Origin of the sequence: Pseudoalteromonas sp. XMcav11-Q, assembly GCF_040104525.1 — a bacterium.
In the GTDB taxonomy this organism is placed as follows: domain Bacteria; phylum Pseudomonadota; class Gammaproteobacteria; order Enterobacterales; family Alteromonadaceae; genus Pseudoalteromonas.
Window position 1 is genome coordinate 230687 of the sequence record NZ_JBECOX010000005.1, and the last position, 57671, is coordinate 288357.

Genomic DNA, 57671 nt, shown 5'->3' on the forward strand with positions numbered 1-57671 from the left:
ACAAGACCATTGATAGTGTCGGCCAAGCGCTTTGCGGTAGTAAAATCCGGTCTATTCAAGTTAAAGGTAATGTAATCACCCTGAGTAAACGGACTTGGTACCGCTCGCTCCACTGTCGCGCCATTTGCCACACGCCCTACTGTCGGGGTGTTGATCACAACTCGACTCCCGTCGGCACCATCAGCGCCCAAACCACCGACAATCAAGCTACCTTGCGCAATTGCATATACGTTACCATCAACCCCTTTTAGAAAGGTCTGAAGTAAAGTACCGCCTCGTAAACTACCAGCACTACCAATAGATGAAACGGTAACGTCAATGGTTTGGCCGGGCTTAACAAAAGGTGGCAGATCTGCGTGAACCGCAACAGCCGCAACATTTTTAATTTTTGGCTTTAAGCTTGCGGGCATCGTGATCCCAAAGCTATTCAACATCGCTTTAAAGCTTTGCTCGGTAAATCTGGTTTGCTCACCGGTACCAGGCAAGCCTACAACTAGGCCGTAGCCAACCAGTTGGTTTGAACGAACACCTTCAACCATACTGACGTCTTTAACTCGCTCAGCAGAAGCCAAAGAAGAAAAACCAACCAACGTAATGGCCGCACCGATAAGCAAAATATTCTTAAGCATATTGTTCATTTTCAGCACCTTAAAACGGCATCAGCGCGCTCATAAAGAAACTCGTTAACCAACCTGCACTTTGCACTTCTTGTTGGTCACCTTTACCTGAATATTGAATTCTGGCATTTGCCACTCGATTAGACTCAACAGTGTTATCTGCGGTCACATCCTGAGGTCTTACCAACCCTTCTAAGCGAATAAATTCCTCACCAGTATTGAGGGTTAACCACTTTTCACCGCGGATCACTAAATTACCGTTAGGCAATACTCGGGTTACATTGACCGATATATTCCCGAATAAGCTATTTGACTGATTAGACTTCGAATCACCAGAGAAAGAAGAACTGGATTTAGCACCAAACTGTATTGCTTCTTTTCCGATATTAATGGCATTGCCACCAAGACCAATCACAGGGTCTAAGCTCGAATCACTGGATTTATCCAGCTCAGAATTTGCAGCTTTGGTCGCCTGAGTCGTTTCTCTGAGTACGATGGTAATAATATCGCCGACTCTTAACGCTTTTTTGTCAGCATAAAGATCATTGGAAAACTGCGTATTAAATAATGACCCTGTTGCCACCATTTGGGCTTGATTATCCTCGGGATAGATAGGCGCATAATACGGATCGTCACGCACCACATTTTTATTTTGTGTTGTACTACATCCAGATAATGCAGCGACCGTTACGATGGCTAAATATAATGCACGCATAATACCCCCTACCCAATTACAGCTGTTGATTAATGTAGCTCAGCATCTGATCTACCGTTGAAATCACTTTTGAGTTCATCTCATACACGCGTTGTGTCTCAATTAGATTTACAAGCTCTTCGGTCACATTAACGTTTGACGTTTCAAGTGCGCCTTGCACAATCTTACCTAGCCCTTCAACGCTTGGATTACCTTGTACTGGTGCACCACTTACCGCAGTTTCTGTGTACAAGTTTTGTCCAATCGGTTCAAGACCTGATGGATTAATAAAGTCACTGATCGTCAACTGTCCGATAACAACGTTTTCAGCTTGTCCTGCAACGCGCACCGATACTTCACCATCTTGAGAAATAGTAATTGACTGCGCATCGTCGGGTACGTTCATCTCAGGTAACACAGGAAAACCCGCACCTGAGGTAACAATTCGACCTTCTTCATCCGTCGTGAACTGACCGTTTCTTGAATACGCAGTTGTGCCATCTGGCATCTGAATCTCAAAGAAGCCCGGGCCTTGGATCATCCAATCCAAAGAGTTTTCGGTACTTAACATATTACCTTGAGAAAAGTTCTTTTGGTTGGCGACTACTTTGGCACCTGCACCAAGCATCAAACCAGACGGTAATTCTGTATCTTGAGAGCTGCGGCCACCTGGCTGATTGATGTTTTGATATAATAAGTCTTCGAATATCGCCCGACTCTTTTTGTAGCCGACGGTACTGGCGTTCGCCAAGTTGTTCGAAATAACTGAAATATCAGTTTGCTGAGCATCTAAGCCTGTTTTACTTATCCACAATGCCGGATTCATGATCTCTACCTCACTCTTAAACTATGCGTAGGAGCGAAGTGTGTCGCTCATCTATTTCTTCAGCTGTTTTCATCAGCTTAATTTGCATTTCAAATTGTCTTTGATGGTTGATCATATCCACCATCTCATGAACGGGATTGACGTTGGACATCTCTAAGAAGCCACTCATCACTTTTGCGGTTGGTGATATTTCACAAAAGCCACAGATCCCATCTTCTAGCTTATCTTCTTTTGGTCTATAAAGGCCGTCATTGCCTTTTTGCAGCTTATTATTATCTGCTTCAATAATTTTCAGCCGATCAACCACTTCAAGAAAGTTAGCAGGAGCGCCTTGTGGACGCACTTGAATAGAGCCATCGTCACTAAACACCACTTTATCAACGGGGATAGGTAAGACAATAGGTCCACCTTCGCCAATAAGTTGACGCCCATGAGCTGTGACCAACGCACCGTCATTACGAATATTGAGCGTGCCGACTTTGGTGTAAGCTTCTTCACCCGAGGCATCAACAACACTGATCCATGATTTATCATCTACTGCAATATCTAGCTCACGGCCAGTTTCAACGATTGCGCCACCGGTCATATTGGTCCCTGGGCGTTCTTGCATAGCAAAAACCCGTGTAGGTAGCCCTTCACCAAACGCCTGCATTGAGCGCGCTTGAGCAAAATCTGCTTTGAAGCCAGTCGTATTGGCATTAGCAAGGTTATTCGCCTTAAGTGCCACACCACGTAAGCTTTGCTTAGCGCCTGACATTGCGATATACACCATTTTATCCATGACGATGACCTATAAAATTCAAACTTAGTCTAGTTAATGCAAGCACAGTGCCAAAGTGACGAGATGTTTTTGACGGACATAAAAAAGGCTGCCTTTGTAGCAGCCTTTGGAGGGCATAATATATTATCGGATCTGTAATATATTTTGTTGTAATGTTGAGTTAACCTCAAGCGCTCGAGAGTTCGCTTGGAAGTTACGTTGGGCGCTGATAAGGTCAACTAACTCGTTTGTGAGGTTGACGTTCGATTGCTCTAACGCAGATGAACTAATACCACCGAGAGTACCTGTGTTTGGCTCGCCTGCAAGTGGTTCACCAGAAGATAGGCTCTTCTTCCACTCAGTATTACCAATCGCCTGAAGGCCTTGAGAATTCGGGAAGCGTACTAGCGCGACTTGCCCTAAGAACGTTGAGTCGCCGTTAGTATATGAAGCCACAACTTTACCATCAGTACCAATATCAATACCTGCTAAACGGCCAACGGTCGCACCGTCTTGCTCCAATGCTTTTACTTCAAATCGACCCGATGAATATTGCGTTGGTAGCTTTTGAGCAGTATTTGCTTCATCACGCCAGTTAACAACAATATCATTCGGAAAAGTTGCACCGTTATCAAGCAAGTTTGACATACCGATAGTTGGGTCAACTGCATCTTGAGGTCCAGCAAGACTTAAGGGGTTAAATGTCGAGCCAGTATTGTTGTTAAAAACAAGCGGCGTAGCTGAAGGATCGGCAGCCGTCTGTGATGGAATACCGCTAGCATCGAAACGGAACACACTAACTGGCGTATAAGGAACAGGTGGTGTTGCTGCTGGATCAATTTGCTGCGCATTATGGTTAAAAGGTTTATCGTCCATTGTTGCGTAAGTAGACCACTCATTATCCGCTGTTTTTCTGAAGAATAACTGCAATGTATGTGATTCACCCAACGAGTCATATACCGTTATTGCTGTTCTTGAATTATATGAGGCACGTTGCTCAGGATCAAAAGCAATTGTAGGTGGTTGCGCAGTCGCATCTAGGTTAAACGAGGTATAGATTTGCGATGTTGCACGAGGAGAACCTGATGCATCTGGAATTTGAACGGGTGATGTTGTGCTTAAACTCAAAGACGTGGTATCACCTGTAGATGGATCGACTGGAAAGCCTTGCAAGTAATCACCCTTAGCATTCACGATGAAGTTGTCTTTGTTGAGCTTAAATGCACCCGCTCGAGAATAGGTGAAATCTTGTGACTGGAGCGAGTTTGACATGGCAAAATAGCCTTCGCCCTCAATCGCCAAGTCTAGCGAGTTTTGCGTAAACTTTAATGATCCTTGGTGAAACTGCTGTGCAACCATGGTAGTTTGTACACCATCGCCATTTTTCGTTTTGCCAGAGCTAAAAACCGAAGACGCGTAAACATCAGCAAATTCTGCGCGAGACTCTTTAAAACCCGTCGTGTTCACGTTAGCAATGTTATTTGCTGTTACGTCCAAGTCTTTTTGCGCGGCGGCAATACCTGTCAGTGCTATATTGAAACTCATACTCTCACCTCTAAGTTCTTAAGGTTAATTCTTTAAAACTACTATGCTATTTCAGCAATATCAGTTAAGCGCACCGCGCCTTCTTTGGTATTAATGACGATGCCGTTAGCACCATTAACATTAACACTGTCTATATTTCTAAATGTGGCCGACGGTAAAGTTTGATATTCACCTTCAATCATACCCTCCGCTTTTATGGTGTATTCACCTGGAGGCATCATCTCACCGTCTTTATTTTTACCATCCCAATCGAATCGCACAGCGCCCACACTTTGTTCGCCAAATTCAAGCGTCTTTACAAGCGCTCCAGATTCATCATAGATACCCACTGATAGATTCTGAACTGGTTCCTGTACAATCACAGAACCTTTTGTAAGTGCATCGTCACCATGTTCTAACGTCGTTGATTCGAGTAATGCTTTCTTACCAATCAGCGTTGATGCTTGAAGCGCCGAGTTAGAAGTCATCGATGCAGCTAACGAGTCAAAGTTCTCATTTAACTTTGAGATCCCCTCGGCCATGGTAAAACTTGTCATCTGCGCGATCATTTGATCGTTGTCCGCAGGCTTACTTGGATCTTGGAAAGAGAGCTGTTGAGTAAGCAGCGAGAAGAAATCTTCTTGCGATAGCTCATCTCTGGGCTTTTTCTCCTCGGCCTGTTTCTGCCTGTCCCAGTAGAGTGAATCTACACCCGTTGAAGAAGTGGCATTTACATTATTACTCATCAGCTGTTACTCCCAATTTAGCGCTGGCCTAGTTGCAATGTTTTACTAAGCATTTGCTTTGCAGCATCTGCAACTTGAACATTGGTTTGGTAAGAGCGAGAAGCAGAAATCATGTTTGCCATCTCCTCTACCACATTCACATTCGGTTTATAAATGTAGCCATTTGCGTCAGCACTTGGGTGGTTTGGGTTATATTCAACTTGAAGCGGCTTATCGCTCTCAACCACACCTAATACTTTTACTCCAACTGACGATCCCGCGACATTGCTCTGGGAAGCTGAAGCTTTGGAAAGTTCAGCGGCAAATACAGGGTGTCTAGCGCGATAAACATTATCTTGACTAGAACTCACTGAGTTTGCGTTCGAGATATTACTTGCGGTGGTATTTAGTCGCACATTCTGTGCACTCATCCCTGAACCCGCAATATCGAAAACATTATATAAACTCATAATTATGCCCCTTGTCCGCCGAGTGCCTTCTTAAGGCCACTGAACTTACCACCAAGAAATTGCAAACTGGCTTGGTACTCTAATGCATTCTGTACATACAAATTTCGTTCCACTTGTATATCTACTGAGTTACCATCACCTGTATCTGCTTGATTTGGCGAACGATATAGTTCAGATGAGTTACTCATTTTAGTACCACCACTGAGGTGTTTTGCATCTGTTCTAACCATATCATTGCCGCTTCTTTGCATTGTCTTTGCCGCTTTCAAAGCACTAGCAAAGTCGATATCTTTAGCTTTGTATCCTGGAGTGTCTGCGTTTGCGATATTGCTTGCTAGAATTTCAGCGCGTTGTGAGCGAAGCAGCATAGTATGCTGATGTATACCCAACGCTTTATCGAAACTAATTGCCATTATCTGACTCCAAAAAATTGACTCAGGTATGACAAAGCAATCTTTAGGCCAGTTTTAAGGTTAAATTTATCCCTTAAATTTCATACAATTAAACTATATTTTTGGAATAATTAAACTTGAATCAGTGTTGAGTCGGTAACGTAAATAAGAGCAAATATTCGAATAATTGACAACTTGGCTGAAGCAATTTGAGGCTAAAAGGTAGGAGATAGTTATTAGAATTACGTTACAAATTGCAAATACTAGCTATAGCGACTATCCCTGCCGCTATATGTGAGTATTAAGTCTTTTTCTGATAGATAATCCCAGGATTACAACGGATCATATTAAAGTCGTCACTCAACCCCGCCATCGATTCCGACGCCCCTAAAAACAAATAGCCATTCGGGTTTAACGACTGAGCAAATTGCGAAATGATTTTGGCTTTCACTTCAGGTGAAAAATAGATCAGGACGTTACGGCAGAAAATAACATCAAACTTACCCATCAACGCGTAAGAATCTAGCAAGTTTAAATGTCTAAAGCTGACCATTTTACGGATAGGTTCAACTACCTTAGCCATTCCATTACCGCTATCCATAAAAAACTTCTTTCTGCGCTCAGGCGACAACCCTCTCGCCAACGCCAACGCGTCATATTCAGCATTCTTACACATATCAAGCATCGTGTTAGAAATGTCTGTACCAACGATCTGAACACCCATTTTCAGCGCGCCTGAGCTTTTACTCACATATTCACTCGCAGACATCGCAATTGAATATGGCTCTTGTCCTGATGAACTTGCCGCCGACCAAATCTTAACTGGACGTCTCAAGTCTTTAAACTCTGGTAAGATTTTCGATTTAATTAGCTCGAACGGATAAGTATCCCTAAACCAAAGTGTTTCATTCGTTGTCATCGCATCCACCACAGCGGCACGCAATTGCCGCTCATGGGGACTGAGTGTTTTAGCTACTAAAGACGATAGTGTTTCCACACCAAAGCGAGCCATCAGAGGAGCGAGTCGGCTTTTGACCAAGTACAATTTATTGTCACCCAGTACAATACCGCACTGTTGCTCCAAAAAGGTTCTAAATTGGTCGTACTCTTTTTGCTCTAAATGCTTATTTTCCAAGTGCTACCACCAGCTTTAATCACAATGAACCCATTTTTTAACCGCTGAAGCTAATTCATCTGGGTTAAACTTAGCAATAAAATCATCAGCGCCAACCTTCTCAATCATGGCCTGATTAAATACACCACTCAGTGAAGTATGGAGTATCACATGCAATGGCGCTAATTTTGGATCAGCTTTTATTTCAGCCGTTAGCGTATAACCATCCATTTCTGGCATTTCAACGTCAGAAATCAATAGCCCAACTCGCTCGGTGACATTATTTTGACAGTCCATTTCGGCAATTTCACGAAGCCTGATAAGTGCTTCTTTACCATTCTTTGCCAGCTCAGTCTGAACACCTAATGGCTCCAATGCACGTTTGACCTGATTACGAGCAACCGCAGAGTCATCAGCGATAAAGACAATACGTTCGCCTAAATCTTTTTGCATTTCACCATCAGAGACAATGTCAGCACTGACTTCCGTGTTGATCGGGCAAATTTCATTGAGGATCTTTTCTACGTCTAATATTTCAACTAGCTCGTTTTCAATTTCTGTAACCGCTGTCAAATAGGAATAACGGCCTGCCCCAGATGGCGGGGGCATTATTTTTTCCCAGTTCATATTCACAATGCGTTCTACCGCACTGACTAAAAAGCCTTGAACTGAACGGTTGTATTCCGCAATTACAATAAAACAATTGCGAATATCTTGAATAGGAGGCCCACCAACCGCAAGTGACATGTCAATTACGGATATTGTTTGGCCTCGAATATGAGCAACCCCTCGAATCAAAGGGTTTGACTTGGGCATGCTTGTCAATGCTGGACATTGAAGCACTTCTCGGACTTTGAAAACGTTAATGCCGAAGCGCTGTCGACCTTGAAGTCGAAAAAGTAATAGCTCGAGACGGTTTTGTCCAACCAGCTGTGTACGTTGGTTAACCGAGTCTAAAATACCTGCCATTTCAATCTCCTACTGTATAAACCGCTAATCGGAACGATCTTTGCTTCGACTCTGATATGGTTTACCACCCTTGATTAGGTGCAGTTATTAAAGCAGAATCTTTATACCTTGTTTCACCCCATAAGCATAGTCGAAACATCATGAGTTTGTTAAAAAAAACCCATTACATTCAGTTTTTTTGTTTGTTCGCTTATTTTATAGGCGTTGACTATGGTTATTGTCAGCAATATGACAACAAAACTTTAGAACAAAGCGCAATAGAATTTGTTGAACCAAATGTAGAGCAAGATCCCGACAGCCAGCTATCACTAACTGCTATACCACTTGATTCAAGAATTCCAGCAAGGGATTGTCAATCGCCGTTGCAATATAGTACAGCAATGACTCCGCCTTTTGACACTCAAGTGACAGTACAAATTAGATGCAACGATACCCTCAGCTGGACTCAATACGTCCACGTGCGTATCGATCACCTCTTCCCTATTTTAGTTAGCGCGACCATGTTAGAAAAAGGCCGTGTTATTCAGGATGACGATGTAAAAATAGAGTATCAGCCGAAACGTTTTCGTAGGGTTTCCTATATAGAAGATAAGTCGATACTAATAGGCAGTAGAAGCAAACGTAATATCAGAGAAGGTCAAGCCTTTACTCAGGCTCATATTTGTATGGTCTGCAAAGGCGATACGGTGACGATTATTGCTAAATCAGGTGGGCTTGTGATCAAAACTCAAGGAGAAGCGCAGCAAGATGGCAACCGTGGTGAACTTATTAATATTAAAAACGCTCGCTCTGGCAAAACCTTACGTGCTAGAGTAATAGAAGTGGAAACAGTAGAGGTGAATTTATAAAAAATTTGCTAAAGTAATACTATTAAACGCCGATAACAAGGCTGAGAGTATAATTTTATTGGGTCTACAATCATGGTTAATCAAGTTAACGGTCAGAATCAGTCTACATCCGTTGCTAATAATGTTAAGCAACAGAAGGCTGAATTGCAAAGAAATGATGCTAATAGTGCGTCAGTTAAATCACCAGCTACACCGAAAGCAGCTGCGGATTCAGTGAGCCTGACTCCACAAGCGCAACAGCTGAAAACGGTCAACGAAAAAGCGCAGCAGTCATCAGGCTTTGACGACAAGAAAGTCGAAGAACTGAAAAAAGCGATTGCAGAAGGCAAGTATCAAGTTGACGCGGAAAAACTAGCCAAAAACATAGCTGCATTTGAGTTCGAAATATATGGATGATTTGGTTCGGCTCTGCCACCACAAACTTTCAGAACAAATCTCGACGCTAGAAGCGATGACCCAGCTTCTGGCTCGTGAGCTTGACGAGCTCGCGTCTCGGCGTGGCGACAACTTAAAAGAAATCGCTCGTGAAAAGCTAACTCTCATTTCAAAACTGCAAAAGCTCGACAATGAATTGTCAAAAACTGAGTCTCACGTCTTTGAAAGCAGTGAAGTAGCCCCGCTCGTTGCTAAAGTGCGAGCACTACTCAGTGAGTGCCAAACCAAAAATGAAATCAATGCTAAAACGGCTCATCAGGCTAATGTAAGCACACGTGAACTAAAAGGGATCTTAATTGGCGCACCAACTTCGATTACATATGGTCAAGATGGCAGCGTGAAAAGTAGCGATAGTGAATTGGTACGTAACCTAAAGGCGTAGCCACGCCTGTCGTATTTTAGTATTGAGGAACAATCGAAGTGAAGCGCATTAAGTAAGCAATATGTGATGAGTGCTTACTTAAAGCTATAAGATATCTTCTTAATTTTCTGCGGCTTGACTTGAGTAATATACAAATCATAAACGCGTTTCATATCAAGCTCTAACTCCGTCGCGTAAGTATCACCAACTGCGTAACTTTTCAGCACCTTAGCCCCACGAACAAGTCCATTTACTTGGCTCTTAAGACCGTCGTTTTGCGCAACCGCTCCTTTTACCGTAATAGTGGATGTCAAATTCTGGCCATACAGTTGCTCAGCCAATTCACGATAGGCTTCTAATTTTGAGACTTTAATGGCCATTAGCTGCTTCTCACCCGCAGTTTTACCCGGCTGAGCACTCAAAGGAGCGTACCCCACTGCCCGTAAAACAGGAAAAGTTTCCGGTTGCACTGTTTCATATTCAATATGCTTATCAACGAGGCTTGAACAGCCGCTGAGCCCTGCTAGCGAACAAACCATAACAACTGAACTGATAGAATTAGTGATACGCATTTCACCACACTCCGCTACAATATATACCAATCAAAATTAAGCACTTCCCCAACATCTTGGTCTCGCAAGGGTTGTCGTGGTTTCATTGAGTATTGGCAAGAAATAAAATTAACTTTCATAATGTATGATTATGCACGAACCTTGCCAAAATTTGGCACAGGTATTGCTGAGTTGAAGAGTAGTTTTTGATCTGGGCATTTAAACATGAAAAAGCAATTCGCGACCAGTCTATCACTGTTGTGTATCACCTTGGTTCATCCAGCTTATGCTGAATGGTTTGAAGTTACCGGCATAGCTGACGTTAAAAATGGCGACCATCAAAAAGCCAAAAGAAAGGCGGTAAATGACGCCATCACACAAGCTTTGCTGTTTTCTGGCGCTTCGGTGAGTAGTGTGCAAACCGTCACCGATGGTGTACTCACCCAAGATCAACTTAAGATCCGCTCAAATGCTGAAATCCAAAGTGCCAACGTAATTGCTGAAGCAAAAGTTGGTGACTCATGGCAGGTGACATTACATATCGATATTACCCCACAGAGTGCTCAGTGCCCTACTAGTGCTTACGACAAACAGGTTGCAGTCACACAAAGTCAGTTAAAAAATAAACACCAAGCAACACTAGGTCAAATTTTTGACATAAATAAAGCGGTGAGCGAGCGCCTATACCAGACAATGTCTGAACAAAAGTTGAGCTTAGAACCTGTTCCTTATTTCGCACAGACCATAGACGTTAACCGCTTTTTCAGCCAGCGGTTTGATTATAATGAACAGCTAATCGAGACCATTACGGCAAATACGAACAGCCAATTTGTATTACTGAGTCAAATTACTGATATTGCAGGTGTCGATAAACTTAATAGCGACTTCGCATTTTGGCAAAGTGATAAATATTTAAGAAGCTTCAAGGTAGACTTTGCGCTGTTTGATGCACTTTCTCATGAAAGGGTGTGGCAAAAGCAATATGCCACTCAAGGCGTGTGGCCGTTTAAGAAGACCAAATTAATTGATGTGTACAGTGAGCGCTTTTGGCAGACAGATTATGCTGATGAGATCCAAACCACGCTGACACAAATCGCAACTGATTTAAACGCAGCGGTGGCCTGCTTACCAACCAACGGCAAAATCCTACATATCGATGATGAACAAGTCGTTATTAATTTGGGCCGCATGCATGGCTTAGAGAATGGCCAGATCCTTAACGTAGCGCATAGTAATCCGCTGACTAATGTCGATGGTAAAATATTTATGCATCAAATTAAAACCATTAATAAACTGCAAGTGATCCAGGTGAATGCGCAAAACGCCATTGCGGTAAATATCAGTAATCGCCCACTTCACAATGTGCAAATTAATGATTTGGTTGAAATTCAAATAGAAAATGAAAATGAGTTTGAACTGTAAGGTTAAGACTACCTATGACGCAGACAAGATTTTCGACGACTTTACACACTCTACATCATGCTTCCGCCGCCCATTTACTTTGGTAATTCCACGCAAAAGTGATACCAATGGCGTCCCCAGTAGGAATCGAACCTACATCTAAGCCTTAGGAGGGCCTTGTTTTATCCATTAAACTATGGGGACAATCTCTAAAGTCAGATAACGATCGCTTTTTTTGACCTTCACTAGCGGGATCTGCATTACTTAATACCCATGAAAGTCTGGAGTTGTCGATTCTCTGTTGTACTGCATCTCAGTGACTTCACTTTAGTATACTGATCTTAATGAACTTTTAAAGATTAATAGTCAATTTATTCGCGGTAATAAATGAGCTGGTTCAGTAGGTGAATACGCAGCAGTTAAGACCCACTACTGCGCTATCAGTTACTTCACTTGAGGTGTGAATAAGAAGTAGGATAGTTCTTCGTTTAATAAAACCTAAACGGTATTTTCTTCTAAAAACCGCTATTTGAAGTACTACCTTGCAGCGGTTGCCTGATCATCAAGGATAAAATACGGGATGGTCACCACCGTGCTTGCTATCACTAAGTTGGTGTTAAACTCTAACAATCTTGCATTTACCTCCACGCCTCGTGGACGGTAAACCATAGTGCCTGTGAGCAAATGACTGGGAGATTGCGTGTTTTTCAAGCGGCTTGCTTTACGCGAAAAAGTCAAGTCGCCACTGGATGTCACTTCAATTTTCCCCAATGCTTTAAAGTCTAACGCTTGATAACCCAGCTTTTGCATTTGATGCATTAAGGACTCAGCCAATTGGTTTCCTAGCTGGTTTGTATCCCTTAATGATTCATTAAAGTTGACAAAACTGGCTACCGCTATCGACTCAGGCTTTTGCCCTAATACAGTATCTGACAGTTCCAACGCAATTTGATTGGCGTAGTTAGCAATTTCTTTGCGATGACGATAGCTAACGAAGCCAATATCTTGCAATACCGCGGCTTGTGAATCTTCATTACGCTCTTGCTCTTCCATCATGGCATATAATATTTCCATGTCGGATTGCTGCGTTTCTGTAGGTTCGGAAGCCGTTTGTTTTGTCATTTCGCAGCCACCGAGTAATGCAAGTGTCGTCGCAAATAGCACTACATTTTTCATCATCGCCTCCGAATTAGTTCGCACGCTCTATACGAATGCCATCGTATGCCGCACCATCTTGTAGGGCGTTAACTACGTTTTGCGGTAAAAAGCCTTGAGCAGAACCCACGACACTTTTACTTCTAAGCCCAACCACTCTGGCATTAACCATAACCCCGCCCTGATGATTCACCAAAGTACCACCTAGCACATACAAAAAAGGATGGTCGTCAGATAGCTCTAAAAAGTCACGGCTAAAAATGAAATCGCCTTCAGGTGTCACCCGGATATAGTCTGTTGTTTTAAAGTCCACAACAGGGATCCCAAACGCATGAAGCTCATGGATAAAGCTTTCAGCCAACTGGTTACCCAACAAGGAACCTTTATCAAATTCTTTATCTAAAAATACAAAGCTTGTCACTGCTACCGGCGTTTTCTCATTCACGTGTTTCAAGTTTGCTACCATGTCTTGCATAATGCTTTGAACATAGTGAGTGACATTCTTACCAGCCATTTGCTGAGAAACAGAGAATTGTTTCATACCGTTTGGATTACTTTGATACATCGAAGATTTTTCAAAGCCATTACGCACGGGCTCAGCCTGAGCATTATCCACCGCAAAAAAGCTACTCTGAGCACAGCCAACCATCAATGAAAGCGGCAAAACCAAACTTAATACTTTTTTCATTACTTTCATCTCCACTAATATTGGCTTCGTATAATCTGACCGTCACGATTTGTGACACGCTCCGTACCCCACATAACAGCTTTTGGAATGCTGATTGATGCGGCTGAGACGGCTCGATTATGTAACGTATCAACCAGCCGCGCATTGACCAAATAGGTATCACGACTTTCTACGATTGTCCCGACCACCACGAGGTCAATTTTCTGGCGCTGATTCAGCACATTCAATTCTCGACTTAACATACTATCGGCAGAACTTTGTAAAGATAAAGCGTTTCTGAGTCGATATTCCACGACATCTGCCCCCATTTGACTTAAATGGGTCATGAGGGATTCTTGCAAGGCCACGCTCAAGCCTGAACCTTGCCCAGCAACGGTATCATCCAGCTGATTAGCCTTAAAAAAACTCGTCACAGCAACCGTTGAGTTCGGCTTGAACGGCCGTACATACTGCCCGAGTTCCGCGGCTAACTGAGCGCCAACCCCATCTAAGTCAGGTAAGATTTCTTGCTGCTGGGTCGCTTCTCTTTTGCCGACCTGTTGGCTGTTTGTACACCCTGCCAACAACATAATCACTATGAGTGCTAGATATTTCATTTCACCAAGCCCACGATAAACTTATTGGATAAAATGCAAAATACGCACCAAGTTTTAAAGTCGATGACTGGTGTAATGGCTAACCAAACAGCTTAAACCTGCACGCTTAAGTTGCTGGCAACCTTTGTATGCAGAGGCCTTATCTGCAAATGCACCTAATTTGAGCCGATAATATTTCGTATTTTGAATATCTATTTGCTCGATATTCACTTCGCTTGTTGCAAAGTCTTGCGGTAACTTATCCTTGAGTTGCTCGTAGGTTTGCCTAAGCTTGGTATATTCCGTTGTAGAGGCCAATTGAATTGCGAATTCAGCTATCTCGACAGGCTGTTTTTGTTTCTCGGTGGGCTTTGTTTTTTGCTCTATCACTTGCTCGGGTTGCTCTGCTAAAAGCTCAGCATGCTTTTGCTTTGCAAGCGAATTTGATAGCTGCATTGCAATAACATCTAAATCTTCCTGCACTTCTTCAAACCTAGCAACCTGCTGTTTTAGCGCTCTGAGCTGTTCTACTTCTTGTTGTAAGGTGCTTACCTGCTGTTCCAATAAAGATATCTGCTTCTTCATTTGTAATGAGTCAAGTTGACTCTTGCTCGCAGTTGCTTGGCAACCACTTAACGCAACGAAACTGAGCATAATGAGATGCCACTTAATTGATTGCATTGTTTTCTCTTTCATAAATAGTTAAGGCTTCCACCGTGCAAGAAACTTTGAAGGGAAGTAGATTTTGGCAAATATTTGCCGCATTTTGTGTGGCGTCATCTCTTAATATAAGTAAATAAGTGGCGTCGCCTTCTTGTTGCGCATACCCAAAACCACCGCTTAATAACGCGGGATAACGCTTAGCCAAAATCGCCGCATACACTTTTAATATCGTTAATGTCTTGAAGCGTCCAACTACAGCAAACTCTCGCGTGGTTGCGCGCTGTTGTTGTAATTCGTGATTTACATCAAGCAGCAAGTCTCCCCCTGCACTTAACTCCACTTCTATCTGTTGAGTACTGGCTACCGCGAGCCTTTTCGCATCACTTATTGCTGTACGGTAAGTCCCAGGCTTCAAACCAGTAAATACATAGTAGCCGTCATATGCCGTCTGAGTGCGCGCGACTTCGTTACCCGTTTCATCAAGTAAACTCACGGTAGTGAATCCTGCAGGTCGGCGCTCAGTACCCTCATTGATTTCAACAATACCTTCAACTTCCGACGAGTTTACAAATGGTATTTCAACATATTCAATATGACCGGGTCTTGGAGTGAATGAAAAGCCATCATTAGCGGGAATTAAAAAGGGTTCAGGGATCGTTTCTTTGTCAACAATAATATCTGTTCGTTTGTAATTAACCATTGCGGGTAATAGAGCCACACCGTCGTCGTCAGTTTTACCTTGTGCAAAGTTTTGCAATGCTTTTATAGTTACCCCCTTCAGCGGTAACTCCCCATCGTCAAGATAGCCGTTATTATTTTGGTCGATAAAAGCACGAATCATCAAAGAGCCAAACTGCGACAAGCGTTTGCCAGTTAAAAAAACCTGATCTACGGTTTCGCCCGCTCCAATACTTACTTGTCCAGAGAGGCCTAGTTGCCAGTTATCATCGTTATCGTATTGCAAGTCTGTTAACAACCGAAACTTATCATGGTTCCAGCTCAATCCAAGTTCGGTTTTATAGTATTCCGCAGCAAAGTCTTTGTATAAGGTAATGCCAAGATCAAGCTCCGGACTTAGCGCTTTGCTCAACTCTAGCTCAGCAGCTGTAATTTCATTAGCAGGTTCTATGTCATACCAAGTAGTAAAACGACTATATATCCCAAAAATCCTTCGCTGCCAGCGCAAGTAGCCACTCACATCGCTGGCTTGATCTGTCTGCGCTTGCCACACAAATTGGTTACTGAAAGTGCCCCAATAATTCCCCGTGCTAAACAGCAGCGACGCTTGCTCGGTGGTGTCTATATTAGCTCTATTAAGCTGAAAGTATTCAGCACGATAGTAAATTTTAGCGGCATCAAAAAGAGACCAATCTCCCGCCGCCGTTAATTTTATCTCGGTCGCATTTTCATCCCGTTCTAAATCTTCCTTTAGCTCAAATTTAGCACCTACCTGCTGGCCAAATAGACGGGTTCGAGTATTTGCAGAGAGACGTTGGTTCGCTTCGCTCTTACTATAGTCAACATCCAGTAATAGTCGTTTATTAATATTGGTGTTAAATCCTGTAGAAAAGTATTGTTCTGAGGCGCTATTTTTTACACCTTGACGATGCTGCAAGCCTGCATACACCGCAAAATTTTTAGTAAGGCCGTAGTCAAATCGACCATTTACTTGCCAGCTTGATGCTCCTGATACCGCAGTCTTGTCGCCCAGTATACTTTTGCCCGTCTCAGTAATTGATACGGCAAAAAAGCCTTCATCTTCGTTTACGATGCTCTGTTCAACATAATAGGTCTGCACTTCTTTTGATACTTGACCTTGCCCTCCATACATCACCAGTTCAAAGGTATTTTCACCAAATAGTAAATCAATATTTTCAAACTCATAGCGCCCAGATTGAACATTATTTTCTTGCCCTATTAGCAATCCATTTCGATAAAGCTCTACGTCCCACCCTACCTGAACAGGACCTGAGATGACAATACGCTGACGGTTAGTGCGGCTATCTAACGGCGCGTTACTGAAGTTCACTCCTCGCCCTTCTTCATTTAGCGCATCAACTCCAACTTGAACACTCTGTACATCACCGAGCGATACCTTGGTAAAGTTGCCAAACGGTAAAACATCGGCTTTTTTAGAAGCACGGTTTAGGGATAATCGTGAGCGATTAATCACATCTCCCTCTCTACCAGCAATAAAATACTGAGCTTGCCAATAGGCGATGTCTTGCGAACCAATAAGGGAATAAGACGTCTGACTAATGTCTTCAGTCACCTGCGCATTTATCTGAGCATCCAGCACTGGTTTACCGATGCTTTGATAAGGACTTGGTCGCCACGGTAATGTTGCGCTGGCATTGCGGTCAAACCTGACAACTTCTCTTCCTAATCGCTGTTGCTGCGCTTCTATTGGCAGAATTTGCCTACTTTTAACCGTAAGAGATAAATCCTGTATATCGGTAAACAGGCTCACATCGAATAAGGTCGCAACGATATAATCGGCGAGAAATACCTCACCATTGATAACCTGAACTTCCTTATCACTCAATTGCGTTCGCTGCCCTTTGCTCTCAACTAAATGCGCTTTGGCATTAAGACTAAAGGTGTTTTCAGGTGTGAAGAACCAGCCATCAAAAGTTCCTGATACATCTTCTGATACCACAAAGCCCAAAGCTGAAAACAAGCTCAAGAGTTCCACATTGACGCCTTGTTCCGACGTCACCGCGATCACTTCACCTAAATATAAATTTCCTTTATAAGCGGATAAAAACAGTTCCGTACCAACATCAACCCGAGAGACCACCCGCTCACTTTGCTGTATCGCAAGTTTTGCTTTCACTCGTTCAACCCGTTCTAATAGCTGTTGCAAAGTATCAACCTGCGATGCCATAGCAGGTTGATAGCATAGTATGCCAATTAGTAACGCGCGCCAAATAGCGGGGGCTCTCATTACGTTCGCTTACCCTAAACTACAAAGATACCGAATCATCTACAAAGGTGCGGTCAGTGTACTCCTCATCACCCACATACTTGATTAAGACCTTGCCTGATGGCCCAAGCTTAATTGCAGGGTCTATCGAGAATTCTACACTCCTTTGATTAAGCTCTGGATATACGGCAAACTTATTTAATACTCCGATCCGCACCGGTTTAACGTCATTTTTCCCCTGCCAATAAGCGGATAATTCGCCAAAGCTACTATATTTCCCAGTTCGATTAAGTAGTACCGTAATTGCCTGACGACCATTTTTCGCGTTGCTTACAATGACATCCTCAAGCTGTACTTGCGGGTTCGCATCGCCAACTCGTAGCATCACCGGAATGCTATAGCTCATCAGCACGTCAATATTGATACCTTCTTGCAGCTTGCCTTTATTATTCGGCAGCTCCCTAAAAAGCAAATGTGAGCGATACTCTCCTTGTTCCATATTCGCCTTTCTGCGCACAGCCAGCTTTATTACCTGACGCTCACCAGGCCCTAGTGTTACTTGCCTAGGTGAAATACGAATGAAATGGCTTGCAGCCATAGGGTTCATTTTTTGCTCGGCAAAGTTGGCATAACCACCTTCTTTAAGTGCTAGCTTCTCTTGAAATTCAAGTCGATAAGATTTGGTCACATCACCATTATTAATGATTGTAACCCTCTCTATTCTCTGACGCTCTTCGAAAGCAACCCGTGTTGGGGTGATCATCAGATTGGCGCTTACTTTACAGCAACAAAACAAAAGCAGCGTTAATATTAATTTATTCATAATTTAGTAAGACAAAGTTATTTCAACGTTCAAGGTTTGCACTCCATCCGATAGCGATTTACCATTGCCAGCAAAGCGCAATTGACCACCGACCTTAAACTCACCAGACCCAACACTATCGGTGTAAATCGCCTTCTCGTGATACAGCTCTGTCAATTGGAAGGCATCGGATGCACCAAGATTCCAATATCCAAACCAGTCGTTGTAAATGGTAGATTGGACGCTAATTTGGCGATTGTGAGGAAAATCGGTCAAGAGGATTTCTGCCGCATGACCAAACTCTACGAATAGAATATTGCTTGAGGTTTGTGGCCTAACATTAGGTTCTATTGTCAAAGTGCCTGCGCTATTTTGGTCAATAATCGCAATAGTGCCAAAGCTCAATTTCTTAACGACCGATATATCTTGAGCTTTGGCCAAGTGACTGGCAAAAAGCAATGCCAGTACCATGTAACGCCACATGTTTTAGTAAGCGATTTCGATATCAACTTTACTGGTGTATACACCACCACCATACGTATCTGTTCCAGAAAGTGCTTTCGTACTTAATGTCGCACCAACGGAAAGCGTTGCGGCACCATTTGCATCAACCCTAAACTTGTTGTTTGTCACTTCACTATTAGGTTGTGCACCGCTTACCACATAAAACTCAAAATCCTTTAAATCAAAAGAGGCATTACCCACGCTATCAACCGTAGTTGCAGCCGGAACCGTAATCGTTAGCTCAGTGTTTGGCGCTGCATCAGTGATATTGATAGAGCCTGCTCCACCTGTACTAATAAGGTTTATTACTGCGTCACCAGTATTCTTAATTTCAGGATCGGTCAGTGTTGGATCCGCTTCAATCTTCATCGTCGCGACATCAGCTGCATCACCCTGCACTCGAATGATACCGAAATCAAGCGGATCACCAGCTTCCGCTGAAAATAAGTTTTTAACTTCTACTTTAACTTCAAGACGGGCAGTATCTTTAGCAATTGCTGAAGAAGTAAGTAAAGCAGCGGAAATAGAGCTTGCAACAAGCGCAGATTTAATCAGTGTTTTCATCTTTAAATTCCTTTAGGAGTCATTTTTATCATCACCGCAATGCCATTTTTTTGGTGACTTATTGTTTATCGTTCCCAAATGGGAAAACTTTAGTAAAAATTAAAGCATTAATCTCCTACAATCAATGCTTTGGATAGAAAATAGTCTACAGTAGATTTTTGCTTCTTGAGTTGATCTTAATCCAGAAACTGTTGCCCAATCCCGCATTTCAAATGCTTGAATTCGAAATTCGGCCTCAGAGAATATACTAGGAAACTTTCGCTTTACTGCCACTAATAGCGCTTGATGTTGCTCAACTTGAGGCATGGAATTGATGGATATTGGAAACAACTTGAGTTGAATTCCAGTCGTTTGATTCGCCTTTTGTTTACTGGCGGAATAACGCTTAACCTCTATGTCAGTAGTCGATGCTGCTTGGATATTATCGACGCTAGCTTGAGACTCTAACAAAGTCAGCAGGTTTGAGAGATCCTCTTCTAACGAGCTCAATCGCTTAATACTTTTGAGCTGTTGCTCACTTAACTGCGAGGGCTGCTGAACTGAATGACTACAGCCACCTAAGGTGATTACAGAGCCGAGTAGTATAAGTTTAAAAAACTGAATATTCACAATAAGTTATAACAAAAATCCATTTTCTGCTATGGTACATAAATCGCGGTAAATAACCAAATGCTTTTACCGCAAATATCGGTACATTTAACTTTTTGCAATAGAATCGATAAGAGAAGCAAGCTCAGTCGAATACTCTTCTCTTCGCATCGCATGCTCAACTATCGCTTTTAAATAGCCAATTTTACTTCCGCAATCATGGCTTTTTCCACGTAGCGAGTATGCATCCACTTGCTCTCGCTCCATCAACATAGCAATCGCATCGGTCAGTTGAATTTCACCACCAGCACCTAACGGTGTTTTTGCCAAAAGTGGCCAAATAGATTTGTTAAGTACGTAACGACCAACAACGGCTAAGTTTGAAGGCGCATTTTGTTGTTCAGGCTTTTCGACAATAGACTGCATTGCGCCTGACTCTCCTTGCACTAGCGCTGCTCCTCCCAAATCCACAATACCAAACTGGGAGACGAGTTCAGGCGCTACCGCTTCTACCATCACTTGGCTATTACCTGACCCTTTAAAACGCGCGATCATATCAGCAAGATTATCTTTTGTTAGATCGCATGCAGCGTCATCGACCAATACATCGGGCAGCATAACCACAAAGGGCTCATCGCCAATCACAGGTGCAGCGCAGTTGATGGCATGACCAAGGCCACGAGCCTCACCTTGACGCACATGGATCAGCGTAACGCCTTTGGGGCATATAGATTGTACTTCTTCTAGCAGCTGACGCTTAACCCGTTTTTCCAGTGTTGCTTCCAACTCAAAGCTTTTATCAAAGTGGTTTTCAATTGAGTTTTTACTTGAATGGGTTACCAGGACAATTTCTTTGACGCCAGCGGCCGCTGCTTCATCTACCACATACTGGATCAGAGGCTTATCGACAATTGGCAGCATTTCTTTTGGAATGGCCTTCGTTGCTGGTAACATGCGGGTGCCAAGACCCGCCACTGGAATAACGGCTTTCATAAATGTTCCTAAATCGCGACTGGTGCCTTTATATGCGGGTGACATTCGTAGTTCACCAGTTCAAAGTCTTCAAACTTAAAACCAAATATGTCTTTTACTTGAGGGTTGATCTGCATTTGTGGCTTCGCAAACGGCGCTCGGCTTAGCTGCTCTTCAACTTGTTCCATATGGTTTAGGTATAAATGGGCATCGCCGAAAGTATGTACGAAATCACCCACTTCTAAGTCACAAACTTGTGCAATCATCATCGTTAACAGCGCATAACTTGCGATGTTAAAGGGCACACCCAAGAAAATATCCGCACTGCGCTGATAAAGCTGGCAAGAAAGCTTGCCATCTAGTACATAAAATTGAAATAACGTGTGGCAAGGTGGCAACGCTTGTTTGCCCATCGCTGCATTTTCTTTCGGTGAATAGTTAGTATCAGGCAAAAGCGCAGGGTTCCAAGCACTCACAATCAGGCGACGAGAGTCAGGGTTGGTTTTGATTTGCTCTACAACATCTTTGATTTGATCTATCACTTCACCATTTGGCCCCGTCCAAGAGCGCCACTGGCTGCCATAAACTGGCCCTAAGTCCCCTTCATCCGTTGCCCAGCCATCCCAAATGCTAACGCCATTTTCCTTTAGGTATTTGATGTTAGTATCGCCTTGCAAGAACCAAAGTAGCTCGTGGATAATCGAGCGTAGATGACACTTTTTCGTCGTTACAAGCGGAAAGCCTTCTTGCAAGTTGAAGCGCATCTGGTATCCAAAAACACTCACTGTGCCAGTGCCAGTGCGGTCTTCTTTTTTTGTGCCATTATCACGCACATGGCGCATCAGTTCTAAATATTGCTTCATTGTTCGCTACTCTTTAACTTTTAACTTGCTCGTTAGATGGGTTGCTACTTTCTCGCTTATATGCCCATACCATAAGGATAGCGCCTGCAATCACCATAGGGAGGGATAAGATCTGACCTTGAGAAATAAAGCCACCATATAAGCCAATATGTGCATCTGGTTCACGGAAATACTCGATTGAGAAGCGGAAGACACCGTAACCGGCTAAAAATAGACCTGCTACGCTGCCCGCTGGGCGCGGTTTTTTCCTAAACCATACCAACATCACAAACAATACCAACCCTTCAAAAAACGCTTCATAAAGTTGTGATGGGTGGCGCGGCTGTGGTCCGCCCGTTGGGAAAATAAATGCCCAGGGAACATCCGTTACGCGACCCCATAATTCGCCATTAATGAAGTTACCGATACGACCAGCAAAAAGCCCAACAGGCACCATAGGAACGACAAAGTCACCTACCGATAAAATCGAACGTTTGTTTTTAAGCGCATACACGATAATTGCCGTTATAACGCCCAATGCACCGCCATGGAAAGACATACCGCCTTGGTCCACCCTAAACAAATAAAGCGGGTTTTCAATAAAATGAGAGAATTGATAAAACAACACGTAACCAATTCGCCCGCCCAAGATCACACCGAGCATACAGTAAAAAACTAGGTCGCCAACTTGGTCTTTATTCCAACCAGAGTTTGGTTTTTTTGCTTCTTTCCCTGCCCACCACATGGCGAACATAAAGCCGATTAAATACATTAATCCATACCAACGAACACTTAACGGTCCGATGGAAAAAATCACAGGGTCTATCTGTGGAAACTGCAAAGCCATAGCCTTTCCTTAATTCATTAACATATTGCCAGCGATAACAATGAGTAACGCCGCAAACACTTTCTTAATCGTTGTGACTGGTAAGTGGTGCGTAGCTTTAGCACCAATAGGCGCCATAAACCATGAAGTTGCCACTATACCAAACAAAGCCGGTAAATAGACAAAACCTAAAAATCCATGCTCAATATCCACATGTTGGCTGCCAGAGGCGATATAGCCAAAGGAGCCAAAGATAGCGATAACAATACCACTGGCAGACGCACATCCTATCGCTTTTTTCATATCAACAGAGAAAAATGTCAGTAGTGGGACGATTAATGCTCCCCCGCCGATACCAATCATTGCAGACAGCGCCCCCGTTACCGAGGTTAGCATCGCAAGTATCGGTCCTTGCGGTATAGCTCTGGTTGATTGTGGCGGTCTTCTGGAACTCCAAGCCATTTTCAATGCAATGCCCACAACACTAACCACAAAAATAATTCTGACGAGTTTTTCAGGCAACATCACTGCGGCAAAACCACTGCCCAACGCGCCGACTGCCACACCTAACATCACCCATGGAGCAATGTGCCATGGAACATTGTCATTTTTATGATGTGCTTTGGCTGAAGATGTCGAAGTGAAAATAATGGAGGCGAGAGACGTCGCAATTGCAACTAACACCACTTGATCTGTGGGTATAACATTAAATTTGGTCAAGATGACAGATAAAATAGGGACTATCAGCAGCCCGCCGCCGATACCAAGTAGACCTGCCAAAAAGCCAACTGCACAGCCGAGCAAAGCGCAAAGTACAACGATGAGTATAATAGTTTCCATCAACAAGCTCTTATTCTTATAGCGCCGTAATGGTAGCGTAAATAGCCTTAAGAAGCACCCTTTGCTTGGTGGCTGGTATAGAGTAATTCTGCAAAATGATGTTCTATCATAAATTCTTTAATAATTCGGCGCACTTGCTTAGATGACGGCTGTGCTAAACAATTTTCAAGTAAAGCTTCCATATCCGTTACTCTCAGTCTACGTAACACCCATTTTACTTTGTTCAGTGATGAAATATTCATACTCAAACGGCGATACCCCATTGCAATAAGCAAGATTGCTCCCTCAGGCTCACCGCCTAATTCTCCACACAGGCTAAAAGGCAGCTCGTGTAATTCACACTGCTGTGCAATCTGGTTTAACACTCGTAATACACTGGGGTGATAAGGGTCAAAAAGATCCGCTACTTGCGCGTTGGTTCTATCAACGGCTAATAAATACTGCGTCAAATCGTTACTGCCCACAGAGCAAAAATCAATTTTTTTCGACCACTCAGGTAACAAGTACACGCTAGACGGTACTTCGAGCATCACGCCGATTTCTGGTCGGTCGATGGTATAAAAAGGATCGGCCCATTCGTCTTGCAACTCAAAACAAGCCTGCTCAATGAGTGCCATCGCTTCATCTATTTCCTCACTATGACCCACCATAGGCAACATGATCTGTAAGTTGCCAAGACCTGCGTTTGCTTTGATCATCGCTTTGATTTGATCCAAGAAAAGCTCGGGGTGATCCAGCGATACACGAATGCCCCGCCACCCTAAAAATGGGTTTTCTTCTTTGATATCAAAGTAATCTAGAATTTTGTCGCCACCGATATCTAAAGTCCGCATCACTACGGGCTCAGGGTGATAACGTGATAGCACCTCGCGATACCAGACTTCTTGCTCCGATTGTGTTGGGAATTGGCCTTTTTGCATAAACCAAGACTCAGTTCGATAAAGACCAACGCCATCGCAATAACTGGCGCTTAATGTCTCGGTCGATAGATCAAGCCCAGCATTTAAGAGTAAATTTATACGCTCACCATCGAGTGTAATAGGCGGCAAATCATGTTCCGCTTCAAACTTATCATGCAGAATGTTGTCTTTACGTTTGATTTCAACGTACTCATTGACCAACATTTGCGAAGGCGAAATATAAAGCCGCCCAGAATACGCATCCATGATCATAGACTTACCATCAAACTGTAATAATGGAATGTCTTCTATGCCCCAAATAGCGGGGACGCCCATCGCACGAGTGAGAATGGAGGCATGAGAGTTGGCCGAGCCATGCACACTGACGACCCCTTTGAGCTTTTCTTTTGGTACTTGCGCTAACATAGTTGGAGTCAAAGTATGGGCGATTAGAATCGTATTATCTGGATAGTGTTTAACAGCTTGTTCAGTTGAGACTAAATGCTGGAGCACGCGCAGGCCAATATCATTAACATCAATCGCACGCTCTTTGATATAAGGGTCGCTCATCATATCAAACTGAGCCACAAGCTTTTCGATAACAAGCTTTAGCGCTGTTTTCGCGTTCCAGCCTTGTTGTATTTCAGACTCTACTTGTTTACCTAAACTCTTGGCATCCAAAAGTTGTTGGTAAACCTCAAACACAGCTACCGCTTCTTTTGGAATATCATCACTCAGAGTTTTGGCTAAAATATGGAATTCTTGCCGAGTCGCGGCCACCGCTTGATGAAACAGCTGAATTTGCTGCTGAATATTGTCACTATGCTGTGGTTCAATACTCGCAAAATCAATATGGGGTAACACCACATAACCATCGCCTAAGGCAATACCTGGAGCACTTGATACCCCTTTTAACACTGAGGTTCTGTGACTGCTTGCATCTTGTTGAAGTAAAGTTTGGATCTCGGTGTTGGCAAGCTGTGAAGCCAATTGCGCTGAAAGCGTAATAAGAAAGGACTCTTCATCATGGCTAAATACACGAGCAATCTTTTGCTGCACCACAATAACTCCAAGCACTTTACGCTGGTGTACAACAGGTACTGATAAGAAAGCATTGTAGCCTTCTTCATTGACCTCAGGTGACAGTTTGAATCTTGGGTGTGATTGGGCGTGGGCAACGTTAATTGGCTCTTCACGCTGGGCAACAAGACCGACTAGGCCTTCGGTAAATCCCATGCGGAATTTTCCGATTGCTTCAGGGTTTAAGCCATCCGTTGCCATCAGGATAAAGTTATCTTGACTGTAATCGGCAAAATAAACTGAGCAGCATTCAGTGTGCATGGCATCTTTGACCATAGTAACAAAGCAATTTAACGCGCTTTGTAGGTCACTTTGCTGTGCCACTGACTCAGCAATCGATCTTAACGTTGCTAACACCTGCTGCTCCTATTTTTATCGTTTTGTGCGCCAGAAATCCTTTTGCCCTTGCTGTTCACGTTTACCAAATGGCATCGCAAACGGAGCGAATTCCTTCATCACTCGACGATAGACATCACGCTTAAACGATACAACTTGACGTACTGGATACCAATAGCTAACCCAGCGCCAATCATCGAACTCAGGGTGATGCGTACGTAATAAGTCTACGTCTTCATCTTTACACCTAAGTTTCAATAAAAACCATTTCTGCTTTTGCCCGATACAGACTGGGCTTGAATCTCGTCTAATTAACCTTTTTGGTAGTTTGTAACGTAACCAATGTTTAGAACTTGCTACTATTTCAACATCTTCTGGCCTAAGTCCAACTTCTTCATGAAGTTCACGATACATCGTTTGCTCAGGTGTTTCCCCTTGATCTATTCCGCCTTGAGGAAATTGCCAAGAGTGTTGTCCGTAACGACGGGCCCAAAAAACCTGCCCCTGATTATTACAAATCACTATTCCGACATTGGCACGAAACCCTTCGGCATCAATCACCTTAGTGCCTCATTTATAAGTCGATTTTTAATGATTGTTCCACAACTCCCGCGCCACGGCAAATTTAATTCCATTCTATACCTAAATTATCTCAGCATACTCTCAAGTTACCCACAACTTGTGCATAACTAAGTGTTTTTCAGTTCAAATTACGAACAAATCCACAATTACACACTTCAAACCTCAGGTTTTCCACATATTCTGTGGATAATTATGTTTATAGTCTTGTATTTATCCAAAGCCATAAGATTTCCAAGCCGCTCTGACTGTAGCAAAATAAAAATAACTTCATATTTATCATATAGATAATAAAGTTATTACTTTAACCATATGTTGAAATAACAAACCACACTTAAGTTGAGTGCAAAATAACCAACTTACTTCACCACATGATTTCTTTTATAATCGTGTTTTTAGGGGATAGACTCAGGAGTATCGCTTGCCATCAGTTACACCACCACGCTCTGTGGGCGAACTTATGCAGCGTGTTGAAAACATAGCCGGTTTAACATTAGGTGAACTCGCTCATCAGCTCTCGTTTAAAACACCACAAGACTTGCTCAAAGAGAAAGGCTGGGTAGGACAACTCATAGAAGCGGCCTTAGGTGCCACCGCGGGCTCAAAGCCTGTGCCTGATTTTGAGCATATTGGCGTTGAACTCAAGACTTTGCCCATAAGCTATCAAGGCAAACCGCTAGAGACCACCTATGTTTCTGTCGTGCCGCTGACTCAGTTAACAGGATTAACATGGGAAGCGTCGAGTGTTAAAAAGAAATTAGCTCACGTTCTTTGGCTACCCATATTAGCCGAGCGAGAAATTCCTTTAATAGATAGGGTTATTGGACACGGCTTCTTATGGCGGCCAGACGCGCATCAAGAACAATTGTTACGAAGAGACTGGGAAGAGCAAATCGAGTTAATCGCTACGGGCCATGTAGAGGAAATCTCAGGGCATCTTGGAGAAGTCATGCAGATAAGGCCAAAAGCGGCAAATGCCAAAGCGCTTACCGACGCTATAGGGCCTAACGGTAAAATAGTGCAAACTTTGCCAAGAGGTTTTTATTTGAAAATTAATTTCACCCAATCGATATTAGCGCAAGAGTTTGGTGCTTAAAAACACCTGTTGACTTTTTATACAAAAAGTACAAATGTAACACAACCAACATCTTGTATGGATTTGGTTAACATTTATATTTTTTATAGAAGGAAACGACAATGAAATTAAAGTTCAACAAAAAATCGATTAAAGAACTTAGTGTGAACAAAATACTTGTGACCAAGATGACACCAGCTGTTGCTGGAGGTAATGGAGCAGCAACGATGGATGATACTTGTAATTCACTTCAAGTCTGTTGGACATTCCGATATGGCCAAGGGCATTGTGAAGTTTGGTGATGAACGTTAGGAACAAAAACGCCAGTAACTAAACTGGCGTTTTTACAATACATCAAGTAATGCTAATTACTGACCTTTGATTTCACTACGACCTTTGTATACCGCTTTTTCACCTAGCGCTTCTTCAATACGTAGTAACTGGTTGTACTTAGCTACACGATCCGAACGACAAAGTGAACCTGTCTTAATTTGACCTGCCGCTGTCGCCACTGCTAAATCAGCAATGGTTGCGTCTTCAGTTTCACCAGAGCGGTGTGAAATAACGGCAGTAAAGCCAGCATCTTGCGCCATTTTGATGGCATCAAGCGTTTCAGACAGTGAACCAATCTGGTTGAATTTAATCAAGATTGAGTTACCAATGCTTTCTTCAATACCACGCTTTAAAATCTTAGTGTTAGTAACAAAAAGATCATCACCCACTAGCTGAACTTTATCGCCGATTTTATCTGTTAGGACTTTCCAGCCAGCCCAGTCGCTTTCGTCTAGGCCATCTTCGATTGATACAATTGGGTAACGTGCTGCAAGATCGGCCAAGAAGCCTGCAAAACCTTCCGAGTCGAATGTTTTACCTTCGCCCTTTAGGTCATACTTGCCATCGACATAAAACTCAGACGCTGCACAGTCAAGTGCTAGTGTTACGTCTTTGTTCATTTCGTAGCCAGCTGCTGCAACCGCTTCAACAATCACTTCTAGCGCTTCTTCATTTGACTTAAGGTCTGGAGCAAAACCACCTTCATCACCAACAGCAGTGTTCAGGCCACGTGACTTAAGTACGTTTTTCAAGCTATGGAAGATTTCAGCACCCATACGTAGTGCTTCACGGAAGCTCTTTGCGCCAACAGGCTGAACCATAAACTCTTGAATATCAACGTTGTTATCCGCGTGCTCACCACCATTGATAATGTTCATCATCGGAACTGGCATTGAGTACTGACCTGCTGTACCGTTGATGTCTGCGATATGCTCGTATAGCGCCACGCCTTTGTCTTGTGCAGCTGCTTTTGCTGTTGCTAGAGATACCGCAAGGATGGCATTCGCACCTAGTTTTTCTTTGTTTTCAGTGCCGTCTAAGTCCAACATAATTTGGTCGATTGCACGTTGTTCTAGCGCGTTTTGACCTTCAAGTGCTGCCGCGATTTCGTTATTTACGTAGTTTACCGCTGTTAATACACCTTTACCTAAGTAACGAGACTTATCACCATCACGTAGCTCTAGTGCTTCACGGGTACCCGTAGATGCACCTGATGGCGCACATGCACGGCCCCATGCACCTGACTCTAGGTGTACGTCCGCTTCTACTGTTGGGTTACCGCGTGAGTCCATAACTTCACGGCCAATCACTCTAACGATTTTTGACATCTTGATTCCTCTTATTCCCAAAGTGGTGTGTGTTGCACTGCTTCTGTCGCAGGCGAATTCAGGGTCAATAAACCCGCTTTAAAGTTTGCCTTATCTCTGTTGCTTCGCAAAGTGAAGAATTTACACGTATCACATTGACGCGCCGGCAGATAAGAAAAAGTTTGGCGATAAACACTACTCTTAGCGCCTATTGCAAAACCTTCTGCAACAAAAAAGCCGTGCAAGAGCACGGCTTTTTCTTATTACGAAGATGCTTTTTGGTGGCTGTATGCCGCCGCAACAAAACCTTCAAATAATGGGTGACCATCACGAGGCGTTGACGTGAACTCAGGGTGGAACTGAGCCGCGATAAACCAAGGGTGATCTTTATTCTCGATAATCTCAACTAGTTTCTTGTCTTCTGACAGACCAGTAAATTGCAGACCCGCTTTTTCAAGCTCAGCAACATAGTTGTTGTTTACTTCGTAGCGGTGACGGTGACGCTCAACGATTTCGGCATTACCGTATACTTCACGCACCTTAGAGCCCTCTTTTAAGTGGCAAAGCTGCGCGCCAAGACGCATAGTGCCACCAAGATCAGAGTCGTGGTCACGTACTTCAATCTTACCATCTGCATCTAACCACTCAGTGATCAGACCAACCACTGGGTGTGGGCTTTCAAGATCAAATTCAGTTGAGTTAGCACCAGTAAGACCTGCAACGTTACGTGCATACTCGATTAGCGCAACTTGCATCCCTAAACAAATACCTAGGTATGGTACTTTGTTTTCACGTGCATACTTTGCAGCTAAAATCTTACCTTCAACGCCACGGTTACCAAAGCCACCAGGTACTAAGATAGCATCAAGGTGCTCAAGTAACTCAGTGCCCTTGCTCTCGATATCTTGAGAGTCAACATATTCAATATTCACCGTTAAACGGTTTTTCAAACCAGCATGCTTCAATGCTTCGTTAACTGATTTATATGCGTCCGGTAATTCGATGTATTTACCAACCATACCAATTGTCACTTCACCAGTAGGATTTGACTCTTGATAAAGTACTTGTTCCCACTCAGATAAATCCGCTTCCGGACGCTCAAGGTAGAAACGACGACAAATGATGTTATCAAGCTCTTGCGACTTCAATAGCGCAGGGATCTTATAAATACTGTCTACGTCTTGTAGCGAGATAACTGCTTTTTCTTCCACGTTAGTGAATAGTGCAATCTTCGCGCGCTCGTTCGCTGGTAATTTACGATCTGAACGACAGATCAAAATATCAGGTTGAATACCGATTGAACGAAGCTCTTTCACAGAGTGCTGGGTTGGCTTAGTTTTCACTTCACCCGCAGGGCCTAAGAAAGGCACTAGCGTCAAATGCATAAACAAAGCGCTCTCACGACCAAGCTCTGTGCCTAGCTGACGAATTGCTTCTAGGAAAGGTTGTGACTCGATATCACCAACCGTACCACCGATCTCTACGATAGCAACATCATGGCCTTCCGCGCCTTCAAGCACGCGACGCTTGATGTCGTTTGTGATGTGAGGAATAACCTGAATAGTGGCACCTAAGTACTCACCTCTACGCTCTTTGCGCAACACGTCTTCAAATACACGGCCTTGTGTAAAGTTATTACGCTTGGTCATTTTTGTGCGAATAAAACGCTCGTAGTGACCAAGATCAAGGTCGGTTTCCGCGCCGTCTTCGGTTACGAATACTTCACCGTGTTGGATAGGGCTCATGGTCCCAGGGTCAACATTGATGTAAGGATCCAGCTTTAGAATCGTTACTTTCAAGCCACGTGCTTCTAAAATAGCGGCTAAAGAAGCAGCTGCAATACCTTTACCCAAGGAGGATACTACTCCGCCCGTTACGAAGATAAATTTTGTACTCATGCGAACCCTAGAAATTTCAGGAAAATTGGAATTTAAATAAGAATCAAGACGGGGCGATAGTATAGCAAAAGCACCTAAGTCATTCCAGCTAAAAATGACTTAGCACGGTAATATATTTTATCAGGAGGTCGTTTAAAATAACGAACAAACCGTAAAATCAGTCTCTGTTTTTACTGCGTTGACGACGTTTCACTGTCTCCCAAGCACCATCCATCTCCTCCAAGCTCGCATCTTTAAGTGATAGTGAGGACTCATTCAAAACGGCTTCGACTTGCACAAAGCGATTTTTAAATTTCTCATTGGCTTGACGTAGCAGCTGCTCCGGATCTCGTTTTATATGCCGGCTCACATTCACAGTTGCAAACAACAAGTCGCCCACCTCTTCCGCTGTATGTTCAGAGCGTGGATCAACTTGCAGCGCCTCGCTCACCTCTGCGACTTCCTCTTGTACTTTATCCCACGCGCCGTGATAACTTGGCCAGTCAAATCCGAGTTTGGCTGCTTGCTTTTGAATTTTGTAGGCTTTTGATAATGCAGGCAAGCTGCTTGGAATATCTGCCGCGAACGCCCCTTGTTTTTGTGCCTGTTTTTCTTGCTGTTTAATGGCGTGCCATTGCTGCTCAAGCTCTGCTTCGCTTAAGCTTTCCTGCTTTTCAAATACATGAGGGTGGCGTCTCACTAATTTGTCATTGAGAGTTTGCACTATGTCAGCAAAGTCAAACAACCCCTGCTCTTTTCCAAGCTGAGCATAAAAAATCACTTGGAACAGCAAGTCCCCCAACTCTTCTTTTAAGTGAGCAAAGTCGCCTTGCTCAATAGCATCGGCAACTTCGTGTGCTTCTTCTAACGTATAAGGGACAATGGTTTTAAAGGTTTGCTTCTTATCCCAGTCGCATCCAGTGCTTGGGTCGCGTAGCTGCGACATAATCTCTAGCAGCTGCTCTATCCCCATTGCTGTAGAAGGCTTAGAGTCGTTTGGCATCAAAAACACCTTCGATTTGCATCAATTTAGTCAGCAAGCGATGCATAGCAGAAAGGTCATCCACCTCTACCTTCATCATAAATACCGCCACGTTTTTATCGTCTTGGGTTTGTACATTCATATTGAGCACATTGACTTTTTCATTGGCAAGCACAGCGCTAATGTCTCGGATCAGCCCTTGGCGGTCGTGTGCTTCAATTTTTAATGTAATGGCGTACGACGCTTTAACATCCTCTGACCAACTGACTGCAATCTCACGCTCTGGATGTATATCCGTAATATGAGCAAACGACTCACAATCAGAGCGATGCACAGCAATACCTCGCCCCTGCGTGATGTAACCCACAATTTCATCGCCCGGTACCGGCTCACAGCATTTCGCCATATGACTCATCAAGCTGCCAACCCCATCAACGACCACTGCGTTTTTGTCGCCTTTAGTGTGTTTTGGCGAGGAGATTTTTAACTTAGGTGTATCCTCAGGTTTATCTTGCACGTAGTTCAGGAATTGATTGATACGAATATCACCGGCACCAATCGCCACCATTAAATCGTCGAGTTCTTTAAAGTTAAAGCGGTCAATCGCGGGTTCTAAATCTTTATAGGTAATATCTAGTTTTTGCAGATGACTATCTAAAATTTCCTTACCCGCTTGAAGATTTTTGTCTCTATCTTGCTGCTTAAACCAGTGATGGATCTTACTGCGCGCTCTTGAAGAATGAATATATCCCAGCGACGGGTTTAACCAATCTCGACTTGGCGAAGCATTTTTCTGGGTAAGAATCTCTACCTGATCGCCTGTGCGCAATGTGTAAGTGAAAGGCACTATTTTACCAAACACTTTTGCACCAATGCAGCGATGTCCAACATTAGAATGAATGTAGTAAGCGAAGTCGAGTGGCGTCGAGCCTAGTGGCAAATCAAAGATATCGCCCTTGGGCGTGAATACATAAACACGGTCTTCGACAACCTGATTCTTCAGCTCATCTGCTATTTCACTGCCATCTACCACTTCTTCTTGCCACTGCAACAGTTTGCGTAGCCAGCTAATTTTTTGCTCGTATCCTGAGTTTCTGCCCGGCAATGCACCTTCTTTGTACATCCAATGTGCCGCCACTCCAAGCTCTGCATCCCGATGCATGGCCTCAGTACGGATTTGGATTTCTACCGTTTTGCCCTCAGGACCAAATACCACGGTGTGGATAGACTGATAGCCGTTTTGCTTAGGCGTAGCAATATAGTCGTCAAACTCTTTGTTTAAATGCCGCCAACTGGTGTGCACAATGCCCAACGCGGCGTAGCAATCTTGAATTTCATCTACCACCACACGCATCGCTCGAATGTCGAACAACTGTTCGAATTCATAACTTTTCTGCGCCATTTTTTTATAAATGCTATAAATATGCTTAGGACGTCCATAGACCTGCGCTTTAATGCCTGCATCCGCAAGTTTTTGCGCCACCGAATTAACCATATTTTCCATATAGGCTTCGCGGTCTAGGCGTTTATCAGAAAGCTTCTTGGCAATAGACTTATACGTATCCGGATGCAAATAACGGAAAGAGAGATCTTCAAGTTCCCATTTTAATTGGCCAATCCCCAAACGGTTCGCAAGTGGTGCAAAAATATTGGCAGCCGCTTTTGCAGCAACGACTCTTTCTTCTTCAGATGCTTTCTTAACCGCACGCAAATGGCAGATTTGCTCAGCAAGCTTAATCACTACAGCGCGCACATCTTCCACCATAGCAAGTAACATACGGCGGATGTTGTCGACTTGTACCTTACCCGAGCTTTGGTGTGCCAAAGTGCTGATGGTGTCCATATTCTCCACCCCTCTTAAAAGCAGAGAGATATTTTTGCCAAGCGCTTCTTCCACTTGCTCAAGGGACAACTTTCCAGCAACAAAATAAGGAGTTAAAAACGCAGTTGCTAAGGATTCGCTATCAAAATTTAAGTCTGCAAGGATCTCTACCATTTCGATGGCGTTATTGAGATGTTCCGTTGACTCATCCGCGGGACAAAGTTCATAGGCCTTTTGCAGCCATGCTCTTTGATCTTCAGACAAGTTTAAGATAGTGAGTCGCGCATCAAACTCCAGTGGCAAAGTGGTTTGATGCGACTGCCGAGTAGCAACCATGTTTTGATACCTCCTTAAAATTACTTACCCGCCTCATTTTCGGGTAAATTATCTAGCCTAATGCTCGGGCAATAACGGCCTCATAGCTCAGGCTATTTACACTGCTTTTTAAACAGCGCCATGGTTTCGATATGTCCCGTGTGGACAAACATATTCATTAAGCTAAGCTTCTCTAATTCAAAGCCTGCCTGTGCTATTACCAAAGAATCACGCGCCAGTGTAACTGGGTCGCATGACACGTATAAAATACGGGTAAACTGCGTCAACGGTAACTGCTGTAAAACCTCAAGTGCACCTGGCCTTGAAGGGTCCAGTACTAATACATCCAGATTTGCGTCGAACCAAGCAGCCTCTGCAATCGACTGGGTTAGATCAAAACAGTGAAACTGAACATTACTGATTTTATTAGTTTGCGCATTTTGCTGAGCCATTGCAACCGATTGCGCTTCACCTTCTACCCCAATCACATTTTTTGCTTGTTTTGCGAGCACCAAAGAGAAATTTCCCACCCCACAGAAAAGGTCGAGGACACTTTCATCGTTACTCAGCTGTAGCCAGTCTGTCGCTTGGCGCAGCATTGCTTCATTTACCGATTGATTCACTTGAATAAAGTTGTTCAATTTAAATTCAAGTGTTAAGTCAAATTCACCAAGGTGATAGTGCGGCAACTGGGAATACACAACTGGCGTCTCGCCATCGTCAAACAGTACCTGACAATTTTCCAGCTCGTTTTGTAGCGTTTCGCGAGTCGAAGCGGACAGTGGCTTTGTATGACGACACAACACATAGTTATAGTTGTCAGCCTGACAAAGCTGAATATGACTGATTAGTCTAAACTCACTTAGCGACTGTGCAAGCACACTTAGCGTGTTAACAATACGATCAAAAGGCGACACCAATACGTCACACTGCGCTATTTCGATAATCTGCTTCGACTGACTTGCTCTAAAGCCTAACTTGACGCTTTTGCTTTGTTTATCAAAAATGCATGCCAAACGAGCTGCACGGCGATAATGAAGCGCCATAGAGGTGATCGGCGCTTGCCAAGGTAAGTGCTCGATGTTGGCAAAACGCGCAAAAAGTTTTTCGACTGCATGTTGCTTTTCATTGAGCTGACCATCAATACTTTGATGCTGCAAGCTACAACCACCGCACTGCTGGTAATGCGGGCAAAACGGTTTAACACGCTCTGTGGAGGCATTAAGTACTTTGGTCATCTTCGCTTCCAACAGTTTAGACTTTGCCTGTACAACCTGTGCTCTCACTCGCTCACCAGTCAAGGCACCAGCCACAAAACAGACCTTACCTTCATGGCGAGCAACACCTCGCCCCTGATGATCCATTGACTCTATGCTTAATTCTATTTGCTTTGACGGCTTAGCAGCTTTCTTAGCACGAAAAATCTGTGCCATTGGGTTCCTCATTTGTTTGCTTATCACGTCGGTAAAAGATAATCTTAGTTACAGATTTCTCTGCACTTTTTTGACCCTATGACAAAATTAAACCTGCGTGACAGTATTTTACTACTCACTCTTTTGCCAACCCTTTTGGTTGGCTTGCTACTTGGTGGTTATTTTACTATAAATCGCTACGTAGAGCTTGAGGAAATTCTGATAAGTCAGGGAAATCGCATTGCAGATTCACTTGCCATGTCAGTAGAATACCCAATAGAAAAACAAGATAAAGCGCACTTACACCGCATTTTAAGCCAGGCACACAATAAACATGCACCACTGGTAAAAAGCATCGCGCTGTTTGATAGCCAAAATCAGCTTATTCTTACCAGTAATTATCATAGTGAATTCGATAAATTACATTATTTTGGTGAAGTGCAAAAGCTACAAACCACCGAAGTCACTACACTAAAAAATACCTTTGTGTTTTATTCACCAGTTAAAAACCATTTAGCAAAAAAAACCGATTGGCACAGTGCAGAGCCGGCTACGCTGGCGATTTTAGTTGTGGAGATCAGTAAAGACCAAGCGTTGATATCGCAGCAACGCGCGCTGATTTTGAGTGCCATTGTTATTATTTTCTCCTTTTTACTTAGTGTTATGTTGGCCATGCGATTGTCACGTATGCTAACCAAACCAATTGCCAATTTGATTTTAGCCACAGACAAGCTCAACGAAGGTAAACAAGACATCGCAATCAATGAGCCGATGCGGGGTGAATTTGAGCTTTTGCGCCAAGGCTTGATCGTTATTGGCAGAAAGATGGCAAATCAAAAAGACGAAATGCAAAAGCACATTGACCAGGCAACTAGTGATTATCGTGAAACCCTAGAGCAGTATGAAACGCAGAATATTCAGCTCAATATTGCCAAAAAAGAGGCACAAGATGCTAACCGCGTAAAGTCGGATTTCTTGGCTAAGATGAGTCATGAACTTAGAACGCCGCTCAATGGTGTTATAGGCTTTACCCGTCAACTTTATAAAACACCATTAAATAAACACCAAAAAGATTATTTAGATACCATAGAGCTATCTGCAAATAGCCTGCTTACCATCATTAGTGACATCTTGGATTTTTCAAAGCTAGAAGCTGGTGCTATGGAGCTGGAGAATATCCAGTTTGAATTACGCGACGCCGTCAATGAGGTCATGACCTTATTAGCGCCAAGCGCTCACGAAAAGCAGTTGGAGTTTTCCATTTCTGTTAATCGCCAAGTGCCCGACAACTTAATTGGCGATCCTACGCGATTTAAACAGGTATTGACCAATCTGATCAGTAATGCCATCAAGTTCACGGAAAAAGGCTCAGTCAAAGTGGATATTAACCACCGTCTGATGGATGAATCCCAATCCTCGTTGCTAGTGTCTGTCAGCGATACCGGGGTCGGTATTGCTCAGGATAAGCAAGACGCACTATTTACGCCGTTTGCTCAAGCCGATACTAGTATTACCCGTAAATTTGGTGGCACAGGTCTAGGTCTTATCATCACTAAGCATATTGTTGAGGCGATGAATGGTCGTATCACTCTTAACTCAGCACCAGGAAATGGCACCTGTTTCTCATTTAACGCGGTCTTTGCATTACCAAACCGCCTATACAACGACAACTTACCAAGCAAGCCGCTTGAAAATAAACGCGTGCTCTACTTTGAACCACAAGAGCATACTCATTATGCGGTAATAGCTCAACTACAAGCGTGGGAAATGCAGGTCACTCGCTGCCTTACCGAAGAAGAGTTCGATACTGCCTTAGGCCAAGATTTTAATTACGATATCTGTTTAATTGGATCTATGGCAAGCGTCGACCAAATGCAAACCGTTAAGAGTTACATCAAGCAAGCTCGCGGATCCGCAGACTACCTATATTTGATGGTTAATACCGTCTCACATAATATGCGTGAGGCACTTATTGGCAGTGGAGCTGACGCTTGTTTAAGCAAGCCACTTAACCACAGAAAACTATGCGAAATGCTTGCAGCACCTTATCGTTTAGACCATCCAGACATGAGTGCCAATGAAATCGAAGCCACAAGTCTGCCACTTAAAGTGCTGGTTGCAGACGATAACGATGCTAACTTGAAGTTGATATGCACATTGTTAGATGAACAAGTAGAGGCAATAGATACAGCGCATAATGGTGCTCAAGCAGTCAGTTTATGTAAATCAAGAAAATACGACCTGATATTTATGGATATTCAAATGCCCATAATGGATGGTATAAGCGCCTGTAGAAGCATAAGAGAGTCGTCGTTAAATGAGGATACCCCTATCATCGCAGTCACCGCACATGCGCTTGCTGGCGAAAAAGAGCAACTGCTTAAAGATGGCTTTAGTAACTATATGACTAAACCCATAGATGAAGATATGCTCAAGCAAATTATTTGCGACCATAGCGCGTCTTCACCAGTAGCGAGACAAAAAAATATTGAGAGTCATCAGCACAGCGTGCCGCCATTTAATAGCCAAATGTTAGATTGGGGATTAGCATTACAGCGAGCGGGTAATAAACCTGATTTAGCATTGGAAATGCTCAATATGCTGCTTTCTAGCGTGCCCGAAACGTTGCAGCAGTTGGAGTCTGCACAAGACGCAGAGGATCTCCCGACGCTGCTCAAAGTAGTTCATAAATTCCACGGTGCCTGCTGTTATACTGGCGTACCAACCCTAAAGAAATTGGCTGAGATCATTGAAACGGGATTAAAACAAGAAAAACCACTCAGTGATATCGAGCCTGAGCTATTTGAGCTGGTTGATGGACTAACTGTATTACTAACAGATTCTGATCTCACTCAATCCAGTTAAATCTTATACACACCTATCTGCTCGCTACTTTATAAAAACCCTTTTGAAGTGGCGAGTAGATTAGGGATGTAAGACAACAACGATTTCTTAAACAGATAACACTTCAAACAACGTTTCCCGACAATTTATTACACTTTCTAACAGCACTTTCCCAAGTCTTGTAACAAACTTCTTACATTCTAAATTCTCGCAATTTTTAACTTACGAAAGGAATTCTGTATGTATCTAATCAAGTCAGCACTCACGTCTGCTGCCGTCTTCACATTAACCTTTGCTTCTTTTAGTCATGCCATTGAGCCGAAATCTAACGAATGGCAGGTTCGTTTAGGGGGAGGAGCCGCGGCTGCAGATTTGCCATGGAAAGGCATTGACAGTGAGTTTATCTCAATTCCCATTATCGATATCCAAAAAGGAAACTGGTTTATCAACAAAGATAGCCTAATTGGTTACCGCTTTCCTATTACTGAAGATTTATCTGTCTACTCTGGGTTGGGCTATCGTCAAGATGGCTATGACGGTGTATTCCGAGACGCAAAGTCTGAAGATAAGATTTTTGACGGATATGACGCGCCGGATGGCGATGTCACGGTTAACTATGGCGTCACCTATCTGTGGTTTACGCTCGCTGGTCACAGTGATATTTCCGATAATTCAGATTCAACCACGGCTACTTTTTCAGTATCAATCCCACTGTACAACGATGGTCGAGGATTTAAAATCTCGGCAGTAGGTAATGTAGAATGGCAGCAGTCTGATTATGTTAATTATATCTATGGAATAACTGGTGAAAATATCGATATTAGCCGAGGCCGATTCCGCTACTTAACTGCTGATGACGCTGTGAATTATTCCGCAGGGTTGACTGCGCATTATCAGATAAAAACACAACTCAGTCTGGTTGGTGGGATAACTCGAACTAAACTCGATGATGTTATTGCCAATAGCCCTTTGCTAGACAGAGACACCAGTGACCTCGCTTATGTTGGCCTAGTCTATCAATTTTAGGCTGTTGTCTGAGTTAAAATTAAATAAAAAACCCAAGTTAAACTTGGGTTTTTTATCATAATGCTTATTCACATCATCAACTAGTTTAGTCGCTTTCGGCGCTTTCCGCTTCTTGATTGTGTAGCTCAAGGCTTGCAGACATCACGGCTTCACGATTAGACTTTGCCGAATCGTTGCGTAGCTCATCAATATGGTTGAGGTAGTTCTGGTCAACGTCACCTGTGATGTATTGACCATCAAATACCGAAGTCTCAAAGCGAACGATCTCTGGATTTTCTTGACCAACGGCTGCAATCAAATCGCTTAGGGATTGGTAGATCAAACCGTCCGAGCCAATACTCGCATTGATATCTTCCACTTCACGACCATGAGCGATTAGCTCTGATGCAGAAGGCATATCGATGCCATATACGTTCGGGAACCTTACCTCTGGTGCTGCTGATGCAAAGTACACGTTCTTCGCACCCGCTTCACGCGCCATTTCAACGATTTGCGCTGATGTTGTGCCTCGCACAATCGAATCGTCGACAAGTAGCACGTTCTTACCAGCGAATTCTCTGTCAATCGCGTTAAGTTTACGACGTACAGACTTCTTACGCAGCTCTTGGCCAGGCATAATGAAAGTACGGCCAATGTAGCGGTTCTTAACAAACCCTTGGCGATAAGGAAGCCCTAGCACGGAAGCAATTTCAAGTGCGATATCACATGATGTTTCAGGGATTGGGATAACCACGTCGATATCTTTGTCGCCCCACTCTGTCGCGATTTTCTCACCGAGCTTGGTACCCATATTCACGCGAGTCGCATAAACAGACATTTTATCTATGTTTGAATCTGGGCGAGCAAAATATACAAACTCGAAGATACAAGGTGCAAGCGTCGTTTTAGCAGCGCAGATCTGAGAGAAAAACTCACCTTTTTCGGTTACGTAAATAGCTTCACCAGGTGCAACATCTCGCACAAACTCAAAGCCATCCGTTGCCAATGCGACACTCTCCGAAGCGAACATGTATTCCATGCCACGCTCAGTTTCTTTCTTACCGAACACAAGCGGACGAATACCATGAGGGTCTCTAAATGCCAAAATACCATGGCCGATGATCATCGCGATACTCGCGTAACCACCAGAAACAATAGACACAACCTCAGTTACTGCCGTAAACATGTCTTCCGCGTCTAATTTCATCTTGTCTGTTTTGCCAAGCTCGTGAGCTAAGATGTTCAGCAGGATCTCTGAATCAGACGTAGTATTAACGTGGCGACGCGCTTGAGTAAACAAACGCTCTTTTAATTTTTCTGCATTGGTTAAGTTGCCGTTGTGTGCAAGGGCTATACCAAATGGAGAGTTTACGTAGAAAGGTTGAGCTTCTGCTGAGCTTGAAGAGCCAGCAGTAGGATAACGTACATGACCAAGACCAATGTTGCCCTGTAGGCGTTTCATATGTCTTGTATGAAATACGTCTTTCACTAGACCGTTTGCTTTTCGTAAGCTAAACGTATTGTTGTCAATGGTAATAATGCCAGCCGCATCTTGGCCGCGGTGTTGCAAAACAGTTAAGCCGTCATAAATCGCCTGATTAACAGGAGATGTTCCGACTATCCCAACGATACCACACATTAAAAATTTCCTCGCCGATTAACGGTTTACTGAATCTAAAAAGCTCGAGTTATGTTCAAGATAGGAGAAAAACCACTCTATCACAAAGCCAAATTCAGGAATTAAGTTTGATGTTTTCCACCACTGCGTGTCTGGCGCACTGGTAAACGCATCAAGGAAAAAGAGTAAGGCGCTAACGACCAACACACCTCGAAGTCCACCGAATACAATCCCAAAGATCCTATCGGTGCCTGAGAGCCCAGTTCTTTGAACCAGTTCACTCAAGACATAATTAACAAGCCCGCCTAACATCAAGGTCGCAAAAAAGAGTATGGCTATTGCGGCTGCATTTCTTAAAAGGGGTTCTGAAATGAATGTTAGGAAGGTTGCGAGATATTGGTAAAAAATACTAGAGATGAAAAAAGCGCCGATCCATACGACAAGTGACATCGCTTCTTTGACAAAGCCTCGAAGCAAGCCAAAGATAGTCGATAAACCAACAATACCAAGAATGGCGTAATCAACCCAGATCATAGTAACCAATAAGTCGTTAATGTGGGGCGCATTCTAAAAGGTTTGGCATCTAAATGCCAGATCATTTTGTCACTTCAAATTGTGTCAAACGACCATTTAACTTAGTTAATTTCTTTAGTTCTGGTAACTTAGCTTCAAGTTCAGCTTTATTTAAGTCTGGTCCGACAAACACTTTTGTCAGTGTACCATTAGGGGTTTTAACGGGTTTTGTAAAGGTTTTAAAGCCATTGTCAGCAAGCTTCTTCGTCAGTGCATCGACGTTCGACTTATGCGAAAAGCTACCAAGCTGAATGACATAGGCCATTTTTGAAAAGTTAGCACTCTCTGGACGCGTTAATTTCGCCACCTCAACTTTGTCGGTCGTTGCGACGGGTTTCGCCTCAACGTGTGTAGGTGACGTATCTGATTGCGGCGTATTGGCTAGCGTTGTCTCTTCCGTGCCTTCTAGTTTTGCATCATCGGCGTGAATATCTTCCAACGGCTCAGAGGGCAACTCAGGCGCAAGCTTGGCTTGCGCATCCACTTTTTCTTGGAGATCAATGGTTTTGAACTCAGGTCTTTCAGGGATCGCTTGAAATCCTTCCTTGTAGTGGACCTTTTCACCATCAAGGATATTTGGAATAAAGATCACCGCAGCAACCACGACGATACTCGTTCCAACAAGGCGATTTATAAATACTGAGTTCACAACTTTACTCTCTACTAAACGTTAAATCTTCTTTGGTTATTTTCGCCAGTATTCCATTGCCTCAGCAACGGTAAAGAACGAGCCAAATACCACCAATGCCTGATCGCTCGTAAGGGTATCGAGCTGAGTATCAAGTGCTGCTGTAACGCTATCGAATAAGGTGACATTGCAACTTGGGTCAAGCAAAGGTTTAAGGTTTTCCGCACGCTCTCCACGAGGCCCTGAAAGTGAAGCTAAACTCCAGCTATCTACATATTGGGTGACTTCTTTCAGCACACTGGCTTTGTCTTTATCCGCAAGCATAGCGACTAAGGCATGAATTTTAAACCCTTTTTGCTTTAGTTCTTGTAACTTAGTTGCCAAATATCTTGCAGACTCTGGATTATGAGCAACATCTGTATAGACTAGCGGCGTGGTATTGAGTCGCTGAAAGCGACCTTCCACTTGCAAATTTGCCAAACAAGTCTTCACTGCATCATAGCTAGGTAGCAACTCAAGTTTAGCTAATACCGTTAACGCTGTCGCAGCATTTTGTGCTGGAATGGCTGGTTTGTCGAAGTGCCAATCAAAATCAAGATATTGCCATCTAAACTGAGAATCTAGCGGGGTAAAATAAAAATCGCGCTTTGATAACACCATATCTGCCGCAATTTCGTCGCCATAGTCTGTAACCGTATGTGGAATATTTAAATCGCCAACGATTGCAGGCTTACCACTGCGGAAAATGCCAGCTTTGTCATAGCCTACCAGCTCTCGGGTATCACCCAGATACTCTTTATGATCTAAGTCAACAGTCGTGATAACAGAGGCAAATGGCGAGACTATATTCGTCGCATCAAAGCGCCCGCCTAAACCAACTTCAAGCAAAATATAATCAACCTTACAGCGCTTGAAAATACTTAACGCGCCAAGCGTACCAAACTCAAAATAGGTCAGCTGAGTGTCTTTGCGGGTGTCATCGAGGAATTTAAATGCATCGATATGATACTGATCTTCAAGCTCTGCCCCATTCACTCGGACACGCTCGTTGTAGCGCACTAAATGTGGTGAAGCGTAGGTGCCAACCGAAAACCCTTGTGCGAGCAACAACGACTCCAAGCACCTGGCCGTTGTGCCTTTACCATTGGTTCCACCAATTAGAATAATTTTACTGAAAGGCTCAAGTAATCCGGCTTGCTCGGCAACTTGCGCTACACGCTCAAGTCCCATTTCAATGGTGGCTGGATGAATTGCTTCTAAATAACAAAGCCAATCATCAAGGCTTGATGATTGGCTAGGCTGTTTAACCGTCATAAGTTGAGTAGCTCAATTTGAAAAATTTACGCTACTCTATGCTCTTGTTCAGTGGAAGGCAAGTCCATAAACTTCGCCAAAATACGCGCTAACGTATCGCGCATTTCACGACGGTCGACGATCATGTCAATCGCACCGTGCTCTAATAAGAACTCACTGCGCTGGAAACCATCAGGTAGGGTTTCACGTACAGTTTGTTCGATAACACGTGGACCCGCAAAACCGATAAGTGCTTTTGGCTCTGCCACATTGATATCACCAAGCATTGCCAATGATGCAGAAACACCACCCATAGTTGGATCGGTTAATACTGAGATAAATGGCAAGCCTTTATCACTCATTTTTGCCAATGCAGCACTTGTTTTTGCCATTTGCATCAATGACATAAGTGCTTCTTGCATACGTGCACCACCAGATGCAGAGAAACAGATTAACGGCATGTTATGTTCTAAACAAACGTTAACTGCATCAACAAATCTCGCACCAACAACCGACGCCATTGAACCACCCATAAAGGAAAACTCAAAAGCAACAGCAGCAACAGGAATACCCTTTACGCGGCCTTTCATTGCAACTAAAGCGTCTTTTTCACCACTTACCTTTTGCGCTTGAACGATACGATCTGAATATTTTTTAGAGTCTTTAAACTTTAATACGTCTTGTGGCTCATGCTCTGTGCCAAGCTCTTGACGATCTGCATCATCTAAAAAACTTTCAAGGCGCTTACGTGCCGTAATGCGCATGTGATGATCACACTTAGGACATACGTTTAACGACTTTTCTAATTCCGCTTTGTATAGGATTGAATCACAATCTGTACACTTTGCCCAAACCCCTTCTGGGATCTCTTTTTTACCAGAAGATTTAGTGGTTTTAGGTAAGATCTTTTCTAACCAACTCATTTGCAACTCTCTATCGTGCTTTATTCTGTTCCGTCAGTAAAGACAGACATCTTTTCCCAATTAAATCATGATTTAGCTATAGGTGATATAAAAAACTGGTCTTAAGAGTACAAGGTACTACATAAATATGACCGTTACACTAATTCCTCAGGCAAGAATAAAGGCCCAAGCGGCATCTTTTCTATTTGCCATTGTTCAGGATAGTCCACATCAACTAAATACAATCCGTTAGGTTTTGCCGTAGCACTTGCTAACGTGCGATCTTTTGCAACAAGCAGCTCCGCCATCCACTCAGGCTCTTGCTTGCCAACACCAATATCAAGTAAACAACCTGTAATATTGCGCACCATATGATGCAAAAACGCATTTGCTTTAATATCAATGACAATATATTTGCCAATGCGTTTCACCTCTAAGTGATGGATATTACGAAACGGCGTATTAGACTGGCAATGTACCGCCCTGAAAGAAGTGAAATCTTGCTCCCCTATCATCACAGGGCATGCAACTTTCATTCTTTCAACATCAAGCTCGTGGTGAAAATGCGTTACGCCACTGCGTAAAATACCCGGCCTGTAGGTGTGATTATAAATAACGTAGCGGTATCGACGAGCTGTCGCAGAAAAACGAGCATGGAACTCAGGGTCGACTTCTTTAGCAAATCGTACCGCAATGTCGTCGGGAAGCTGAGAGTTCATTCCTAATGTAAAAGCGCTCATATCGCGAGCTGAATCCGTGTCAAAATGCACGAGTTGACCCGTTGCATGAACCCCTGCATCAGTGCGCCCCGCGCAAGTTATCTCAACGGGATGATTACAGATATTCGATAGCGCTTTTTCTATTTCTTCTTGGACACTGCTGACATGATTTTGCCTCTGCCAACCACTATAATTTGCACCATTATATTCAATGCCTAACGCTACTCGCATACTTTTTCTATCGCAACCCATAACAAAAACGACATTTTATGCCATTGGCGATGTGAATTAAAGCGCTTAAGCTAAGAAGTAGATGATGATACCGGCCAAACAAGGCAATTACTTTGTGTGGTCGGTATCGTTGATGTGAGTATTAAGACTCTGTAAGACTGGATTTAAGCGACTTTGCCTCAGCTTGCACAGAATCCGGACCATTCTCAATAACATCGTTGAGCGTTGATATCGCCGAATCATAATCTTGAATTTCGATATAAGCTTTCGCTAAATCTAGTTTAGCGGCAAACCCTTCATCCTCTAAATCAACATCCGTGGTATTTTCACCCGCTAATAGTTCTTCAAAATCGCCAAGCCCAACATCCATATTTGCACCGACGTAAGGTTCAACATCGCTATCAAGATCGTCGCTTTGTTCAAGTAGGTCTTCAATTTCTAAGTAGTCTTCTGTACCTTCGGCGTCCGTTGGTAGCGCTTGGGCTTCCCCTGCGACCAATTCGTCTTGTAACAAGCTATCGAAATCTACTTCAAAATCTTCTGCATTTCCGGCGTCAAAGTCACTGGGATCGTCCAGTTCGCTGAGTAGAGCATCGAAGTCTGCTTGGGTAAAGTCAGCCATAAATTCTTTTTCAATCTCGGCTTCATTGACCTCTGGTAATTCAGATTCAGTTTGTGGCTCAGAAAGTAGAGTTTCCAAGTCATCTTCATCGTTTAATTCTGGCAGCACGTCTTCGATTTCAAGCTCAGGTTCAGACTCAAGCTCATCATTTTCTGCAGCTTCGACCGGTGCTTCAGGTTCGTCTTCAAGCAAGGTCTCTTCGTCAAAATCTGCGTTTAACTCTGGCAGTTCATCTTCGATTTCAAGTTCAGGTTCAGACTCAAGCGTATCACTTTCTGCTGCTTCGACCGGTGCTTCAGGTTCGTTTTCAAGCAAAGCCTCTTCATCAAAATCTGCGTTTAATTCTGGCAGCTCGTCTTCGATTTCAAACTCAGATTCAGACTCAAGCGTATCACTTTCTGCTTCTTCGACTGGTGCTTCAGGTTCGTTTTCAAGCAAAGCCTCTTCATCAAAATCTGCGTTTAATTCTGGCAGCTCGTCTTCGATTTCAAGCTCAGATTCAGACTCAAGCGTATCACTTTCAGCTTCGTCGAGCGGCGCTTCAGATTCGTCTTCAAGCAAAGCCTCTTCATCAAAATCTGCGTTTAATTCTGGCAGCTCGTCTTCGACTTCCAGTTCAGGTTCAGGTTCAGACTCAAGCGTATCACTTTCTGCTGCTTCGATTGGCGCTTCAGGTTCGTCTTCAAGCAAGGTTTCTTCGTCAAAATCTGCGTTTAACTCCGGCAGCTCGTCTTCAACTTCCAGTTCAGGTTCAGACTCAAGCTCATCATTTTCTGCAGCTTCGACCGGTGCTTCAGGTTCGTCTTCAAGCAAGGTCTCTTCGTCAAAATCTGCGTTTAACTCTGGCAGTTCATCTTCGATTTCAAGTTCAGGTTCAGACTCAAGCGTATCACTTTCTGCTGCTTCGATTGGCGCTTCAGGTTCGTCTTCAAGCAAGGTCTCTTCGTCAAAATCTGCGTTTAACTCTGGCAGATCATCTTCGATTTCAAGTTCAGGTTCAGACTCAAGCGTATCACTTTCTGCTGCTTCGACTGGTGCTTCAGGTTCGTCTTCAAGCAAGGTTTCTTGGTCAAAATCTACAGTTAACTCCGGCAGCTCGTCTTCAACTTCCAGTTCAGGTTCAGACTCAAGCGTATTAATTTCTGCAGCTTCGACTGGTGCTTCAGGCTCATCTTCAAGCAAGGTTTCTTCGTCAAAATCTGCGTTTAACTCCGGCAGCTCGTCTTCAACTTCCAGTTCAGGTTCAGACTCAAGCGTATCACTTTCTGCTGCTTCGACTGGTGCTTCAGGTTCGTTTTCAAGCAAGGTATCTTCGTCGAAATCCGCACTAAATTCAGGCAAATCATCTTCATCAAAGCCAGAGATTTCATCGTCGAGAAGATCGTCATCAAGCCCGTCCTCTATATCAAATTGAGCGTCATTGGATAATGCTTCTGATAATGCTTTTTCGGTTTCGCTTTGCGAGTCAGTAGTTTCAAGTTCTTCGCCAAGTTCCAGCTCAGGGTAACTCTCTAGCTCTGCGCTTGGTTGCAGATCTTCTTCGTCAAGAAACTCTTCTTCTGCCAGTAAATCCACTTCGTCATTAAGTGGATCATCTCCCAGCTCAATTTCAACTTCTTCATCCGAAAAATCGTCTTCAAGTTCAGCATCCAACTCAAACTGTTCTTCGGCTTGAAGCTCCTGTAATAGCTCATCAACACTTTTTAAGTCAGGATCTTCAAATTCACTGTCTTCGTCAGCTTGAACATTCTCATCACTAAAATCTGCTTCATTGGCTAGATCGGACTGCAATGTATCTTCCATCAGTTCTTCAGATGATTCCGGAATAGCATCCTCTTCATCCAACATACCAGACAAGTGTCCTGACTCCGTTTGCTCAGACTCTGCTAAAAGCTGTTCAGATCCTAGTTCACGCTCGTCAGATACCTCTTCCAGCTTTGGTAAAGCATCTTCTGGTGCTTCATCTAATAAACCATCAAGCTCGTTATCTGCTGGCTCACCAACTTCCTCTTCAAGCTCCGGCAAAGCTTCTTCTGCCGTTTCGTCAACTAATGCATCGAGATCGTCGTCGGCCAGTTCATCAGATTCTTCTTCCAGCTCTGGCAAACCATCTTCTGCCGTTTCGTCAACTAATGTATCGAGATCGTCGTCGGCCAGTTCATCGGATTCTTCTTCCAGCTCCGGCAAAGCTTCTTCTGCCGTTTCGTCAACTAATGTATCGAGTTCAACGTCGGCCAGTTCATCAGATTCATCTTCCAGCTCTGGCAAACCATCTTCTGGTGTTTCGTCAACTAATGCATCGAGATCGTCGTCGGCCAGCTCATCAGATTCTTCTTCCAGCTCTGGCAAACCATCTTCTGGTGTTTCGTCAACTAATGCATCGAGATCGTCGTCGGCCAGTTCATCGGATTCTTCTTCCAGCTCTGGCAAAGCTTCTTCTGGTGTTTCGTCAACTAATGCATCGAGATCGTCGTCGGCCAGTTCATCAGATTCTTCTTCCAGCTCTGGCAAAGCTTCTTCTGGTGTTTCTTCAACTAATGTATCGAGTTCAACGTCGGCCAGTTCATCAGATTCATCTTCCAGTTCGGGTAACAGCTCTTCCTGTGCTTCATCCAATAAAGCATCGATATCATCACCAGCGAGATCATCTGACTCTTCTTCTAATTCCGGCAACGTATCTTCTTGTACTTCATCTAATAAAGCATCGAGTTCATCGTCGGCCTGTTCATCGGATTCTTCTTCCAGTTCAGGTAACAGCTCTTCCTGTGCTTCATCCAATAAAGCATCGATATCATCACCAGCGAGAGCATCTGACTCTTCTTCTAATTCCGGCAGCGTATCTTCTTGTGCTTCATCCAATAAAGCATCGAGTTCATCGGACTCTTCTTCCAGTTCAGGTAACGGCTCTTCCTGTACTTCATCTAATAAAGCATCGAGTTCATCACCAGCGAGATCATCGGACTCTTCTTCTAATTCCGGCAACGTATCTTCCTGTGCTTCATCCAATAAAGCATCGAGTTCATCACCAGCGAGATCATCGGACTCTTCTTCTAATTCCGGCAACGTATCTTCCTGTGCTTCATCCAATAAAGCATCGAGTTCATCACCAGCTAGATCGTCAGACTCTTCTTCTAATTCCGGCAACGTATCTTCTTGTGCTTCATCCAATAAAGCATCGATATCATCACCAGCTAGTTCATCGGACTCTTCTTCCAGTTCAGGTAATGTATCCTCTTGTGCTTCATCCAATAAAGCATCAATATCATCACCAGCGAGAGCATCTGACTCTTCTTCTAATTCTGGCAACGTATCTTCCTGTGCTTCATCCAATAAAGCATCGATATCATCACCAGCGAGATCATCGGACTCTTCTTCTAATTCCGGCAACGTATCTTCTTGCGCTTCATCCAATAAAGCATCAATATCATCACCAGCTAGATCGTCAGACTCTTCTTCTAATTCTGGCAACGTATCTTCTTGCGCTTCATCCAATAAAGCATCGATATCATCACCAGCGAGAGCATCTGACTCTTCTTCTAATTCTGGCAACGTATCTTCCTGTGCTTCATCCAATAAAGCATCGATATCATCACCATCAAGCGTATCTGGCTCTTCGTTAATTTCAGCTAACGCATCGTCTTGAACTTCATTTAATAGAGCATCAATATCATCACCCGCAAGCTCACTACTTGGTTCCTCAAAATCAGGCAGTGCATCATCGTCAGCATCTTGAGAAGCATCAAGTAGTGCATCGATATCATCAGCATCGACTAAACTCTCACTATCAAAGTTGCCGCTAAATTCGGGCTCTTCATCTAGCGCCCCGTCAAGAATTGAATCGATATCATCGTCGTTTGCAACAGCATCCGCTTGCTCATCAGCAAGTTCCTCGCTCAGGGCAGCAAGCGCATCATCGCTAACATCAATTTCTTCGTCTTGAGACTCGTTGAACAAATCATCTAGATCGCTGTCACTTAAAATATCTTTGCTATCATCAACATCGAGCGAAACTTCATCATCAGCCTCCTCGAAGCTCTGTTGCATAAAGTCTTCGTCGTGATCATCACCAAACGAAATATCTTCGTTTAGTAAGCTATCCAGTTCGTCTTGATCTAACGTATCACTTCCTTCATCGAAGTCGTCATCAAGTGAGTCAAAGGTAATTTCATCGTCTTCAGGTAAGATATCGTCATCTAACTGAACGCTTGCGCCCAGTGCATCTTCATCGTCGCCTATTCCGATATCAAGTGGGTCTGGCTCAGAGTCAAATGCAGTCGCAGCGCCTGCAGCCACGGATGGTGTTTGCGGAAGAAAATCGTCATCATCTGTTGACGTCTGAGATTGCTTTCTCCGGCGTAGGAACATAACGAATCCAGCAATTGCCAGTAGTGCTGGCAATGTAGCAAGTAATGCAATGCCAGCTGGCGAGCTAAAAAATGCGCTTAACTCGCTACTTTCTTGCGCTTTTGCTTGAGCGGCTTGCTGATCAATCATTTCATTTTGCAAGTCGATAACAGCCTTTAGCTGTTGTTGGATTTCGCTGTCTTTTCCAAGCTGAGTACGAACCGTTTGAAGCTCGGTAGAAATAGCGCCGAGCTGTTGCTTTAACTTATTGTTTTCGGATAGAATTTCTTCAACATTACGCACCGAGGACTTGAACTCTTTTTGTAAGTCCATCAGCCTCATGTCCTGTTCCATCTTTAAAGAGCGCAGTTGATTAGTCAGGTCTTTTTTTGCTTCTTCAACATCGACTTTACGAGCTTGCGTAACCTTTTTTTCAGCTTCGTTGATTGCATTTGGGTTCAATAATCCCTTACGCTTCATTTCCCAAAGTTTGTCATCTTGATCCGACTTTTGCTTTGCCAACTCAGGGTTTACACTGCGAATTTCATTGATGGTAGGAATACGTAAATACGCCCCATCCTGCATATGGTTGAGGTTTTTATCTAGAAATGAATTAGGATTTTTATCGTAAAGCGCCTTCATCACCTGATAAATGGTGACCGAGTCATCTGGTCGCACTTTTTGTGCTATACGCCACAATGTATCCGTGGGTCTGATAGGCCCTATTGACCGACCTTGAGCCCCATAATCAACCCCTTTAGGGCCTTTTAGCACTACCCCCTCTTGGGTATATACTGGTGTGGCAATCAGTGCGAATACAAAGATACTAAATAAGGCTAAACCGCGCATGCCGATCCTTTACTCAAATGTTTAACACCCGTTAAACGACGTTTTATTATTATGGCTTTGAAGCAAGCTCTATTCCAAATGCAAACTATAAACCAGATATGTTGGAATATCCATTGCAACGTATTGAAAGTTAACATGGTTATAATGCTTTTTACTGATTTTGGAATAGCTGATATAGGTGAAGAATAGTCAAGTATTTGACTTAACGGCAAACTTCTTGGCAGAAGTTTGCCGTCATAGTGCAGAGAAGTAAGCAAAACTTTGCTTACTTTGCGATATCAAAGGGTACCTATAGATAGCTTTCTATAAGGGCTTCTGCTATTTGAATGCTATTTGTTGCTGCACCTTTTCTGGTGTTGTCTGATACCACCCATAAGTTTAAGCCTAGTGGATGTGAAATATCTTGCCTTACACGACCCACATAAACGGTATCGTTACCACTTGCATCACTTACCGGTGTTGGGTAGTCGTTTTCGTCTTCAATTAGTTCAACACCCGGCGCATCAGCAAGTAACTGCTTAACATGTTCAAGATCATAAGGCATGCGCGTTTCAAGATGAATGGCTTCAGCATGACCAAAAAACACAGGAACGCGAACCGCAGTCGGGTTAACCAAAACACTTGAGTCGCCCAAGATTTTTTGCGTTTCCCACACCATCTTCATTTCTTCTTTGGTGTAACCATTTTCTTGGAACGCATCAATTTGAGGAATGACATTAAAAGCGATTTGTTTGCTAAACACTTCGTTTTCCATCGGTCTTGCATTCATTAAGTTTGCAGTTTGCTTAGCCAACTCATCTACCGCTTCTTTACCTGCACCAGATACCGCTTGATAAGTTGAGACATTAATTCTGTCAATGCCATAGGCATCATAAATTGGTTTAAGTGCCACTAGCATTTGGATTGTAGAGCAGTTTGGGTTAGCAATGATATTACGATTTCTAAAATCGGCAAGACTGTCTTTATTCACCTCAGGAACTACTAATGGAATATCAAAGTCGTATCTAAAATGTGAGGTGTTATCTATCACAATGCAGCCAGCTTCAGCGGCGATTGGTGCATATTTCTCCGACACGGAACCACCCGCTGAAAACAAACCGATATGGGCATTAGAAAAATCAAACTCTTCAACATCCAGAACTTCGATTTTTTCACCCATAAAGTCAATCTCTTCACCCGCGCTTCGGCTACTCGCGAGTGGGTATAATGTGTCTACAGGAAACTTTCGTTCTGCTAGTAATTCGATAATTTGCTTGCCAACAAGACCTGTTGCGCCAAGTACCGCAACATTATATTTTTGCGACATTATTTTTCCTCATTCTGTAATATACCAACCACAGCACTTAACTCTTGTGCTCAGAAAAGCCAAGTTGGTAAAGCTTTTCACTGATTGGTGAGTCATTATTGACTGCAATTGTACTAAATTCTCGACGCACGGGATATGCTTTACGCAAGGTATCAAAGCCCAATGTGTTTAGCTGTTTTCTCATGATGCCATCATCACGACGAATGTCATAAACAAGATGCGCTAAATTGATAATATCCTGCTCGTTGGCTGTGCTTTGCAATTGGCAGCCAGTGACACTTGGCTTAGGAAGAAAATCACTAATCGTTTTGCTGGCTGGTAAATCGAATTCTCGGCATACGGCTTCGTATAACATTTGCGTGCCTCGTGCCTTGCCTTCTAGCGTGTGGCCAGCAATATGTACAGATGCAAAGCGAGTATATTGCAATAATGGCTGCAAAATATTCGGCTCATTTTCCCAAACGTCTAAGATCAGCTCGAGCGCTTGCCCACCCTCTAAAGCGCGCAAAAGCGCTTGATTATCGATAACATCTCCACGGCTTGCGTTGATTATCACCGTACCCGGCTTTAATGCCGCTATCCGCGGTGCATCAAGTAGATGAACCGTTTTATGCGGGCCTTGCTTAACTAATGGAACGTGAAATGTCACGATATCCGCGCGCGCTAAGGCTTCATCTAAGGCTACATGTGAATCCAATGTCCCCGCTTGCTGCCTTACGGGGTCACACAATAATATCGTAAGACCAAGCCCTTTAAGCTTTGATGCCAAACACGCGCCAATATTACCAACACCAATGATGGCAATCGTTTTATCTTGAAGTGGCGTGGAAGTTTCTTGTGCGTATGCAAGTAGAGCGCTTATCACGTACTCGGCAACAGCTATCGCATTACAGCCTGGTGCGCTGCTGAACGAGATATTGGCGCTGGCCAACAATGAGGTATCAATATGATCAATCCCTATTGTCGCAGTCCCAACAAACTTCAGATTATCTGCTTGTGCTAACAGGGCCTCATTGACCTTAGTGACTGAGCGAGTCAACAGAATATCGACGTTTTTTAGCTCGTCAGGTTGAAGGTTACGGCCATCAAACCGTGTTACCTCACCAATTTCGCAGAAGAATGACTCAACTAAGGGCATATTTTGATCGGCTAATATTCGCATGCGGGTTTCCTGTCACCTATTGTCTCGAGTACTCAGGCGATAACACATCGCCTGAGTCGAGTTTAACATGGCAAGCTAGGCGACTAATAATAAAACCTTTTATTTTGTGTCACCGCTTTATTGCAACCAAACGCTATTGCAAAAAACATCACACAGCATACAAAAACAACCGCCCCCTTGAGACTTAACCAGCCACCTGAATCAAGCAAAGGACAAAACGTCATGGCCAACACGTTAATACAACACAATAATAAAGCCCAACGGGTATAAGCTCGGTAGCCAAGTAATGCGGCAAACAAACTGCTAAAAACATTAAAAATTACCGCTTCAGGAAAGAGGTGAAAGGCCGACAACATCGCGGCAAAGGCCAAAATAGTGACTAGATAAAAAATACTCTGCTGCATCTTGTTTCTCCTTAACATGGACAGCAATATCAACCGCTACACTAGGTCGTAGCGATAAATCCTAACTCACATAGCTACCAAGAAAATGGACTGCATTTGCTACTCCTTAGCAATTCTTAAAAGCACCATTTCGTGGCTATGCTTAACCCAATTGTAGAAACATTAGCGTGTATTTCAATGCAAATCCGACATGAAGTTTTGGCAATTATAATGCACAGATAACGAACTTCTCTGAAAGAAATTTCATGTGCATTTTCGTCATATTGCACTACGTTCATTACACTTAAATATCGATCAGTAATTAATAGCGTTGAAAATTCTCTCAGGTTATAGCTGGGGTGTAATCAATAACTTTTAAATTACTGACATGAGAAGCATGACTCATTTAACACTCAGATTCAGTACAAAACGTAAATAATATGTCACAACAAGGCATCAACTAATTCGCATAGAGGGTATGAAGACGCTTGAAATATCAGCGTTAACCAGCTAGTCTAACTGGGTGGTCAGACCTCTTATAAGGAAGAACAACATGACACTTATATTTGTTCTCGCGTTGTTAGCCTTGCTCAGCGCAGCAAGCTATCATCGCGCAAGCTGGAATACCGCTCTAGGTATTGCAGCAGTTACAATGCTAGTTGGCACCTTTGCTGGTGCATTTGGCATTATCTCTTGGTTAATTTTCTTAGCGATTGTTATTCCGCTTTCAGTAACGAACCTGCGTCAGCAGTACATCGTGGCTCCAGCATTTAAAGCGTTCAAAAAAGTTACGCCGACAATGTCAGAAACCGAAAAGTCAGCGATTGATGCAGGTACAACTTGGTGGGAAGCCGATCTATTTTGTGGTAACCCAAACTGGGATAAACTTCATCAGTTTCCTAAGCCACGCTTGAGCGTTGAAGAGCAAGCGTTTTTGGATGGTCCGGTGGAAGAAGTGTGTGCCATGCTTAACGATTGGGAAGCAACGCACGAACTGACTGACTTACCGAAAGACGTGTGGCAATACTTAAAAGACAACAAGTTCTTTGCGATGATCATCAAAAAGCAATACGGCGGTCTTGAGTTTTCAGCTTACGCGCAATCTTGTGTACTACAAAAGCTTACCAGTAAATCAACTTTACTTTCGTCTATCGTGGGCGTACCTAACTCGTTAGGCCCAGGCGAACTACTTCAGCACTACGGTACTGACGAGCAAAAGGAACACTACTTACCTCGTCTAGCAGTGGGTGATGAAATCCCTTGTTTTGCATTAACGTCACCAGAAGCGGGCTCTGATGCTTCATCTATCCCTGACTTTGGTGTGGTATGTAAAGGCGAATGGGAAGGTGAAGAAGTATTAGGTATTAGCCTAACGTGGAACAAACGCTATATTACTTTAGCACCTGTTGCGACTGTACTTGGTCTGGCGTTTAAGATGCGCGACCCGGACGGTCTATTAGGTGATAAAGAAGAGTTAGGTATTACTTGTGCGCTTATTCCTACAAACACGCCAGGCGTAAAAATTGGCCGACGTCATTTCCCACTGAATGTGCCATTCCAAAATGGCCCTACCCAAGGCGAAAACGTGTTTGTACCACTCGATTTCATTATCGGTGGCGCAAAAATGGCAGGACAAGGCTGGCGCATGCTGGTTGAGTGTTTGTCGGTTGGTCGTGTTATTACGCTACCTTCAAACTCTGCCGGTGGTATTAAATCCCTTGCAGTTGCAAGTGGCGCATACAGCCGCATTCGTCGCCAGTTCAAACTGCCTATCGGTAAGATGGAAGGGATTGAAGAGGCACTAGCGAAACTGGGTGGCTATGCGTATAGCTCTGATGCTGCGGTGACTATGTCAACTGGCGCGGTAGATTTAGGTGAAAAACCTTCGGTTGTTTCTGCCATTTTGAAGTACCACTTAACCGAACAAATGCGTGCTTCAACCATCCATGCCATGGATATTCATGGTGGTAAAGGGATTTGTCTAGGTCCAAACAACTACGTTGGCCGTGGTTACCAAGGTGCACCAATTGCAATTACGGTAGAAGGTGCAAACATCCTAACCCGTAACATGATCATCTACGGTCAAGGCGCTATTCGCTGCCATCCTTTTGTACTGGCTGAACTTGAAGCTTGTTCTATCAAAGATAAACAAGAAGCGCTTGATAGCTTCGATAAATCCTTGATGGGTCACATCGGTTTCACTATGTCGAACTTGGTAAGAACTAAGTGGTTAGCGCTAACCGGTGCACGTTTCACCAAAGTACCATTTAACGATGAAACCGCTGTTTATTATCGTAATGCTGCTCGTTACAGTGCATCATTGGCATTAATGTCTGATATTTGTATGGCTGTATTTGGTGGTTCACTGAAGCGTAAAGAGCGTATTTCTGCACGTTTGGGCGACTTATTAAGCTACCTTTATCTGGTTTCTGCAACGCTTAAGCGCTATAACGATGAAGGTCGTCGTAAAGAAGACTTACCTTTTGTGCAATGGTCTTGTCAGGAGCACCTGTACCTTTGTCAACGTGCCCTTGCTGACTTAATCAACAACATGCCTTCTGCTGCATTACGTGGTTTGTTGAAAGTGGTACTGTTCCCATTTGGTCGTCCGGTTCGTAAACCAACCGACAAAATGGAGCACAAACTTGCTCAGCTACTTCAAGTACCTAGCGAAACGCGTGACCGCCTTGCAACACACATCTACTTAAAAGATGAGCCTCTGTGCTTGCTTGGTAAGCAAGAGCAAACGCTAAAAGACATTCTTGCCGTAGAGCCGTTATTTGAAAAGGTATGCCGTGGTACTGGTAAAAAGTTACCGTTTATGCAACTTGATAAAGTAGCAGCAATGGGGCTTGAAGCAGGTGTACTGAGCGAAGACGAAGCAGCTAAATTGACTGCCGTTGAAGCAAAACGTCTTGCCGTTATCAACGTTGATGACTTTGACCCTGAAGAGTTACTTGCCGGTAAAGCAAGAACGAAGGAATCAAGTAAAGCAGACGCAGCATAACTATTTTTGTTTAGGTAGTGTGATCCATACTACCATAGCAATTAGCGTGGATATAAAGGTCAGAATTTTCTGACCTTTTTTCTTGGCAGATTAGAGCCGGGGGAACACAGCTCTAGTGTTTTAAAATAAATATCGCACTTTAAACGTCACTAAGTCTTGCACTGGTTGCTGCCATAAATCAGCGACACTACCAAACCAGTCTCTGCGCCCGACTTGCGACTTTTCAAGTGTCGAAAAGTTTGCACCTCCGCGTTGATACACTAAAAAAATATCTGAATATGCACCCATGCGATAACGCAGTTTTATCTGGCTTGCTAAGCGCCTGTCGTCAAAACTGGTGTCACCATGAATTTCGCGAAGCTCGCCATTGGTAATTTGATAAATCGTCTTACTTTGCGCTTCAAGTATCGTCCACTGTAGCGAACCACTGAGTTCAAGGTTGTCGGTGATCCGACCGTTAAATTCCAACTTATTGGAAAACTCATCTCTGTCGTATTCACTCAAGCGGTTTTGCCCGTTCGCCATCAGCCAGCCAT

The 57671-nt window shown here is 43.5% G+C and carries 51 protein-coding genes and 1 tRNA gene (2 of these 52 running past the window's edge); 9 read left to right on the forward strand and 43 right to left on the reverse strand.

Annotation, left to right across the window (positions count from 1 at the left end; genetic code table 11):
- The 10 genes from ABMY45_RS10455 to ABMY45_RS10500 form a co-directional block, all read right to left on the reverse strand.
- Positions 1-629, reverse strand: partial view of a flagellar basal body P-ring protein FlgI gene (locus ABMY45_RS10455; protein WP_010606307.1) — the 5' portion only. The gene continues 472 nt to the left of window position 1, outside the view; 629 of the gene's 1101 nt are visible here — the first part of the coding sequence; its start codon is at positions 627-629; its stop codon lies off the left edge, out of view.
- A 19-nt stretch (positions 630-648) separates the two neighbouring features.
- Complete coding sequence (flgH, locus tag ABMY45_RS10460; RefSeq protein ID WP_010606306.1) at positions 649-1332, reverse strand: flagellar basal body L-ring protein FlgH; 684 nt, start codon at positions 1330-1332, stop codon at positions 649-651.
- Positions 1333-1348: 16 nt separating this feature from the next.
- Positions 1349-2137, reverse strand: a complete 789-nt coding sequence (flgG, locus tag ABMY45_RS10465) for a flagellar basal-body rod protein FlgG (RefSeq protein WP_010606305.1) — start codon at positions 2135-2137, stop codon at positions 1349-1351.
- Between the two features lie 16 nt (positions 2138-2153).
- Positions 2154-2918 (reverse strand): flagellar basal body rod protein FlgF, encoded by a 765-nt coding sequence (locus ABMY45_RS10470; RefSeq protein WP_102056456.1) that lies wholly within the window; start codon positions 2916-2918, stop codon positions 2154-2156.
- Between the two features lie 123 nt (positions 2919-3041).
- Positions 3042-4442 (reverse strand): flagellar hook protein FlgE, encoded by a 1401-nt coding sequence (flgE, locus tag ABMY45_RS10475; protein WP_102056455.1) that lies wholly within the window; start codon positions 4440-4442, stop codon positions 3042-3044.
- Positions 4443-4483: 41 nt separating this feature from the next.
- Positions 4484-5167 carry a flagellar hook assembly protein FlgD gene (locus ABMY45_RS10480; protein WP_010369284.1) on the reverse strand — a complete coding sequence of 228 codons (684 nt, stop codon included), beginning with the start codon at positions 5165-5167 and terminating at the stop codon, positions 4484-4486.
- Positions 5168-5184: 17 nt separating this feature from the next.
- On the reverse strand, positions 5185-5616 hold the full coding sequence (gene flgC / locus ABMY45_RS10485; protein WP_010606302.1) for a flagellar basal body rod protein FlgC: 432 nt from the start codon (positions 5614-5616) through the stop codon (positions 5185-5187).
- A gap of 2 nt (positions 5617-5618) precedes the next feature.
- The gene (gene flgB / locus ABMY45_RS10490) at positions 5619-6029 is read right to left on the reverse strand and encodes a flagellar basal body rod protein FlgB (protein ID WP_010369289.1); all 411 of its coding nucleotides are present in this window, start codon (positions 6027-6029) and stop codon (positions 5619-5621) included.
- Between the two features lie 280 nt (positions 6030-6309).
- Entirely contained in the window at positions 6310-7143 is an 834-nt protein-coding gene (locus tag ABMY45_RS10495; RefSeq protein ID WP_349288856.1) for a protein-glutamate O-methyltransferase CheR, read from the reverse strand.
- 15 nt (positions 7144-7158) lie between these two features.
- The gene (locus ABMY45_RS10500) at positions 7159-8091 is read right to left on the reverse strand and encodes a chemotaxis protein CheV (protein ID WP_010606301.1); all 933 of its coding nucleotides are present in this window, start codon (positions 8089-8091) and stop codon (positions 7159-7161) included.
- Between the two features lie 140 nt (positions 8092-8231).
- Here ABMY45_RS10500 and flgA point away from each other — a divergent pair, with 140 nt between their 5' ends.
- The 3 genes from flgA to ABMY45_RS10515 all read left to right on the forward strand — a co-directional run bounded on the left by flgA (position 8232) and on the right by ABMY45_RS10515 (position 9756).
- On the forward strand, positions 8232-8939 hold the full coding sequence (gene flgA, locus ABMY45_RS10505; RefSeq protein ID WP_010606300.1) for a flagellar basal body P-ring formation chaperone FlgA: 708 nt from the start codon (positions 8232-8234) through the stop codon (positions 8937-8939).
- A 72-nt stretch (positions 8940-9011) separates the two neighbouring features.
- The gene (gene flgM, locus ABMY45_RS10510) at positions 9012-9335 is read left to right on the forward strand and encodes a flagellar biosynthesis anti-sigma factor FlgM (protein ID WP_010369298.1); all 324 of its coding nucleotides are present in this window, start codon (positions 9012-9014) and stop codon (positions 9333-9335) included.
- Complete coding sequence (locus ABMY45_RS10515; protein WP_102056453.1) at positions 9328-9756, forward strand: flagellar protein FlgN; 429 nt, start codon at positions 9328-9330, stop codon at positions 9754-9756. Before flgM ends, ABMY45_RS10515 begins: the two co-directional genes overlap by 8 nt.
- A gap of 74 nt (positions 9757-9830) precedes the next feature.
- Here ABMY45_RS10515 and ABMY45_RS10520 read toward each other — a convergent pair whose 3' ends face one another.
- Complete coding sequence (locus ABMY45_RS10520) at positions 9831-10307, reverse strand: LPP20 family lipoprotein (protein ID WP_010606298.1); 477 nt, start codon at positions 10305-10307, stop codon at positions 9831-9833.
- A 204-nt stretch (positions 10308-10511) separates the two neighbouring features.
- On the opposite strand from ABMY45_RS10520, the gene ABMY45_RS10525 reads away from it, so the two are divergent.
- A complete protein-coding gene (locus ABMY45_RS10525) occupies positions 10512-11708 on the forward strand; it encodes a flagellar assembly protein T N-terminal domain-containing protein (protein WP_349288857.1) in 1197 nt (398 codons plus the stop codon).
- Positions 11709-11816: 108 nt separating this feature from the next.
- Here ABMY45_RS10525 and ABMY45_RS10530 read toward each other — a convergent pair.
- The 16 genes from ABMY45_RS10530 to rppH form a co-directional block, all read right to left on the reverse strand.
- Positions 11817-11891: transfer RNA gene (locus ABMY45_RS10530), tRNA-Arg, on the reverse strand.
- 333 nt (positions 11892-12224) lie between these two features.
- Positions 12225-12866 (reverse strand): FlgO family outer membrane protein, encoded by a 642-nt coding sequence (locus tag ABMY45_RS10535; protein WP_349288858.1) that lies wholly within the window; start codon positions 12864-12866, stop codon positions 12225-12227.
- A gap of 10 nt (positions 12867-12876) precedes the next feature.
- The gene (locus tag ABMY45_RS10540) at positions 12877-13530 is read right to left on the reverse strand and encodes a FlgO family outer membrane protein (RefSeq protein ID WP_010606295.1); all 654 of its coding nucleotides are present in this window, start codon (positions 13528-13530) and stop codon (positions 12877-12879) included.
- A 14-nt stretch (positions 13531-13544) separates the two neighbouring features.
- Complete coding sequence (locus tag ABMY45_RS10545) at positions 13545-14126, reverse strand: FlgO family outer membrane protein (protein WP_349288859.1); 582 nt, start codon at positions 14124-14126, stop codon at positions 13545-13547.
- Between the two features lie 54 nt (positions 14127-14180).
- Entirely contained in the window at positions 14181-14786 is a 606-nt protein-coding gene (locus ABMY45_RS10550) for an SPOR domain-containing protein (protein WP_174168524.1), read from the reverse strand.
- On the reverse strand, positions 14773-17715 hold the full coding sequence (locus ABMY45_RS10555) for a hypothetical protein (RefSeq protein ID WP_349288860.1): 2943 nt from the start codon (positions 17713-17715) through the stop codon (positions 14773-14775). Before ABMY45_RS10555 ends, ABMY45_RS10550 begins: the two co-directional genes overlap by 14 nt.
- A gap of 19 nt (positions 17716-17734) precedes the next feature.
- The gene (locus ABMY45_RS10560) at positions 17735-18457 is read right to left on the reverse strand and encodes a fimbria/pilus periplasmic chaperone (protein WP_017218096.1); all 723 of its coding nucleotides are present in this window, start codon (positions 18455-18457) and stop codon (positions 17735-17737) included.
- A 63-nt stretch (positions 18458-18520) separates the two neighbouring features.
- Positions 18521-18967, reverse strand: coding sequence for a DUF4402 domain-containing protein (locus ABMY45_RS10565; RefSeq protein WP_349288861.1), 447 nt, complete (start codon positions 18965-18967; stop codon positions 18521-18523).
- Between the two features lie 15 nt (positions 18968-18982).
- The gene (locus ABMY45_RS10570) at positions 18983-19564 is read right to left on the reverse strand and encodes a DUF4402 domain-containing protein (RefSeq protein WP_010606289.1); all 582 of its coding nucleotides are present in this window, start codon (positions 19562-19564) and stop codon (positions 18983-18985) included.
- Positions 19565-19663: 99 nt separating this feature from the next.
- Complete coding sequence (locus tag ABMY45_RS10575; protein WP_174168523.1) at positions 19664-20173, reverse strand: hypothetical protein; 510 nt, start codon at positions 20171-20173, stop codon at positions 19664-19666.
- A gap of 87 nt (positions 20174-20260) precedes the next feature.
- Complete coding sequence (galU, locus tag ABMY45_RS10580) at positions 20261-21145, reverse strand: UTP--glucose-1-phosphate uridylyltransferase GalU (RefSeq protein WP_102056446.1); 885 nt, start codon at positions 21143-21145, stop codon at positions 20261-20263.
- 8 nt (positions 21146-21153) lie between these two features.
- Complete coding sequence (locus ABMY45_RS10585; protein ID WP_010369327.1) at positions 21154-21987, reverse strand: thymidylate synthase; 834 nt, start codon at positions 21985-21987, stop codon at positions 21154-21156.
- A 13-nt stretch (positions 21988-22000) separates the two neighbouring features.
- Positions 22001-22813 (reverse strand): prolipoprotein diacylglyceryl transferase, encoded by an 813-nt coding sequence (gene lgt / locus ABMY45_RS10590; RefSeq protein WP_206471542.1) that lies wholly within the window; start codon positions 22811-22813, stop codon positions 22001-22003.
- Positions 22814-22822: 9 nt separating this feature from the next.
- Complete coding sequence (locus tag ABMY45_RS10595) at positions 22823-23632, reverse strand: sulfite exporter TauE/SafE family protein (protein ID WP_010606284.1); 810 nt, start codon at positions 23630-23632, stop codon at positions 22823-22825.
- Between the two features lie 47 nt (positions 23633-23679).
- Complete coding sequence (ptsP, locus tag ABMY45_RS10600) at positions 23680-25968, reverse strand: phosphoenolpyruvate--protein phosphotransferase (RefSeq protein ID WP_017218101.1); 2289 nt, start codon at positions 25966-25968, stop codon at positions 23680-23682.
- A gap of 15 nt (positions 25969-25983) precedes the next feature.
- Positions 25984-26508 carry an RNA pyrophosphohydrolase gene (gene rppH, locus ABMY45_RS10605; protein WP_010369331.1) on the reverse strand — a complete coding sequence of 175 codons (525 nt, stop codon included), beginning with the start codon at positions 26506-26508 and terminating at the stop codon, positions 25984-25986.
- A 439-nt stretch (positions 26509-26947) separates the two neighbouring features.
- Between rppH and mutH the strand changes: the two genes are divergently transcribed.
- Both mutH and ABMY45_RS10615 read left to right on the forward strand, forming a co-directional pair.
- A complete protein-coding gene (gene mutH, locus ABMY45_RS10610) occupies positions 26948-27622 on the forward strand; it encodes a DNA mismatch repair endonuclease MutH (RefSeq protein WP_174168519.1) in 675 nt (224 codons plus the stop codon).
- Between the two features lie 101 nt (positions 27623-27723).
- The gene (locus ABMY45_RS10615; RefSeq protein ID WP_102056442.1) at positions 27724-27903 is read left to right on the forward strand and encodes a hypothetical protein; all 180 of its coding nucleotides are present in this window, start codon (positions 27724-27726) and stop codon (positions 27901-27903) included.
- A gap of 66 nt (positions 27904-27969) precedes the next feature.
- Here the strand turns inward: ABMY45_RS10615 and eno are convergent, their stop codons facing one another.
- From eno to rlmD, 5 genes are all read right to left on the reverse strand, one after another.
- Positions 27970-29262: a phosphopyruvate hydratase gene (gene eno, locus ABMY45_RS10620; protein ID WP_010606280.1), complete on the reverse strand. Its 1293-nt coding sequence runs from the start codon at positions 29260-29262 to the stop codon at positions 27970-27972.
- A 242-nt stretch (positions 29263-29504) separates the two neighbouring features.
- Complete coding sequence (locus ABMY45_RS10625; protein WP_010369341.1) at positions 29505-31139, reverse strand: CTP synthase; 1635 nt, start codon at positions 31137-31139, stop codon at positions 29505-29507.
- 157 nt (positions 31140-31296) lie between these two features.
- Positions 31297-32121, reverse strand: a complete 825-nt coding sequence (mazG, locus tag ABMY45_RS10630) for a nucleoside triphosphate pyrophosphohydrolase (protein ID WP_206471540.1) — start codon at positions 32119-32121, stop codon at positions 31297-31299.
- Complete coding sequence (gene relA, locus ABMY45_RS10635) at positions 32105-34258, reverse strand: GTP diphosphokinase (RefSeq protein ID WP_174168518.1); 2154 nt, start codon at positions 34256-34258, stop codon at positions 32105-32107. Before relA ends, mazG begins: the two co-directional genes overlap by 17 nt.
- Before the next feature lie 92 nt (positions 34259-34350).
- A complete protein-coding gene (rlmD, locus tag ABMY45_RS10640; protein ID WP_349288862.1) occupies positions 34351-35670 on the reverse strand; it encodes a 23S rRNA (uracil(1939)-C(5))-methyltransferase RlmD in 1320 nt (439 codons plus the stop codon).
- Between the two features lie 78 nt (positions 35671-35748).
- Between rlmD and barA the strand changes: the two genes are divergently transcribed.
- Both barA and ABMY45_RS10650 read left to right on the forward strand, forming a co-directional pair.
- The gene (gene barA / locus ABMY45_RS10645; RefSeq protein ID WP_102056438.1) at positions 35749-38514 is read left to right on the forward strand and encodes a two-component sensor histidine kinase BarA; all 2766 of its coding nucleotides are present in this window, start codon (positions 35749-35751) and stop codon (positions 38512-38514) included.
- A 219-nt stretch (positions 38515-38733) separates the two neighbouring features.
- Positions 38734-39519 (forward strand): MipA/OmpV family protein, encoded by a 786-nt coding sequence (locus ABMY45_RS10650; RefSeq protein WP_010606275.1) that lies wholly within the window; start codon positions 38734-38736, stop codon positions 39517-39519.
- 85 nt (positions 39520-39604) lie between these two features.
- Here ABMY45_RS10650 and purF read toward each other — a convergent pair whose 3' ends face one another.
- The 10 genes from purF to ABMY45_RS10700 form a co-directional block, all read right to left on the reverse strand.
- Complete coding sequence (purF, locus tag ABMY45_RS10655; RefSeq protein ID WP_349288863.1) at positions 39605-41137, reverse strand: amidophosphoribosyltransferase; 1533 nt, start codon at positions 41135-41137, stop codon at positions 39605-39607.
- A gap of 18 nt (positions 41138-41155) precedes the next feature.
- A complete protein-coding gene (locus ABMY45_RS10660; RefSeq protein WP_010369359.1) occupies positions 41156-41650 on the reverse strand; it encodes a CvpA family protein in 495 nt (164 codons plus the stop codon).
- Positions 41651-41711: 61 nt separating this feature from the next.
- Positions 41712-42338: an SPOR domain-containing protein gene (locus ABMY45_RS10665; protein ID WP_206471538.1), complete on the reverse strand. Its 627-nt coding sequence runs from the start codon at positions 42336-42338 to the stop codon at positions 41712-41714.
- Positions 42339-42374: 36 nt separating this feature from the next.
- Positions 42375-43631 (reverse strand): bifunctional tetrahydrofolate synthase/dihydrofolate synthase, encoded by a 1257-nt coding sequence (gene folC, locus ABMY45_RS10670; RefSeq protein ID WP_102056437.1) that lies wholly within the window; start codon positions 43629-43631, stop codon positions 42375-42377.
- 26 nt (positions 43632-43657) lie between these two features.
- Positions 43658-44533, reverse strand: a complete 876-nt coding sequence (gene accD, locus ABMY45_RS10675; RefSeq protein ID WP_010606271.1) for an acetyl-CoA carboxylase, carboxyltransferase subunit beta — start codon at positions 44531-44533, stop codon at positions 43658-43660.
- 134 nt (positions 44534-44667) lie between these two features.
- Positions 44668-45462 (reverse strand): tRNA pseudouridine(38-40) synthase TruA, encoded by a 795-nt coding sequence (gene truA / locus ABMY45_RS10680; RefSeq protein ID WP_010606270.1) that lies wholly within the window; start codon positions 45460-45462, stop codon positions 44668-44670.
- A 142-nt stretch (positions 45463-45604) separates the two neighbouring features.
- Positions 45605-51277, reverse strand: a complete 5673-nt coding sequence (locus tag ABMY45_RS10685) for a FimV/HubP family polar landmark protein (RefSeq protein WP_349288864.1) — start codon at positions 51275-51277, stop codon at positions 45605-45607.
- 289 nt (positions 51278-51566) lie between these two features.
- Positions 51567-52583: an aspartate-semialdehyde dehydrogenase gene (locus tag ABMY45_RS10690; RefSeq protein WP_039496085.1), complete on the reverse strand. Its 1017-nt coding sequence runs from the start codon at positions 52581-52583 to the stop codon at positions 51567-51569.
- A gap of 37 nt (positions 52584-52620) precedes the next feature.
- Positions 52621-53745: a 4-phosphoerythronate dehydrogenase gene (locus tag ABMY45_RS10695; RefSeq protein ID WP_206471214.1), complete on the reverse strand. Its 1125-nt coding sequence runs from the start codon at positions 53743-53745 to the stop codon at positions 52621-52623.
- A gap of 83 nt (positions 53746-53828) precedes the next feature.
- On the reverse strand, positions 53829-54149 hold the full coding sequence (locus ABMY45_RS10700; RefSeq protein ID WP_010606266.1) for a DUF6419 family natural product biosynthesis protein: 321 nt from the start codon (positions 54147-54149) through the stop codon (positions 53829-53831).
- A gap of 532 nt (positions 54150-54681) precedes the next feature.
- Between ABMY45_RS10700 and fadE the strand changes: the two genes are divergently transcribed.
- Positions 54682-57135 carry an acyl-CoA dehydrogenase FadE gene (gene fadE, locus ABMY45_RS10705; RefSeq protein ID WP_174168514.1) on the forward strand — a complete coding sequence of 818 codons (2454 nt, stop codon included), beginning with the start codon at positions 54682-54684 and terminating at the stop codon, positions 57133-57135.
- 120 nt (positions 57136-57255) lie between these two features.
- Here the strand turns inward: fadE and ABMY45_RS10710 are convergent, their stop codons facing one another.
- Positions 57256-57671 carry the end of a DUF5916 domain-containing protein gene (locus tag ABMY45_RS10710; RefSeq protein ID WP_349288865.1) on the reverse strand. It continues 1843 nt past the right edge of the window, so the window shows 416 of its 2259 coding nt (coding positions 1844-2259); the start codon falls outside the window, past its right edge; the stop codon is at positions 57256-57258.

What these genes read in the sequence shown, in the direction of transcription:
- flgH (WP_010606306.1), bottom strand. Translation starts at nt 1,332, where the DNA reads ATGCGTGCATTATATTTAGCCATCGTAACGGTCGCTGCATTATCTGGA.
- flgG (WP_010606305.1), bottom strand. Translation starts at nt 2,137, where the DNA reads ATGAATCCGGCATTGTGGATAAGTAAAACAGGCTTAGATGCTCAGCAA.
- ABMY45_RS10470 (WP_102056456.1), bottom strand. Translation starts at nt 2,918, where the DNA reads ATGGATAAAATGGTGTATATCGCAATGTCAGGCGCTAAGCAAAGCTTA.
- flgE (WP_102056455.1), bottom strand. Translation starts at nt 4,442, where the DNA reads ATGAGTTTCAATATAGCACTGACAGGTATTGCCGCCGCGCAAAAAGAC.
- ABMY45_RS10480 (WP_010369284.1), bottom strand. Translation starts at nt 5,167, where the DNA reads ATGAGTAATAATGTAAATGCCACTTCTTCAACGGGTGTAGATTCACTC.
- flgC (WP_010606302.1), bottom strand. Translation starts at nt 5,616, where the DNA reads ATGAGTTTATATAATGTTTTCGATATTGCGGGTTCAGGGATGAGTGCA.
- flgB (WP_010369289.1), bottom strand. Translation starts at nt 6,029, where the DNA reads ATGGCAATTAGTTTCGATAAAGCGTTGGGTATACATCAGCATACTATG.
- ABMY45_RS10500 (WP_010606301.1), bottom strand. Translation starts at nt 8,091, where the DNA reads ATGGCAGGTATTTTAGACTCGGTTAACCAACGTACACAGCTGGTTGGA.
- flgA (WP_010606300.1), top strand. Translation starts at nt 8,232, where the DNA reads ATGAGTTTGTTAAAAAAAACCCATTACATTCAGTTTTTTTGTTTGTTC.
- flgM (WP_010369298.1), top strand. Translation starts at nt 9,012, where the DNA reads ATGGTTAATCAAGTTAACGGTCAGAATCAGTCTACATCCGTTGCTAAT.
- ABMY45_RS10515 (WP_102056453.1), top strand. Translation starts at nt 9,328, where the DNA reads ATGGATGATTTGGTTCGGCTCTGCCACCACAAACTTTCAGAACAAATC.
- ABMY45_RS10520 (WP_010606298.1), bottom strand. Translation starts at nt 10,307, where the DNA reads ATGCGTATCACTAATTCTATCAGTTCAGTTGTTATGGTTTGTTCGCTA.
- ABMY45_RS10525 (WP_349288857.1), top strand. Translation starts at nt 10,512, where the DNA reads ATGAAAAAGCAATTCGCGACCAGTCTATCACTGTTGTGTATCACCTTG.
- ABMY45_RS10535 (WP_349288858.1), bottom strand. Translation starts at nt 12,866, where the DNA reads ATGATGAAAAATGTAGTGCTATTTGCGACGACACTTGCATTACTCGGT.
- ABMY45_RS10540 (WP_010606295.1), bottom strand. Translation starts at nt 13,530, where the DNA reads ATGAAAAAAGTATTAAGTTTGGTTTTGCCGCTTTCATTGATGGTTGGC.
- ABMY45_RS10545 (WP_349288859.1), bottom strand. Translation starts at nt 14,126, where the DNA reads ATGAAATATCTAGCACTCATAGTGATTATGTTGTTGGCAGGGTGTACA.
- ABMY45_RS10550 (WP_174168524.1), bottom strand. Translation starts at nt 14,786, where the DNA reads ATGCAATCAATTAAGTGGCATCTCATTATGCTCAGTTTCGTTGCGTTA.
- ABMY45_RS10555 (WP_349288860.1), bottom strand. Translation starts at nt 17,715, where the DNA reads ATGAGAGCCCCCGCTATTTGGCGCGCGTTACTAATTGGCATACTATGC.
- ABMY45_RS10560 (WP_017218096.1), bottom strand. Translation starts at nt 18,457, where the DNA reads ATGATCACCCCAACACGGGTTGCTTTCGAAGAGCGTCAGAGAATAGAG.
- ABMY45_RS10565 (WP_349288861.1), bottom strand. Translation starts at nt 18,967, where the DNA reads ATGGTACTGGCATTGCTTTTTGCCAGTCACTTGGCCAAAGCTCAAGAT.
- ABMY45_RS10570 (WP_010606289.1), bottom strand. Translation starts at nt 19,564, where the DNA reads ATGAAAACACTGATTAAATCTGCGCTTGTTGCAAGCTCTATTTCCGCT.
- galU (WP_102056446.1), bottom strand. Translation starts at nt 21,145, where the DNA reads ATGAAAGCCGTTATTCCAGTGGCGGGTCTTGGCACCCGCATGTTACCA.
- ABMY45_RS10585 (WP_010369327.1), bottom strand. Translation starts at nt 21,987, where the DNA reads ATGAAGCAATATTTAGAACTGATGCGCCATGTGCGTGATAATGGCACA.
- lgt (WP_206471542.1), bottom strand. Translation starts at nt 22,813, where the DNA reads ATGGCTTTGCAGTTTCCACAGATAGACCCTGTGATTTTTTCCATCGGA.
- ABMY45_RS10595 (WP_010606284.1), bottom strand. Translation starts at nt 23,632, where the DNA reads ATGGAAACTATTATACTCATCGTTGTACTTTGCGCTTTGCTCGGCTGT.
- ABMY45_RS10615 (WP_102056442.1), top strand. Translation starts at nt 27,724, where the DNA reads ATGAAATTAAAGTTCAACAAAAAATCGATTAAAGAACTTAGTGTGAAC.
- eno (WP_010606280.1), bottom strand. Translation starts at nt 29,262, where the DNA reads ATGTCAAAAATCGTTAGAGTGATTGGCCGTGAAGTTATGGACTCACGC.
- ABMY45_RS10625 (WP_010369341.1), bottom strand. Translation starts at nt 31,139, where the DNA reads ATGAGTACAAAATTTATCTTCGTAACGGGCGGAGTAGTATCCTCCTTG.
- mazG (WP_206471540.1), bottom strand. Translation starts at nt 32,121, where the DNA reads ATGCCAAACGACTCTAAGCCTTCTACAGCAATGGGGATAGAGCAGCTG.
- relA (WP_174168518.1), bottom strand. Translation starts at nt 34,258, where the DNA reads ATGGTTGCTACTCGGCAGTCGCATCAAACCACTTTGCCACTGGAGTTT.
- rlmD (WP_349288862.1), bottom strand. Translation starts at nt 35,670, where the DNA reads ATGGCACAGATTTTTCGTGCTAAGAAAGCTGCTAAGCCGTCAAAGCAA.
- barA (WP_102056438.1), top strand. Translation starts at nt 35,749, where the DNA reads ATGACAAAATTAAACCTGCGTGACAGTATTTTACTACTCACTCTTTTG.
- ABMY45_RS10650 (WP_010606275.1), top strand. Translation starts at nt 38,734, where the DNA reads ATGTATCTAATCAAGTCAGCACTCACGTCTGCTGCCGTCTTCACATTA.
- purF (WP_349288863.1), bottom strand. Translation starts at nt 41,137, where the DNA reads ATGTGTGGTATCGTTGGGATAGTCGGAACATCTCCTGTTAATCAGGCG.
- ABMY45_RS10660 (WP_010369359.1), bottom strand. Translation starts at nt 41,650, where the DNA reads ATGATCTGGGTTGATTACGCCATTCTTGGTATTGTTGGTTTATCGACT.
- folC (WP_102056437.1), bottom strand. Translation starts at nt 43,631, where the DNA reads ATGACGGTTAAACAGCCTAGCCAATCATCAAGCCTTGATGATTGGCTT.
- accD (WP_010606271.1), bottom strand. Translation starts at nt 44,533, where the DNA reads ATGAGTTGGTTAGAAAAGATCTTACCTAAAACCACTAAATCTTCTGGT.
- truA (WP_010606270.1), bottom strand. Translation starts at nt 45,462, where the DNA reads ATGCGAGTAGCGTTAGGCATTGAATATAATGGTGCAAATTATAGTGGT.
- ABMY45_RS10685 (WP_349288864.1), bottom strand. Translation starts at nt 51,277, where the DNA reads ATGCGCGGTTTAGCCTTATTTAGTATCTTTGTATTCGCACTGATTGCC.
- ABMY45_RS10690 (WP_039496085.1), bottom strand. Translation starts at nt 52,583, where the DNA reads ATGTCGCAAAAATATAATGTTGCGGTACTTGGCGCAACAGGTCTTGTT.
- ABMY45_RS10695 (WP_206471214.1), bottom strand. Translation starts at nt 53,745, where the DNA reads ATGCGAATATTAGCCGATCAAAATATGCCCTTAGTTGAGTCATTCTTC.
- ABMY45_RS10700 (WP_010606266.1), bottom strand. Translation starts at nt 54,149, where the DNA reads ATGCAGCAGAGTATTTTTTATCTAGTCACTATTTTGGCCTTTGCCGCG.
- fadE (WP_174168514.1), top strand. Translation starts at nt 54,682, where the DNA reads ATGACACTTATATTTGTTCTCGCGTTGTTAGCCTTGCTCAGCGCAGCA.